Raw genomic sequence first — 57,671 nt, forward strand, 5'->3', positions numbered from 1 at the left:
TTTTGCGATTTTATCATTCATACGATTAAAACAACGCAAAAATGTTGATTTCCCACACCCTGAAGCACCGATTAATGGGTGATTTTCTTAAGCACTAAAACCTTGCAAAAAGATATTTTAGATGGCTTTAAAGAAGGTTGTGATGATTATATTTGCAAGCCTTTTAATTTCAATGAGTTATTATTTAGAATCAAAGCAATAACCAAAAGAACCAATACAAAAAAAGGAAATTTTAATTTTTGAGAACTTTGTTTTAAATACAGATGAAAGAATTTTAAAATTTAAAGATGAAAAAATAATTTTTAAGATTTAAACATAAAACAATGAACTTTCGAAGTCTTCACCCTGCTATTTATGAAGACTTTATGACTTTAAGGACAAACTAAGCAGGGTTTTTTTAAAATTAAATTAGCTTTTTTTAAAAATCAGTTCTTATCTAGCTTTTAATCGCTACGATAAGGACTACTAAAAGTATCAAAATGATAATTACTTCGTTCATCTCAACCTCCTTTCAACTTTATTCAAAGTCTTCAGTCGGTTGTCCTTAAAGCTTGGAAATTATATAAAAAATTGTTTTAGGAAAAGGTTAGAAGCTTAGAAGATATGCAACCTATTATTCTAAGCTATAAAGCTTTTTTCTTTGGCTAGAGCTTGCAATCCCCATTTGTTTGCGGTATTTTGTAATAGTTCTTCTGCCAATTTCAATCTTAAATTCTTTACTTGCAAGTTCAAGAAGTTTAAGATCACTCAAAGGCTTTTTGTGATTTTCTTTTTTAATCAAAGCACATATATAATCCTTTACACTGGCATTTGAAGTTTCTCCATCATCCAATGCTGTAGCAAAAAACTGCTTTAAAGGAATTAAACCACGATCGCAACTTAAATATTTATTCGCAATAGCTCTTGAAATCGTCGAAGCATTGCGTTCTAAATCTTGAGCTAAATCTTTTAGGCGCATTGGCTTAATATCTCCACCCAAAAAGAAATCATACTGATGTTCAATAATCATAAGCCCTATCTTATATAAAGTTGCCTTACGCATCTCTAAAGCATCAATGAGATTTTTTGCTTCTTTGATGTAAGAATTTAAAAATTCATGATTTAAATCATCGGTTTGCAAACAAATTTCTGGATAATAATCATCATTAATTTTCACTTTAATTTCATCATTTTCTCTATACACAAAAATATCAGGCACTACATGGTTGCTATCTTCAAAATATTCCAAAAAAGGTGGAGTAGAAAATTTTTTAATTAAACGCAAAGCTGTTTTATATAAAGGTTCTTTGATAAATTCGTGTATATTTTCAAAATTTAAAATTAATTTTTTGCTAAATTCATAAAGTTCATCTTCAAGCTCTTCATTATCAAGACAAAAAAGTAAAGCTTCCTTATAATCCTTAGCACCAACACCCAAAGGATCAAGATACTTAAATCTCACCCTAACCTTTTCTAAATCTTCTTGAGTGATCCCTACAAACACCTCATCATCAAATTCAAAATATCCTTCATGATTTAAACAAGAAATAATTTTTTCTGCAATTTCTTGAGATTTTTGAGTAGGAAAAAGTGGAGGAATAATTTGTTCGTTTAAAAGCTCATAAACACTTTTTTTATCAACACTTAAAGCCTCTAGCGTATCTGAAATTGAATTTTTATGAAAATTTTCAAAATGCTGTTTTTTAGGAAGTTTAAAATTTTGCGAATTTTCTTCCACGCTAACAAAAGGATTATCCTTAGCAATTTCACTTAAATTTTCTTTTAAATCTTCAATATTAGCTTGCAAAATAGGAAGCCAAGAACGCAAGGTTTGTGATAATTTAGCCTTTTGAGCGATAGAAGTTTTTTGTTTTAGCATTATTCTAAGAGCCTAAACTCTGATCCTAAGTAATGTTTTTTTACATCTTGATTGCGTGCAATTTCTTCCGCGCTACCGCTAGCAAGCAAACTTCCTGATTTAATAACATAAGCTCTATCGCAAATTGCCAAAGTTTCTCTAACATTATGATCAGTAATTAAAATACCTATATTTAGAGCTTTTAGCTCTTTAATCAAACTCTGAATTTCAGCCACCGCAATAGGATCAACTCCAGCAAAAGGTTCATCAAGAAGTAAAAATTTTGGATTACACATCAAGGATCTTGCGATCTCGCAACGCCGCCTTTCTCCACCACTTAAACTCAAACCCTTCCTTAAGCGAATAGGCTCTATACTTAATAACTCAAGCATTTGCTCTACTTTTTCATGTAAAATTTTCTTATCTTTATAAAAAATTTGAGCTGCTAAAAGCAAATTATCTTCTACGCTTAAATCTTTAAATATACTGCTTTCTTGTGGCAAATAACCGATGCCTTGTCTAGCTCTTTTATTTAAAGGTTCTTTGGTAATATCCTTCCCATCCAATAAAACTCTACCACTACTTGGTGGTATAAGACCACATATCATATAAAAAGTCGTGGTTTTGCCTGCCCCATTTGGACCCAAAAGTCCGACAACTTCACCACTATTTACTTCCAAAGATACACTTTGAATGATTTTGGTTTTTCGAATCGTTTTTTCTAAATTGCTAACTTCTAACTTACTCATAAATTTCATACTTTCTTTTGTAATTTTGAGGCGTAATTTTTATCATTAAATTTGGAATTTCAAAACGATCTAAATATTTTTTAAGTTTTTCATCACCCCATTCTACTAAATGCAAACCTTGTTCAAAAAAATTTTCTATCAAACCATTTTTCAACAATTTTTCAAAACCTTCTTGATAAATATCATAATGATAGATTTTTCCTTCTTGACTAAGGTATTCTTGCATTGTACAAAAAGTAGGCGATGTTGGTATAATTTGACTTTGTCTAAAAGCCGCTAAAGCCTTTACAAGACTGGTCTTACCACTTGCTAAATCTCCTTGCAAAATCACCACACCATTTTTAGGCAAAATTTCACAAATTTTATCAAGCTCATCTAAAGCTAAAACCATTTCTTTCATATTTTTACCACATATTCATTTTGAGCTGATTTTGGGATACTTTTATTTTGTGGAATAGCAAGAACTTTATAATTATCTTGATGTGTAGTAAATTGTATGCTAAGTATATCACCGATTTTAACCTCTTTACTAGGCTTAACCACAATACCATTAATAGTTACTACACCACTTTTACACATATCTTCAGAAATCGCTCGACGCTTTGTAATATTTACCGTATTTAAAAACTTATCTACTCTCATTCTTGTAATTTTATCAAAAAAAACTAATTTTTGGAACAAAAAATGCTTATTTATTGAATTTTGTGTTTTATCTTCGATTCATTAATCAAACAGATGCAAATTTAAAAAATATTTTTTTCAAATTTAAAGCTATAATGTAATTATTTTTAGCTAAAATTTCTAACAATTTTCACATAAAAAGGATGAATAATGAAAAATGATGTAAAAAAAGTTGTTTTAGCTTATTCTGGGGGACTTGATACAAGTATTATTTTAAAATGGTTACAAGATGAATACAATTGCGAAGTAGTGACATTTACGGCAGATATTGGTCAAGGCGAAGAACTTGAACCTGCTAGAAAAAAAGCCCTTTCTTTGGGTATTAAAGAAGAAAATATTTTTATTAAAGATTTAAGAGATGAATTTGTAAAAGATTATGTATTTCCTATGTTTAGAGCAAATGCAATTTATGAAGGGGAATACTTGCTAGGCACAAGCATTGCGCGCCCATTAATCGCAAAAACCCAAGCGCAAATCGCCTTACAAACTGGCGCAGATGCAGTAAGTCATGGAGCTACAGGTAAAGGAAACGATCAGGTGCGCTTTGAACTTGGATATTTAGCATTCAATCCTGATTTAAAAATCATTGCTCCTTGGAGAGAATGGGATTTAAATAGCCGCGAAAAACTTCTAGCCTATGCACAAAAACATGGTATTGATATCACCAAGAAAAAAGGTAAATCACCTTATTCTATGGATGCAAATTTGCTTCACATTTCTTATGAAGGGCTTGTTTTAGAAGATCCAGCACACGCCCCTGAAGATGATATGTGGAGATGGAGCAAAAGCCCAAAAGAAGCTCCTAATGAAAGCGAAATTATAGAACTTGAATTTGTTAAAGGTGATTTAGTAGCTATAAATGGCGAAAAATTAAGCCCAGCAGGACTTTTAACAAAACTGAATGAATTAGGTTGTAAACATGGTATAGGACGCCTTGATATAGTAGAAAATCGTTATGTAGGTATGAAAAGTCGTGGTTGCTATGAAACCCCAGGCGGAACTATACTTTTAAAAGCGCATCGTGCTATTGAAAGCATTACGCTTGATAGAGAAGCGGCACATTTAAAAGACGAACTTATGCCAAAATATGCAAGCTTGATTTATAATGGCTATTGGTTTTCGCCGGAAAGATATATGCTCCAAGCCTTAATCGATGAGTCTCAAAAACACGCTAATGGCAAAATAAAATTAGAACTTTATAAAGGTAATGTGATGGTGATTGGCCGCGAAAGCGCTAATGATAGCTTGTTTAATGCAGCTTATTGCACTTTCGAAGAAGATGAAGTGTATAATCAAAAGGATGCAGCAGGATTTATTAAACTCAATGCCTTGCGTTTTATCATTGCAGGTAAAAATGGAAGAAAATTTTAATTATACAAAAGGTAACGAAAGGACGAAATGAAAGTATTATTAATCAAAGATGTAAAAGGACTCGGAAAAGCTGGAGAAGTCAAAGAAGTAAAAGATGGCTATGGGCAAAATTTCCTAATAGGAAAAGGTTTTGCTAAGGCTGCTACAACTGAAGTTTTAAGAAAATACGAAAGTGATAAGAAAAAAGAAGCAGAAAATTTGCGTTTTGAAATAGCGAATTTAGAAAAATTAAAAGATGAGCTTAGCAAAATCACACTTGAAATTTCAAAGCCTGTTGGTGCAAATGGAAGTTTATTTGGCGGAGTAACTAAAGATGAAATAGCAAATGCCTTAAAAACGCAAAAAAATATAGAAATTGATAAAAAAAGTTTGGAGTGTGATACCTTAAAAAATCTTGGTTTGCACGAAGTAAGCGTAAAATTAGGCCATGCTATCCATGCAAATTTTAAAATCAACATAAAGGCTGAATAATGTTTCATGCAACAACGATTTTAGCTTATAAAGGTAAAAGCAAATCTGTAATCGGTGGAGATGGTCAAGTAAGCTTTGGTAACACCGTCTTAAAAGGTAATGCAGTAAAAATCAGAAAGCTAAATAATGGCAAAGTTTTAGCAGGTTTTGCAGGATCTACTGCAGATGCTTTTAATCTTTTTGATATGTTTGAAAATTTACTCCAAAGCTCTAAAGGCGATCTTTTGAAAGCGGCGATTGATTTTTCTAAAGAATGGAGAAAAGACAAATATTTAAGAAAACTTGAAGCCATGATGATAGTGCTTGATAGAGAACATATTTTCTTGCTTTCTGGCACAGGTGATGTGGTTGAGCCCGAAGATGGAAAAATTGTCGCTATTGGAAGCGGAGGAAACTACGCACTTTCGGCTGCAAGAGCTTTAGCAAAGCATGCGAGTTTAGATGAAGAAGAATTAGTAAAATCAAGCCTTGAGATCGCAGGTGAGATTTGCATTTATACTAATACTAATATAAAAACTTATGTAATCGAGGATGAGAAATGAATTTAACCCCAAAAGAAATCGTTAAATTTTTAGATGATTATGTTATAGGACAAAAAAAAGCTAAAAAAATCATAGCCATAGCTTTAAGAAATCGTTATCGCAGGATGCAGCTTAGTCCTGAACTTCAAGATGATATCATGCCAAAAAATATCTTAATGATAGGATCAACCGGTGTAGGTAAAACCGAAATTGCAAGGCGTTTAGCAAAAATGATGGGTTTTCCTTTTATTAAAATAGAAGCAAGCAAATACACTGAAGTTGGTTTTGTGGGTCGTGATGTTGAAAGTATGGTAAGAGATCTAGCGAATGCGGCTTTAAATTTAGTAAAAAATGAACAAAGAGAAAAAAATAAAGAAAAAATCGATGAATTTATAGAAAATAAAATCTTAGAAAAACTCTTACCCCCTTTACCAAAAGGAGTAAGCGATGAAAAACAAGAAGAATATAAAAATTCTTTAGAAAAAATGCGTTTAAAACTTAGAAATGGCGATTTAGATGAAAGCGTGATAGAAATAGAAATTTCTCAAAGTATGTTTGATACAAACCCAAATTTACCGCCTGAAATGGGGGCTATGCAAGATATAGTTAAAGTTATCGGTGTAGGCAGCAAAAAAGTCAAAAAAGAAATGAAAATCAAAGATGCCAAAAATGCTTTAAAAACAGAGGCTGGAGAAAAAATTTTAGATCAAGAAAGTATCAAAAGTGAAGCTTTAAGAAGAGCCGAAAATGAAGGAATTATTTTCATTGATGAGATTGATAAAATCGCCGTTTCAAGTGGAAATTCAAACCGCCAAGATCCAAGCAAAGAAGGTGTACAAAGAGATTTACTTCCTATTGTCGAAGGATCTAATGTGCAAACAAAAATCGGCACTTTAAAAACCGATCATATCCTTTTTATAGCAGCAGGGGCTTTTCATCTTAGTAAACCAAGCGATTTAATCCCTGAACTTCAAGGGCGTTTTCCTTTAAGAGTGGAACTAGATAGCCTTGATGATAAAGCGCTTTATGAGATTTTAACGCGTCCAAAAAATTCACTTTTAAAACAATATGCTGAACTTTTAAAAACTGAAAATTTAGAGCTTGAATTTGAAGATGAAACCATAAAAGAAATTGCAAAAATTGCCTCTAAAGCCAATGAAGAAATGCAAGATATTGGCGCAAGGCGTTTACATACGGTGATAGAAAAATTACTTGAAGATTTAAGTTTTGAAGCTGATGAATATGCGGGCAAAAAATTCATAGTGGACAAAAAAATGGTAGAAGAAAAACTTGGAGATATTATCGAAAATAAAGACTTGGCTAGGTATATTTTGTGAAAAGTGGTTTCATCTCTCTTATAGGAAGAACAAATGCTGGGAAAAGTAGCATTATAAATTCTTTATTAGATGAGAAAATCACTCTTGTTTCACACAAACAAAATGCCACAAGACGCAAAATCAGTGCTATCGTGATGCATAAGGATAATCAACTTATCTTCATTGATACGCCAGGGTTACACAAAAGCGATGCGATATTAAATCAGCTCATGATTCAATCGGCGATTAAATCTATAGCAGATTGCGATCTGATTGTTTTTGTAGCAAGCGTTTATGATGATATGCAAAATTATCAGGACTTTTTAAAACTTAATCCCAAAACACCGCATATCATCGTTTTAAACAAAGTTGATTTGTGTGATAATGCAAGTTTGTTTAAAAAACTCGATGAATACAATTTATTTAAAGAACAGTTTCAAGCTCTTATTCCTTTTTCTTGCAAGAAAAAAGCTTATAAAAAAATTTTACTTGATGAAATTTGCAAATACCTTCCAGAACACGAGTATTTCTTTGATCCTGAATTTATTACAAATAGCAATGAGAAAGAAATTTATAGGGATTTTATTTTAGAATCCTTATATGAAAATTTTAGTGATGAGTTACCCTATAGTAGTGAAGTTATCATAACTCGCTTTAAAGAAGAAGCACAAATACTTTTTATCGATGCAAATATTATCACAAACACTAATTCACATAAAGCAATGCTAATAGGAAAAAATGGCGCTAGCATTAAAAGACTTGGTAAAGATGCGAGAGAAAAAATTCAAAAATTAGCTAATAAAAAAGTAATGCTAAAACTTTTCGTTCAAGTAAAAAAAGATTGGCAAAAAGACCAAGATTTCATCAAAAAAGCAATACTAAATGATTAAAATTTTAAAAAATAAAGAAAGAAAATTCCTAAATTTTGAGCAAGTCTTATACACTCAGCTTCCCTATGAAAAAAGTGAAAATTTAGAAGAAATTTTATTTGAAAAATCTTGCGAAGATTTAAATATTACAGAAAATTTAAACTATCAAATGTCTTATATTTTAGAAGAAAATTTAGCGCATATTTTTTTAACTTTAAGTGAAAATATTGATTTTAAATGTGACGATATATTTGCACAAGCTCTGCTTTTTAGTGCTTATAAAAGTGATGAAAACATTTGTTTTGTTCATTTTGATGAAAATATTACTTGCGCTTGCTTTTATCAAAATCAAATTTTTAAAAACTACAAAATCATTCCTAATTTTAGTCTTAAAAAAATTGCCAATCAAGATATTCAAGATAGTTTTGAGAATGTGGTTTTTGGACAAGGAAGATTAGAAATTTTGCTTCAAAAATACAAAATAAAACATATCGTATTTATTAATGATAAATTTAATTTTTCTAAATTTTGCAAAGAAAAGCTTAACACACATTGCTCCCTTCTTGATAAATCCACTTATCCTGAACTTTTAAAAAACATTCAATTGCAAAAAAGTGCCAACTTCATCAAACATTCTCCTTCGAGATTAAATCTTTGGCAAAAAAGTATATTTATTTTTCTCATTTCTTTTATGGCAACTCTTATACCATCATTTTTCAAAGCCTATGATGCATATAAATTTAATCAAGAAAAGGAGCTTTTGCAAACATCACTTTCGCAATTAAATTTACAAGAACAAAATTTAAGCATTGCTATAGTAAAAAAAGAAAAACAAGTGCAAGAAAATGAGAATCTACTTAATGATTACAAAGATATTTTTAAAAATTTAAATGAGCATATTTCCTTTGATTCTCCTTTGGAAAATATTTACCAGCTTAGTAAACTTTTACAAGAATATAATGTAAAAATAAATAATTTAAACATCCATTCTCATAAAATTTACATTCAAGCTGAACAAAGTAGTACTTTAGAAAAACTCTTAAGCGAAATCCACCTAAGTCCTAATTTCACCCTTAAGAAAAAAGAAATTAAAAATAAAATATATCATATAGAATTGGAACTTCGTCAATGAATAAAATTAATATTTTTTTAGAAAATTTAAATCCCAGAGAAAGAATTTTATATTTTGTTTTAATTATTTTTGCTGGTGTTTTTTTAGCTTTAAAACTTAGTGAAACCTATTTAGAAAACGATAACAATGACGAAGCCTTACAATTGCTTTTGCAAAATTCACAAAGCAAAAGCGAGCAATTAAACCAAAAACTACTTTCTCTTAATGCCAAATATCAAAATCAAAGCGAAGAACTTTTTAATCTAAAACAAGGTTTATTAATACTCAAAAAAAGCTATAATGACTATATGAATGCTTTACAGAAAAAAGCAAATGAAAATTCTTTATACTTTAAAGACTTAGACACTCAAACAACAAAGATGGAGCAATTTCAAATTCATCATTTAAAAATAAATTTTCAAAGCTCTTTTATTCAACTTTTAAGTTTCTTACAAGATTTAAATAACGACAAACACTTTTTTAGTATAGAAAAGCTAAATATTCAAAGCAAGGAAGAATATTTAGATATTACTTTAAAACTTAATTTTATAGTGCTTGATCCATTAATTGAACTTTAAAGTATTTAAGTTGAAAAATAAAAACTATTTAGAATAACCAAAAATATAATAAAACTATAAGTAAAATAGAGCAAATATTTTTTGTTTTTATAAATTCCAAAAAGCCCTAACATAGATAAGAACATCATAATGCTTCCAAAAATATAAAATTCATATAAATTATTTTCATCCACATAAAAACCTTTGTTCTTTGGAAGTTCTGAAAGAAAAAAAGTAAAAAAAGCACATAAGGATACAAATAAATAAAAACCAGAAAGATAAAACTTAATTGTAAAAAACTCTTTTTTATGCCAAATAAAACTAAAAATTCCAATCACACAACAAAGCAAAGGAGCAATATAAGAAAAATGCGTTAAAACAAAAAGCAAATTCCTACTAGAATCTAAAAAAATAATCATCCAAAAGCAAATGATTAAAATATAAAACACTAGCAAAAGCCACTTTGCCCTTTGAAATTTCAAAGCAAACAAGGGTATAAGTGCAAAAATAAAAATAATTAGATAAATTGCTAGAATTTCTACTAGCATTTTTAAAACATTTCACCCTTAATCATATGCATTTTAACCTTTCCAAAAAGCTTATCATTAGCATAAAGCGAGCCTTTTGGCGTAAAATTTTCTTCATCTTCATCAAAAATAACCAAATTTGCTTCTTTGCCAATCTCTATGATTCCACTATTTAAACCTAAAAATTCACTAGGATTTTTACTTGTAAACTTGCAAAGTTCCCGCCAAGTTAAAAAACCATTTTTTATAAAGAAGGTATAACAAAGACTTATAAAGTCACAAAGTCCGTGAATTCCAAATGCCGCCTCATCAAAAGCCAAATCTTTTAGAGAAATAGATTTTGGATTATGTAAAGAAGTTAAGAATTTGATTTTATTCTTTTTTAAAGCTTGCTTTAAAAAATCTCTATCTTCTTTAGAACGCAATGGCGGAAAAATTTTTGCAGCAGTATTAAAACCCAAGCACGCCTCATCACTTTTAATTAAATGATGGATGCTAGCCAATATGCAATCATCTTCACTTAATAACTCTAAAGAATTTTTTAGAGTTAAACCATCATAGATAATTTCTACATTATAAAATTTAGCAATTTGCTTCATCTTAGCCACTTCGCTATACTCGCTTATTGCATTCATTCCAACAAGACCCAATTCAAAACTAATGTCAGAATTATTCATCACTCCGCCATCATCAAAACCTTCATTATAACATTCAACGAATATAGGCACATTTTTCATCAAAGCATACTGCATAGCAAGTTTTACGATATTTGCTTCGCTGAAACTTTTCAACTCAAGTCCTAAAGCTCCCTTATTTACTAGGGTGGAGAGATTTTTTAATTTTTTATTAGAGTCAAGCACTCGAATGCTAGAAAAAACATCGATTTTCATTTGCTTTAAGCGATCTAAAAACAAGGTGTAATTTTCCTCTTCAAAGTCCATCTTATCTCTTAAAACTATACTTGAAATTCCAGATTTCAGACACTCTTGTTCTAAAATATCAAGATGCTCTAAACTAAATTTATCATTCTTAAAATTTACATTAAGATCAACAAAAGAAGGCAAAACACTCAGGCCTTGTGCATCAATAATTTCTTCATTATCATGTAATCCATTGGCAATTTGAGTAATTTTGCCTTCTAAAATTTGAATATCCTTTAACTCTTCTCCGTAAATTTTTGCGTTTTTAATAATCATGATATCTTCCTAAAATCAATTTTGTCTTAATAAATCCTTAAGAGATTCCTTTGCGTCCTTACCGTAAAGTATGGCCACAACCTCTTTAACTATAGGGGTATAAATTTGCTCTTTTTGTGAAATTTTTTCTATAGCAAAAGCCGTAGGTATACCCTCTACAACCTCTTTTAACTCATTAATTATATCTTGATACCCTTTTCCAAGTGCTAGCATCAATCCGGCTCGATAGTTTCTTGAAAGAGTGCTCGTAGCTGTTAAAAACAAATCTCCTGCTCCGCTAAGCCCTAAAAAAGTCTCTTCTTTGGCACCAAAAAACTTACCAAAACGATGCATTTCAACAAGGCCACGAGAGATTAAAGAAGCTCTTGCATTATTACCAAGCTTTAAACCATCACTTATACCACTAGCAATTGCTAAGACATTTTTATAAGCACCACAAATTTCAGCCCCACGCACATCATCATTTGTATAAGCTTTTATAAAATCAGGAAAGAAATTTGCAAATTCTTTGCAAAGTATTTGATTTACACCACTAATCATCAAAGCACAGGGAAGTTTTTGCATAACTTCGGCTGCAAAAGAAGGACCACTTAAAACACAAAGTTTGTCTTTATCTACAAATTCGCTAAAAATTTCATCTAAAAATTTACAAGTTGAAGTTTCTATGCCTTTTGAAGCAATAAGAATTTTTTGCCCCTTATTGATAAAATTTTGCTCAAGCCAAGAATGAATTCCTTGAGAACTTAAAGCAAAAATCAAATATTCACAATCTAGTGCTTGTTGCAAGCTTACAAAATCAACTAAAGCTCGCTGTGTGCGAGAAGTGATAACACAAGTATTTTTAATGCTTAAGGCACTATGTAAAGCACTACCCCACTTCCCTGCACCAATTACTGCGATCTTGCTCATTAGCCAAGCTTTGTTTTTAAAATTTCATTAACCTTAACAGGATTAAAAGCACCCTTGCCTTCTTTCATAGTTTGACCCACAAAAAAGCCAAAAAGTTTATCTTTTCCACTCTTATATTCTTCAACTTTATCAGCATTTGCATTTAAAATTTGATCAATTACCGCTTCAATGGCCGAGTCATCACTCACTTGTTTAAGTCCTAGCTTTTCAATAGCTTCATCAATTTCTACTTCAGTATTTTCAAAAACAAAAGCCAAAACATCCTTAGCGGCCTTGGCACTAATAGTGCCATCTTCTATGCGTTTGATTAAAGCGCCAAGTTTATTTGCATTGACAGGAGAATTTTCTATGGTAAGTTCTCCTTTTAAAAGTCCCATAAGTTCAGTATTTAACCAATTTACACAAAGTTTAGGATTTAAATTTAAAGCAATCAAGCTCTCAAAAAAACGACTCATTTCAAGTGAGCTTATTAGCACTTCCGCATCACTTTCTTTAATGCCAAGTTCTCTCATATAACGCGTTTTTTTCTCATCTGGAAGTTCTGGAATTTTAAGCTCTAAAAACTCATCTTTTAATAAAACAGGTAACAAATCAGGATCAGGAAAATAGCGGTATTCTGCTGCTTCTTCCTTACCACGCATACTTCTTGTAACTAAATTTGTCGTATCAAAAAGCCTTGTTTCTTGCACGACTTCTTTATCATAAACTCCATCTTCCCACGCCTCGCTTTGTCTTTTTACTTCATATTCTATAGCCTTTTGAATAAAGCGGAAAGAATTAAGGTTTTTAATTTCTACCCTAGTGTAAAGTTTAGTATCACCTTTTGGTCTTATGCTAACATTTGCGTCACATCTAAAACTTCCTTCTTGCATATTTGCATCAGAAATATCTAAAAAGCGTATGATGGAATGTAATTTTTTAAGATAAGCCACTGCTTCATCGCTACTTCTAAGTTCTGGCTCACTTACAATTTCAAGTAAAGGTGTTCCAGCGCGATTTAAATCCACCTTAGAAAAATCATTCTCATGGATATTCTTACCTGCATCTTCTTCCAAATGCGCTCTAGTGATACCTATGCGTTTATTCTCACCATTTACATTAATGAAAAGCTCACCCTTTTCTACTATAGGAATATCAAATTGCGAAATTTGATAAGCCTTTGGCAAATCTGGATAAAAATAATTTTTTCTATTAAAAATACTTTTTTTATTTATAGTTGCATTCACCGCTTTCCCAAAAGCAATAGCTTTTTTTACTGCTTCTTCATTTAAAACAGGTAAAGCACCAGGTAAAGCTAAACAAGTAGGACAAACATTGGTATTTGGGGCTTCTCCAAAAGAAGTCGCACATGAGCAAAAGATTTTCGTTTTAGTATTTAATTGAGCATGAACTTCAAGTCCTATGACTACTTCAAACATTGATTTTCCTTGAATTTTTTAGACTTATTTTAACATTTTTTCTTTCAAAAAGTCTTTAAACTTACAAATAAAATCTTCATTCTATTTTATTTGTAAAAATTAATCTAGCAGCTTTTGATGTAATTCATAATTTCGCAACAATAAAGAAACAACTAAACTTAAAAGAAGGCCTATAGTACAAAGATAAAGATAAAAATAAGTAAAATGAAAAAACAAAAAGAATGCACCAAAAAGCACTAAAGCCCATGATGCACCTTTAAAAAATTCTAAAATATAAATCAATGACCTTCCTCAATAACAGTCGCACCTGCTAAATACACATAAGTTAAAATCATAAAAATAAAAGCTTGTAAAAAAGCCATAAAAGTTAAAAGCACATAAGCAGGAAGTGGAGCTACCCAAGGAGCAAGTGCTAAAATAACTGCTAAAAATAAATCGTCTCCTTTGATATTACCAAACAAACGAAAAGACAAAGAAATAATACGAGAAAAATGAGAAACAAGTTCTATAGGAAACATTAAAGGAGCAATAATTTTAACAGGCCCCATAAAATGCGCAAAGTATTTGAAAAAACCTTGCGTTCTAATGCCTTCAAAATGATAATAAAAAAATACAATCAAAGCTAAAGCTGCTGTTAAATTTAAACTAGCAGTAGGTGCCTCAAAGCCAGGTATAATACCTATAATATTACTGAAAAATACTACTAAACCAATAGTTGCAACCAAAGGGAGATATTTTCTCGCAGCTTCTTCGCTACCCATAGTGTCACGCCCCATGCTTAAAATGCCATCCAAATAAGCCTCTGCTAAATTTTGACTTCCTCTAGGTACAAGTTGCATGGATCTTGTTGCAAATTTTGCAAAAAGAAAAGCAATTACAACAACTAAAATAAGATGAAAAAAATAAGCGAAAGTATGGCTTTCGTTGATGAGTGAGCTAAATAAAAACAAATCTTTCATAATAAACCTTAAGTAAAAGTATTAAAACTGATATTATAACTTAAATTTGCTTACATTTTGATGAAAAGTAATTTTTTTACATCCATTCTAAAACTTCTCTTAAATCCTTAGCCACAAAACATTTAATACCTATATTTTCCATAGGTTTAATGGGAATAATAGCATTTTTAAAATTTTGCATTTTGGCTTCTTTTAAGCGCGTATCAAGTGAAAAAACTTCTTTAATTTCCCCATTTAAACTAAGCTCTCCTATAAAAACACTATCCTTGCTTAAAGGACGATTTTTAAAACTTGAAATGATAGCTGCAACTACTGCTAAATCTGCTGCTGTTTCGCTAATTTTTACCCCGCCACTAACATTAATAAAAACATCATAATGCCCTAAAGGAATTTCAAGTTTTCTTTCAAGCAAAGCAATTAGCATATCTAAGCGGTTTTTTTCATAGCCTGTGGCGCTTCGTTTTGGGTAAGCACTTTCACAAACCAAGGCTTGAATTTCTAAGATCAAAGCCCTGCTTCCTTCCATTACTACACTTAAAGCACTTCCGCTTATAGCCTTACCCCTTGAAAAAAATCTATTAACTATATCTTTAGCACTAATAAGTCCTTTAGAAGTCATTTCAAAAATCCCTACTTCGCTGATATTTCCAAAACGATTTTTAAAGCCCCTTAAAAGCCTAATTTCTTTGTTCGCATCGCCTTCAAAATAGAGTACTACATCCACCATATGCTCTAAAATTCTAGGCCCAGCAATAGCACCATCTTTTGTAATGTGACCTATGATAAAAGTGCTGATATTTTTGGCTTTTGAAAAACGCATAAGCTCAAAAGTGATTTCTCTAACCTGCGTGATACTTCCCGCTGCTGAAGCGATTTTGTTTGAATATAAAGTTTGTATGGAATCAATGATTAAAATTTCATAATCCTTTTTATTAAGCTCGTCTAAAATATCTTCTAAACAAAGCTCGGTTAATAAAAATAAATTAGGCGTATTAGCATCTAAACGATCGGCTCTTAATTTGATTTGAGATTTACTTTCTTCACCACTTACATAAAGCACTTTCTTGCCACTTTTAGCTAAATTCGAAGCGATTTTTAACAAAAGAGTAGATTTCCCAACCCCTGGACTTCCGCCTATCAAAACCAAACTCCCAACAACCAAACCACCACCTAAAACCAAATCAAGTTCTTTATCATCAGTAGAAATTCTTGCAAATTTTTCAGCAACCACTTCTTCTATACAAACCGCTACGCTTGGTGAATTTGAAATTTTAGAAAGCTCTTTTAAAACTTTAATTTGTTCTTGTTTTAATTCTACAAAACTATCCCAAGCTCCACAATCTGGACATTTTCCAATCCATTTGCCTTGCTGATTTCCACAAGCTTGACATTCAAATAAAATTTGCTTCTTTGCCATTGTTTTCTCATTTTAAAAATTTAATATAACAATTTTACACACTTTATCTTTCTTTTAAATTAACTTGGATCAAAAATAAAAGATTTAAGAATTTAAAGGATATGATAAAAAAAGTTAAACAAATTCCTAACAAGGAGAATGTTATGGAAAAGAAAATTCAAGTCGCACTCATACAATTTTCGCCCCTATCATATGATGTAAAAAATAATATAAGCAAAGCACTGATTTTGAGTAAACAAGCCTTAGAACAAGGAGCAAAAATTATAGTTTTACCAGAACTTTTTGATAGTGGATATTGTGTGGAAGATAAAGATCAAAAATACGCACTTTCTTTTAAAGACTTAAAGCACCCTACCCTAAAATCCTTGCATAACTTAGCCATAAGATATAAAGCTTATATTATAGCTTGTAGCATAGAAAAAGATCAAAATAAACTTTTTGATACTGCTTATATACTAGGAACAAAAGGACTTATTGGAAAATATAGAAAAATTTATCTTTGGGGAAATGAGAAGAAAAGATTTCAAAAAGGTAATAAATATCCTGTATTTAAATTAAAATTTCCAAATTTTAGCATCAAGCTTGGTTTGCAAATTTGTTATGAAGTTGGTTTTGGCGAAGGGGCTAGAATTTTAGCTTTGCAAGGCGCTCAAATTATCTGCTATAGTGCTGCTTTTGGAAAGGCTAGAACTTATGCTTGGGATTTGGCAAGCAAAGCAAGAGCTTTAGAAAATGGAGTTTTTGTCCTAGCAAGTAATCGCAGTGGCGAAGAAATATCAAAAATAGATGGAAATAAATTAGAATTTGCAGGTCATTCAAGAATAATCAATCCAAAGGGAGAAATTTTAGCAACTTATGAAAAAGAAGAAGGCTTTATCATTAATGAAATCGATATAAAAGAAGTTGAAATTCAAAGAAATACTATCCCTTATTTAAAAGATTTAAATTTAAAACTAACACAAAAAAATCTAAAAGAAATTCATCTTAACACAAAGGAGAGAAAATGGCAAAAGAAATTTTAGTTGCCTATGGCGTGGATATTGATGCGGTAGCTGGTTGGCTTGGAAGTTATGGCGGAGAAGACTCTCCTGATGATATTTCAAGAGGACTTTTTGCTGGAGAAGTTGGTATTCCTAGACTTTTAAAACTTTTTAAAAAGTATAACATTCCTGCAACTTGGTTTGCACCAGGACACTCTATAGAAACTTTCCCAGATCAAATGAAAATGATAGTTGATGCGGGACATGAAATAGGTGCGCATGGGTATTCACATGAAAATCCCATTGCTATGAGTGCTAAGCAAGAAGAAGATGTCTTATTAAAAAGCATAGAATTAATAGAAAAAATAAGCGGTAAAAAACCAAGTGGCTATGTTGCACCTTGGTGGGAATTTTCAAATATCACTAATGAACTCTTGCTAAAACATGGTATAAAATATGACCATTCCTTAATGCATAATGATTTTACGCCGTATTATGTACGTGTAGGCGATAAATGGACTAAAATTGATTATAGTGCTGAGGCAAAAGATTGGATGAAACCTTTAGTGCGTGGCAAGGAAACTGATTTGGTTGAAATTCCTGCTAATTGGTATTTAGATGATTTACCTCCTATGATGTTTATCAAAAAATCCCCAAATAGCTTTGGCTTTGTCTCTCCACGCGATATAGGACAAATGTGGATTGATCAGTTTGATTGGGTATATCGTGAGATGGATTATGCTATTTTTCCTATGACTATACACCCTGATGTTAGTGCGCGTCCTCAAGTTTTGTTGATGCATGAAAGAATTATTGAACATATCAATAAACACGAAGGTGTAAAATGGGTAAATTTAAATGCTATGGCAGATGATTTTTTAAAACGATGTCCAAGAAAAAAATAAAATTTGCAAGGTTTTAACCTTGCAAAGGAGTTAAAATATGTGTATTTTATGCGGAGAAATGATTACTAAATTTCACTGGAGTGATGTGCAATTTAAAGAAGAAAAATCCTTCATTAGTCTGGGAGAAAATCAAAAAGAAAGAATGCGTTTAAGACTTAAAAAGGTTAAATTTTTAAACATTATCTTGAATTTTTATGGTTTAAAACTCAAAGAATGGCAAGGCAGTAAATATATACTTAGTAACCAAAAAGGACGAGACATTATAGTTAATGATTTAGGCGATTTATGGATAAAAGCCAATGAACTTGAAAAACAAACCTTTGATGCTTTGGACGAAAAATTATTATTTCATTTAAGAACATATAATGGCTAAAATTCCTATTCATATCATTACAGGGTTTTTAGGTAGTGGCAAAACCACTTTTTTAAAAGAACTTTTAAGTAAAGAAAAGCAAGATAATATCGCTATCATAGTTAATGAACTGGGTCAAATTTCACTTGATCACAGCATTTTAGATGCAGATTTTATCAAAGAAAAAACCCTATTTTTAAATTCAGGTTGCATGTGCTGCAACAAAAGAGAGGATTTAATCCAAAAACTTAGAAATTTACTTGATAATTATGATAAAAAATCACAAATTTTACAAAGAGTGATTATAGAAACAACAGGGCTAGCAAATCCTGCTCCTATTATCTTTACTTTTTTAAGTGATGCTTTTTTGTTTCATCATTTTGAAATTTCAAATATCATTACTTGTATCGATGCTTTAAATGGATTAGACCATATAGAAAACAACGAAGAGGCTTATAATCAAATTGCAAGTTCTGATTGTATTTTAATGACAAAAAACGATCTTAATGCAAACACTCAAATTTTAAATGAAAAAATCAATTCCATTCACCAAGGAATTAACATCATCAAAAAAGAAAATTTTACTTTCAATACACTCTTAAACACCAAACGCCAAGAAATATTTTTTAACAAAACACCTAACAAAAATTTTCACAATAAAAACATACAATCCATTTGCATAAGCTTTAAAAAAGCTATTGATTGGAGTATATTTGGAATTTGGCTTAGTATGCTTTTGCATCAATACGGAACGCAAATTTTAAGAGTAAAAGGTTTATTAGATATTGGGGAAGATTTTTTAGTTAATATCAATGGTGTAGGACATATCATTCATCCTCCTACACACATTAAAAATACTCGAGATAAAGAAAGTAAGCTTGTTTTTATCACAAAAAATTTAGACCCTTTGAAAATCATTTCTTCTTTGGAAAGTTTTTTAGCATTATCTAAAGAAAAAATCGAATTTATTATTAACTAAAAATAGGCTCTAATAAAGCATCTAAATAATCTTGCGCATTAAATTCATGTAAGTCTTGCATTTTCTCGCCCGTTCCTATATATAAAATAGGAAGCTCTAATTCTCTTGCTATACTAAAAAGCGCTCCGCCCTTTGCTGTGCCATCGAGTTTTGTAATAATCACCCCATCAAGCCTTACAAGCTCATTAAAAGCTTTAGCCTGCAAAATTCCAGCATTACCCTGAGTGCCATCAAGCACTAAAATTTTAAGATGAGGCGCACCTTGCATAGCTTTATTTGAAATTCTTACAATCTTTTCAAGCTCAGCGGCTAAATTTTTTTGATTTTGCAATCTTCCAGCTGTATCAATAATTACTTTATCATAATTTTTTGCAAGTGCTTTTGAAATGGTATCAAAGGCTACCGCTGAAGGATCATGACCTTGAGCGCTTATTACAATTTCTACTCCGATTTTTTCCGCCCAAAGACGCAATTGCTCAATAGCTCCTGCTCTAAAAGTATCACAAGCTCCTAAAATCACTTTTTGACCTTGACTTTTGTATAAATTTGCAAGTTTTGCAATACTAGTCGTTTTACCTGCGCCATTTACTCCTAAAATTAATTCCACAAAAGGTTTTGCAGAAGAAAATTGCACTTTATCATATAAAAAATATGTGCCCATCACGCGCTTTAAATCAGCTTTTTTAACCTCATCACTGGGTGGCAAATAATAAATAATTTCTTCAACAATCTCATACGCCACATCTGCTTCCAATAACATTTCTTCCAATAAATCTTTTGTGATTTTTTTATTATCCGCTTTGATTTGCGAAATACTTTCAATGGTCTTTTTTAAACCTTGTTTTAAAAAATTTAACATTACAATAAAGCCCTTTGTATATCAATATCCAGCATTTCTTCTGGAATAAGTCCTGTGTAAAGGTTAATCATTTTGCTATTATTATCATAAAGCACCATGGTGGGAATTCCTTCAATTCCTCCTATGCTTTTAGCAAGCAAATAATTACCTTCTCCAAGAGAAATACTGTAGTTAATTTTATATTGATTAATAAATGCACTTAAATTCTCATTATTCATATCCTCAAGCAATACTCCTACTACCTTAAAACTTTCTTTGTATTTTTCTTGAAGTTTATTTAAATGTGGAATTTCAGCTAAACAAGGTTGGCACCAAGTTGCAAAAAAAACAAACAAAGTCGCTTTGCCCTCGTTTTCAAATTCAATAGCATCAGAATTTGCTTTAATGAAAATATTTTTTCCGTCATTAGTTTTTAGGGAAAAATTCACCTTATCGCCTTGAGTTAAAAGTGCGGTGCTAACATTTAAATCTTGTTCTTTACTCTTATTATCGCAGGCATTAAACACCAAAAGTATAGAAAATAAAAATAAAATTTTTTTATACACTGACAACCTTTTAAAAATGATTAATTTTAGATAAAAATGCTAAAATTGTAGCATAAAATTTTTTAATAGGATAAAAAATTGATAAGTAAAGAAAATTTCCGCTCAAAACAAAAAAAAGAATTAAAAAAGTATATAAAAAAGGCTCCAATACAAAATTATAAAATTTTCAAATCCATACAAGAAATCATCAAAAAACAAAGATGTAAAAAAATTTTGCTTTATATCCCGCTTCCTTATGAGCCAAATCTATTACTTTTTAGACGCAAATTTTGTAAAAACTGCACAATTTTTGTTCCATTTATGCAAGATGAAAGTTTAAAAATTGTAAAATTAAGACTGCCTTTTGGCAGGAAAAAATTTGGGATTTACGAGCCCAATAATTCTTTTGTAAATGTAAAAATTGATCTTGCTATCGTTCCAGTAATAGGAGCGGATGCTAACTTCAGAAGAATTGGGCACGGAAATGGCTTTTATGATAGGTTTTTTGCAAATTTAAATTATAGGCCTCTTATTATCTTTACGCAAAGCCTTAATGGTTTATGCAAGGTAAATTTAAGCGAAAAATACGATATACAAGGCGATTTCTTTATTAATCCTTTTAAAAAATATTATAGGAAAATAAAAAATGCTAAGCACAATTATTGCACTTATAGCCGCTATAATCGGCGGTGGGATTGGATATTTAGTTGCCAAAAAATTCAATGATGTCAACCAAGACATTTTTATAGAACAGGCTAAAGCTAAAGCTAAAGCTATCGAGTACGAAGCAGAACTTGTTTTAAAAGATGCAAAAAATTCAGTAATGAATGCCGAATTTGAAGCGAGAAAAAAATTTGATGACAAAGTCAATAAAATTCAAAAAGAATACAATCAAAAACTTGACGAAGTTGTTAAAAGAGAACAAAAACTCTTCACTCAAGAAGAACGCATAAAAAGCGACAAAGATGAAATAGAAAAAATTAAAAAAAATCTTTGTGATGAACGCAATGAAAATATAAATTTAAAAAGAAACTATGAAGAAAAAATCACACAAGCTTTAAAAATTCTCGAACGCAGTGCAGGACTTACCCAAAACGAAGCTAAAGAAATTATCCTTCAAAAAGTGGAAGAAAAATCCCGCAATGAGATAGCTCATATCGTTAGAAAATATGAAGAAGAAGCAAAAAGCGAAGCAAAACGCCGTGCAAATTATATCTTAGCACAAGCGACTTCAAGATTTGCAGGAGAATTCGCTGCCGAAAGACTTATAAATGTAGTTAATATCAAAAATGATGAGTTAAAAGGGCGCATTATAGGCAAAGAAGGGCGCAATGTTAAAACTTTAGAAATGGTTTTAGGTGTTGATATTATCATTGATGATACGCCAGGTGCTATCATTGTGAGTTGTTTTAATTTATACCGCCGTGCTATTGCTACAAAAGTTATAGAACTTTTAGTTGATGATGGCAGAATTCAACCCGCACGCATAGAAGAAATTCATGAAAAAGTTTGTAAAGAATTTGACAATGCTATCCTAGAAGAAGGTGAAACAATTATTATGGATTTAGGACTTTCAAGAATGCATCCTGAAATTACCAAGCTCATAGGAAAATTAAAATACCGTGCAAGCTATGGACAAAATGCTTTAGCACATTCTTTAGAAGTGGCACATTTAGCAGGAATTATCGCAGCTGAATGCGGTGGGGATGAAAATTTGGCGCGTCGTGCTGGAATTTTACACGATATAGGTAAGGCTTTAACACATGATTTTGAAGGTTCTCATGTAGATTTAGGTGCTGAGCTTTGCAAAAGATATAAAGAACACCCTGCGGTGATTAATGCCATTTACGCCCATCACGGTCATGAAGAAGCCACAAGCATAGAATCAGCCGCTGTTTGCGCTGCTGACATCTTAAGTGCTGCAAGACCAGGTGCTAGACGAGAAGTTTTAGAAGCTTTCTTAAAAAGAGTCAGCGAACTTGAAGAAATAGCCAAAAGTAAAGAAGGTATCAAAAATGCCTACGCCATCAATGCAGGAAGAGAAATTAGAGTCATTGCAAATGCAAAACTAGTCAATGATGATGAAGCTGTGCTTTTGGCTAAAGAAATCGCCGAAGAAATTCAAGAGAAAGTGCAATATCCAGGTGAAATCAAAGTTAATGTGATTCGAGAAATTCGAGCTATAGATTATGCAAAATAAGGTCTTTTAATGCAAGAGATGTTAGATACTTTGTTAAAATATGGCTATATTGCTTTATTTTTTTATTCTTTAGGCGGAGGTATGGTTGGAATTTTAACAGCCGGAGTATTGAGTGCACAAGGACATCTTAATCTTTCTTTATGTATAGCACTTGCATTTATAGCAAATATTATAGGTTCTACTTTGCTTTTTATTATGGGAAAATATTATAAAAAAGATCTTCTACCTTATTTTAAAAATCATCGGCGAAAAATTGCTTTGGCGATGATTAAGATAAGGCAATACGGAAACATGCTGATTGTCATTCAAAAATTTATTTATGGCTTAAAAACTTTTATTCCTATGGCTGCAGGAATTGCCAAATTTAGTTTTTTAAGATTTTTTATTATTAATGCATTGGCAAGTGCTATATGGGCGGTAGGTTTTGGATATTTAGGTTTTGCTTTTGGGCATATTGTAGAAAAAATATTTGGAAGATTATCTAATTATCCTTATTTGGCTCCTATATTTTTAATCTTGCTTATTTTAATATTTTGGTTTTATTTAACAAAATTTTCAAAGAGGGTTTAAATTTCAAACTCTCTTTTATTAAAAATTTTCTTATTTTAATTGGCTTCTGTCTTTGTATTTTTATTTTTAATCTTTTCTATGAGTATCAAAATTTCCTAAATTTTAAACAAAACAAACATCAAACCTTAAGTGGTGTTAAAGTTTTGCAAAGCTATGAAAAAACACGCAATAACAAAGTATATAAAGTTTTTAAATTGCAGAATTCTCAATTTACTTTTTACACCACAAGCTACAAAAAAGATTTAGATCTAAAAAAATACCAAGAAATTAAACTCCGTATAATTAATACCAATGTAAGTTTTAAAGATTATTTATCTAAAAATTTTTATATGCCAAGTTATGATATTAGCATTGAAAATTCACAAACAACACCTAGAAATCAACTCATTGCATATTTTTTAAACCAACATCAAAATGAGAAAATTAAAGAATTATTCGGAGCATTATTTTTCGCCCTACCAGTATCAAAAGAACTAAGAAATGATGTAAATCACTACGGCATAGCACATTTAATCGCTATCAGTGGCTATCACATCGCCTTGATTTTTAGTTTAATATTCTTTCTTTTAAGCCCTATTTATGGTTTTTTTCAAAAAAGATATTTTCCTTATAGAAATTTAAAACTGGATCTTAGTGTATTTATTTTTATTTTGCTATTTTTATACGGTTTTATGATAGGCTTTGTGCCCTCTTTTATAAGATCTTTGATAATGGCTTTGTGGGGTTTTTATTTAATAGCAAAAAATGTCAAAATTCTTAGTTTTCACAATCTTTTTATGAGTATCTTATTTTGCATTTGTCTTTTTCCGCAACTTCTTTTTAGTTTAGGATTTTTATTTTCTATTATGGGAGTGTTTTTTATCTTTTTGTATTTACATCATTTTTCAAAATATTTTAACAATTTTTTCAATGTCATATTTTTAAATATCTGGACTTTTTTTGCAATGATTATTCCAGTTTTATATTTTTTTCCTTTGATTTCTTATCAGCAGCTTCTTGCTATTATTTTAAGCTTTGCATTTGTGATATTTTATCCGCTAAGCCTTTTTTTACATATTATTGGCTTTGGAGGTTTTTTTGATGAGTATTTGCAAAGCTTTTTGAATTTAAAATTTTATGCAAGTAATTTTTTTCTTCATGGCAAATATTTTTATAGCTATATTTTTCTTAGTTTTCTTAGTATTTTTAATAAATATCTAGCTCTTTTTATTATTTCTCTTAATTTTTTGCCCTTCATTTTGCTTTTGTTCTAAATTTTGATTCAAATAATGATAAGTTTTTAAACCGAAAAGATAAATAACCCAAGAAATATAAATCCAAATAAAAAAGAAAAGTATAGTCGAAAAAGATCCATAAACATTGGTATAAGTTTTATTATACACTATATAATAAACAAATAAATTCTTGCTAATATACCAAACCATGGAACTAAAAAAAGTGCTAATAAGCAAAATTTTCAAATCCCCCTTAGCAATAGAACTCGAATATGAAATAAAAAACAAAGCCCAAATGATAATATAAGGTAAAAATTCAAAAATATTAAAACCAATCTGCCAATCATCCAAGGTTTTTTGTATATAGGCAGAAATGTAAAAACTAAGTCCTAAGCCAAGTGGTACAAGAGTTAGCAAGGTCCAATACGAACTCACACTTTGCCAAAGGGTGCGCGGTTCGCTTTTTGTGATTTTATTAACCACAAAATCATAACCCGAAAAAAAGGCTAAAGAAGTAAAAGCCATAGCTATAAGACCTACTATGCCTAAATTTACGCTATTTTTTAAAAAAGTATCTAAATATCCAGCAACCATATCTTGCTGCGCAGGAATAAGAAAAGTAAAAATCAATTGTTTGACTTTGTCATAATACCCATCAAAACTTGGAATTTGCGTAAAAGCAGAAAAACACACAAATAAAATAGGTATTAAAGACAAAATAGTATAAAAACTTAAAGCCGCCGAATAATTTAGAATTTCTTTATCTCTAAATGCAAGCAAAAAAGTCCATAATTTACGCCAATTTAACATCAAAGCCCCATTTTAAAAGGATTTAATATATTATTTGGATCAAATGCTTTTTTAATATTTCTCATAAGCTCCATTTCAGCTTCACTAAAAGCTAAATTCATAAAAGGTGCTTTTGAGATACCTATGCCATGCTCACCACTTAAAGTCCCACCAAGTTCTACGGTAAGTTTAAAAATTTCAGTGATAGCCTCATGCCCTTTTTTTACCTGCTCTTCATCATTTTTATCTGGAACCATAACATTTGTATGCACATTTCCATCGCCTGTATGGCCAAAACAAGGGATTTTAAAACCATATTTTTTAGAAACCTTATCGATACCTTCAAGTAAAGCTGGGAGTTTTGATCTAGGTACTGTTATATCTTCATTAAGCTTTAAAGTGCCATACATAGCAATACTTTGAGAACAATTTCTTCTAGCAAACCAAATATCAGCTGCTTCTTGCTCATCTTTTGCTATTTTAAATTCGCTAGCCCCTGCTTTTAAAAAATTCTCTTTTAAAATTTCCAAATCTTGCTCTAAGGCATTTTCTACATTACCATCCACATCAGCGATTAAAATCGCTCCTGCATCAACTGGCAAACCTTTATTAAATTTACTCTCAACTGCTCTAATACTAAGATTATCCAAAAATTCCATAGATACAGGAGTTACACCTTTAGCAAGGCTTTGATAAACCGCATTCATCGCACTTTGGACACTTGGAAAGATCCCAAAGGCTGTTTTTTTGTATTTTGGTAAAGCAATAAGTTTTAAAGTGATTTCACTAAGCACTGCCAAAGATCCTTCACTTGCGATTAAAATCCCTGCTAAATTATATCCTGCCACATCTTTAATCGTGCGTTTGCCTGCACGGATGATCTCTCCATTTGGCAAAACCGCTCTTAAAGCCATCACATAATCTTTTGTAATGCCGTATTTTGCCGCTCTCATTCCACCTGCATTTTCACTTACATTTCCACCCAAACTAGAATACTCCATACTTGCAGGATCAGGCGGATAAAAAAGTCCATATTTGGCCACTTCTTTTTGCAAAGCCATATTAATCACACCAGGCTGGACTACGGCAACTAAATTTTCAAGATCAATTTCTAAAATTTTATTCATGTGCTTTTCAAAACTTAAAACAACACCACCATTTACCGCCAAAGCCCCACCTGTAAAACCAGAGCCTGAACCTCTAGGGATGATGATGATATTATTTTCGTTGCAATATTTTAAAATTTTACTAATATCTTCTTCATTTCTTGGAAATAGTACTCCATCGGGTAAATAATGCCTTCTAGTCGCATCATAGCTATATGCTCTTTTATGAATATCATCAAAATACGCATTTTCTTCGCCTAAAAGCTTTTTAAAAAATAATTGGTGCTCATTTTTCATCTTTTAAAACCTTAGGAAGATTGATTAAAACATCATAGTATTTATAATAATCTTTTACTTCTTGGGCTTCAAAATCAAAAATATGAGTCTTATAGCCAGAAATTCGTGAGTAAAAAGGAGTTTGCAATTCACTAGCCTTTGGAATACTCACCTCTTGTAAAACATTAAAATCTTGACAATCCACAATTTGTGCTTTTTCATCTAAGGCGAAGATAATTATCCCAACAGCATTTTTAGAACAAAATCCTCTAAAACTTGATCTTTTTGGACCTAATTCAAAATTTTGTATCAAATAAGCACCAAAAATGTCGGGATGAACAAAATATAATTCTGGAAATTGTGCACTAATATAATCATAACTTTGCTTATCAGGAGCAATAATCAAAGCCCTGTTATAAAGAAAATTTAATGTCACCTCATCGCCTTTTTCAGGAATAATCCCAGGCACAGGTAATGCGTTTTGCTCTAACATATCAAATACTCTAAATTCAAGTTTAGCCAAACCATCTTTTTTTTCAATCACAACAGCACGAGCAATAATAGAAGTTGAACTTTTAAACTGGTGAGAAACAACCCCGCTTGAGCCTATTTTTATAGCTTCATCATCTTTAATATAAGCATAAATATCTTCCACTTTAAGTAATTGACTTTTATAAGTTTTTAAATCAAAATTACCTCCAAATAACGCACTGACAATAAAAATACTAAATGCTAAAATTCTAAACAATTTTATCTCCTTAAATTCTTTGATTAAAGATATATTAAATCTAAAATTATAATCATTTTTTCTTATAATTTTGTAAGAAAAATTAGAAAAATAAAGTAAAATACTGTTTTTATATCATTAAATCAAAAAAGGCTACGACAAAATTCATGAAAAAAATTATCGTTTTATTAATATTATGCTTAAGTAAAATTTTTGCTGCAGTAAGCGTTGAGGAATTAAACTGGGCAAATGGTGAAACTTTTTTAAACTTTTTATACAAAAATTCACTCCCATTATCTTTATATTACAATCTTGAAAGAGAAGATCAAGAATTAGTAACTGAAATTTTAAGTGATACAAAATTTTATATTTTAAAAAATGATAAAAACGAGCTAGAACAAGTTTTGATTCCTATCAGTGATGATTTGCAAATTCACATTTATAAAGACAAAGATAATAAATATACTTTAAATTTCTCACCCATTTCTTATGAAAGTGAAACCAAAATCTTAAAACTCAAAGTCCAAACTTCAGCTTATGTTGATGTATTAAAACAGAGTGCAAGCCCAGCACTTGCAAGAGCTATGGTGAGAGCTTACCGCGGGAGTGTGGATTTTATCAATATGCAAAAAGATGATGAAGTGATATTGTATTACGAGCAAAAAAGAAGATTGGGAAATATTTTTGGCGATATTAAAATCAAAATGGCAAGCGTACAAATCAATAAAAAAGCGCATAATATATATTTTTACAATGATACTTATTATAATGAATTAGGCAAAGAAATTGAATCTTTCTTGCTTGCAAAACCCGTAGAATACACAAGAATCTCTTCTCATTTTAGCCCCGCAAGATTTCACCCTGTTTTAAAACGATACAGAGCGCATCTAGGCGTGGATTATGCGGCACCAACAGGAACTCCTGTAAAAAGTGCTGGAAATGGAAAAATCACCTTTGTGGGTACAAAAGGAGGTTATGGCAAAGTAGTGCAAGTAAAACATGATTCTGGTTATATGACTTTATACGCACACTTGAGTCGTTTTGGAAAAATCAAAACAGGACAAAGTGTAAAAAAAGGACAAGTTATCGCCTATGTAGGCTCTACTGGAATGAGTACTGGACCTCATCTTCATTTTGGCTTATACTTAAATAATAAAGCCATTAATCCACTTTCTGTTGTTAAAATCACTAAAGAACAATTAAAAGGGCAAGAAAAGCAAAATTTTGATCAAGCAGTTAAAGAATACGAAAGCTTTGTTGAAAACCAAATTCAAAATGAAAATTTTACCCCAATTAAAGAAGAAAAATTTGATAGTTTTATAGCTTTTTGATAAAAAGTTAAATTTTTCTTTGATAATTTTGATTTTAGTGTTATAATGGCTTGTATATCTAGTTTTAAAGGAGATACAATGAATACTAGCATAGTAGGAAAACAATTCCATCTTAGTGATGCCATTAAAGAATATGTAGAAAAAAGCTTTGATGCTCTCACAAAATACAATCTCGATCTTATTTCTATTAGATGTGTTTTGGCCGCAGATGAAAAACATGGTAAAAAGGGTTTTTGGGCTGAATTTAATATCAACCTTGCAGGACATGATACCATAGTTGTAAAACAAAAAGATAAAGATCTTTACGCTGCGATTGATTTAGCTATTGAGAGATTATCAAAAATTTTAAGACGCACTCATGATAAAAATGTAACCCACAAAAACCAAGATGAAATTAAAGAAGCCCCTATTTCAAGTTTTGTAGAAGAAGATGAAATAGTTCCAGTTGAGCTTGATTTATATAAGCCACTTGAAATTGACGAAGCTTTAGAAAGATTAAAAGCAAGCAATGATATATTTTTAGTCTTTAATGATACAGAAGCTAAAATGAGAGTTTTATTTAAGAAAAAAGATGGCAAATTTGGTTTGTTTTAAAAAAAAGGGCTTAAAAGCCCTTTGAGTTAAAAAATCTTCTTCAGTAAATTATCTAACTTATTTTGTCCCTTATCTTCATTTTTATTATTTTCTTTAACTCCTAAAATATTTTTCACCGTCCCAAGCACACTTTTAGCATCTAGTTTAATATTTGGTTTTTGCGTCGTTCCGCTAATTACACCTTTAAATTCCACCCTATCCAAAGTAGCATCAAATGGCACATTTAAAACGCTGGTTTTAGTATTGATATTTGCATTAATAATCTTAATATCGCTATTTTGTGCTTGTAAGTTAAGATTAAAATCAACTAAATCTTTATTAATCTTAGCATCCATCTTTGCAGTATGATAAACCTCATTTGTAATATCTTTTCTAGTGAGTAAAAATAAAGCATTGGTTATTGCGCTTCTTTTAAGCTTACCTCCGCTAAGATCTAAATTTGCATCACCTTGCTTGCTTAACAGATTATAATCAACATTTGCATTGATTTTTCCCATATAAAGATCAGTAAAATCGACACCCCTTGCCAAGCTTTGCAAATCCATTTGGTTTAGTTTTGCTTTTAAAACATTGTTTTTCAAATTCGCATCTAAATTTCCGCCAAAAAGCGCATCACTTTGTATCGTAGCGTCTAAATTTTTATCATAATTTAAATTTCCTTTAAAAAGCGCTTTTCCTTCAAGTTTTCTATCAAGCAAAAATCCTAGTTTTGAAAAATCATAAGCATCTAAAACATAATCTGAAGTAAGCTTACTTGTGTTGATATTGAAATTTCCTTTGAAGCGATCAAGATTTATCAAATCACTTTTTAAATTCACATCAAAATCAACAAGAGAATTTTTAATATCCCCCTTAGCACTAAGATTAAATTTGGTATTTTTAGGAAATTTTTTCTCTAAAAGTTTACTTAAAACAGCGTCGTTTAAAACTCCATTTGTTTTTAGCTCATAAACTCCTGATAAATTTTTAAAATCCATACTATTGAGTTTAACTTTAGCATCTAAAATTCCGCTGCTATAATTAGGCTGAGCTGCTAAAATAAAAGCCTTTGTCAAATCAAGTTTTGAAATTTTTAAATCCAAAGTTTTGCCATTAGAATTTGCAACAAGCTCTCCGCCAGCTATATTGGCATTTACTTGAAGCTTTTTAATTTCATTACCCAAAAGATTTGCATTTGCATTTAAATTCACAGTACCTTTAACATCAACTCCAGCTAAAGCTTTAAATTTAGATAAATCCTTCACATCAGCTTTGGTTTGCAAATTTAATTCTTTATTTTCTAAATTATAAAAACCCATTAATTGCGTGATATTAACCAAATCAGAATGCAAAATCCCATTATAATCTATCTTGGCATTCTTCGCATTTGCTTTAACATCTAGTGAAAAATTAGCACTTGGGAAATCAAGCTTAGTAAGCTTTTTTAATCCACTTCCATTTAAAAAACCTTGCTTTGTTTTGACGATTAAATCAAAATTTTTAAAATCAAGCCCTTTAGCGTTTAAATTTGCGTCCAATAAGCCCTTAGCTAAATTACCATAGCCAGCTAAAGCAGTTAAATTTTCTATATTAACATCTTTTAAATTGACTTGCAAATTTTCATCTTTCAGCTTTGCATTTATATCTCCGCCCAAACCAACCACCTTAGCATTAAGTTCATTTAAAATGTTTTTAATTAAACTCACATTGCCATCCACTTTAACATTTCCACTGAGTTTATTTTGCGTAAGCCTTTGAAGTTTTGATAAATCGGGAATATTTAAAATAAAATCTGAATTTAAAGCTGCCTTACTCAAATCATAATTTGTTTTTTTACTTTCAAGCTTTAAATAAGAAGTTGCCGTATTGCTTTGAGCATAAATTTGATCATTTTTAATCAAAGCCACAATGGTTGATTTGATATTTGAATACGGTAAAGAAAGATTGAAATCTCTTTCTAGCAACTCATAGTTTATAGAAGTTGTATAAAGATTTATGAGTGCATTACCATCAGGTTTTAAATCTTTGGCATTAATATCCGCATTAATTTTAAGATTTCCCAAAGCATATCTTGGCAAAGCAAGCAAATCTAAAGCTTCTTCGATTTTAAGAGTATCAGCCTTTAATTGTAATTTTATAGGATTATAATCTAAAATTCTAGCATCCAAAAGCACATCAGAACCCAACAAATAACCCTTACCATCAATAATAAAATCACTGGCTTTTCCTTGAATTTTTCCACCAAAATTCAAATTTTGCTTTAAATTTAAACCCAAATTCTTTGCATAATTTTCATTCAATGAAATATCATAAAGCACATCAAAACCTAAGGTAAATAAACTTGTATTTCCATCAAGCTTGATCGTAGCTATATTTGCAACATCTGCTTCGATATTTAATGTAGAAAATCTCAAATCAAAACGCGTTAAATTCACATCTAAAGAGGTGCTTTGTTTGATTTTATCCTCGATCAAACCACTGACAATTTTATTGCCAAAACTTGTAAATAGCATCACATAAGCTACAAAAAGTAAGAACACAACAATGCCCAATGCAATAAGAAAAAACTTCTTCATTTTTATCCCTTTATTTTATAATTATCAATAAACTTTAGTTATTTTGACTAAAGTTTTATTAATATTTTAACTTAAGGTATTGACAAAATTCATTTTTTTATATATAATTTTATCACTCTTAACAAAAGAGTGATAATTTTAGTTATAAAAACCAAAAATTTAAAATTAAGGAAAGCAAAATGAATTTTCAACCTCTTGGAAAGCGTGTTTTGGTAAAACGCTTAGAAGAAACCAATACAACGGCTTCTGGCATTATTATACCAGATAATGCTAAAGAAAAACCTCTTAAAGGTGAAGTTATTGCAGTAAGCAAAGAACTTGACAATATCAAAAGTGGAGATCAAGTTGTTTTCGCAAAATATGGCGGAACTGAAATCAAACTTGACAATAACGAGTATCTTGTTTTAAACATTGATGATATTTTAGGAATTTTAAACTAATTATAAAAAGGAAACAAAATGGCAAAAGAAATTATTTTTTCAGATGAAGCAAGAAACAAACTTTACGAAGGCGTTAAAAAACTAAATGACGCAGTAAAAGTTACTATGGGACCACGCGGACGCAATGTTTTGATCCAAAAAAGCTTTGGCGCTCCAACTATCACAAAAGACGGTGTAAGTGTAGCTAAAGAAGTAGAACTTAAAGACAGTCTTGAAAATATGGGTGCTTCTTTAGTAAGAGAAGTAGCAAGCAAAACTGCCGATCAAGCAGGTGATGGCACAACCACAGCTACTGTTTTAGCTCATGCGATTTTTAAAGAAGGTTTAAGAAATATCACAGCAGGAGCAAATCCTATCGAAGTAAAACGCGGTATGGATAAGGCTTGCGAAGCTATCATTAGTGAATTAAAAATTCTTTCACGCGAAGTAAAAGATAAAAAAGAAATCGCACAAGTTGCAACAATTTCAGCAAATTCTGATGAAAAAATCGGAAATTTAATCGCTGATGCAATGGAAAAAGTAGGCAAAGACGGCGTTATTACCGTTGAAGAAGCAAAATCAATTAATGATGAGTTAAATGTAGTGGAAGGTATGCAATTTGATAGAGGTTATCTAAGCCCTTATTTCATCACAAATGCAGAAAAAATGCAAGTAGAGCTTTCAAATCCATATATTTTACTTTTTGACAAAAAAATATCAAATTTAAAAGATTTATTGCCAGTTTTAGAACAAATTCAAAAAACAGGTAAACCACTTTTAATCATTGCTGAAGATATCGAAGGTGAGGCGTTGGCAACTTTAGTTGTAAATAAATTAAGAGGTGTGTTAAATATCTCTGCAGTAAAAGCACCTGGCTTTGGTGATAGAAGAAAGGCTATGCTTGAAGATATCGCGATTTTAACAGGCGGGGAAGTAATTTCTGATGAACTTGGTAGAACGCTTGAAAGCGCTACAATAGAAGATCTTGGACAAGCTTCAAGTGTGATTATCGATAAAGATAATACTACTATCGTAAATGGTGCAGGCGAAAAAGCTAGTATTGATGCAAGAATCAATCAAATTAAAGCACAAATTGCTGAAACCACTTCAGATTATGATAGAGAAAAATTACAAGAAAGACTTGCAAAATTAAGCGGTGGTGTTGCGCTAATCAAAGTAGGTGCAGCAACTGAAACAGAAATGAAAGAGAAAAAAGATCGTGTTGATGATGCTTTAAGTGCGACTAAAGCAGCAGTCGAAGAAGGTATAGTCATTGGCGGTGGCGCAGCGTTAATCAAAGCAAAATCAAAAATCAAGCTTAATTTACAAGGTGATGAAGCAATAGGAGCAGCTATTGTTGAAAGAGCTTTAAGAGCACCTCTAAGACAAATCGCTGAAAATGCAGGATTTGATGCTGGTGTGGTTGTAAATACTGTAGAAAATAGCAAAGATGAAAATGTAGGATTTGACGCTGCAAAAGGCGAGTATGTTAATATGCTTGAAAGCGGAATTATTGATCCTGTTAAAGTAGAAAGAGTGGCTTTGCTTAACGCAGTTTCAGTAGCTAGCATGCTTTTAACAACAGAAGCTACAATTAGCGAAATCAAAGAAGATAAACCTGCAATGCCTGATATGAGTGCTATGGGCGGAATGGGTGGTATGGGCGGAATGATGTAATTTCTCCCATTTTGTAGCCATACCTTTATGGCTACAACCTTTTTTAAACTCTCAAAACCCACAAAAATTTTGGATTTCTTAAGTCAAAAAAGTTATAATTTCGCTATCAATATCAAGGCTTAATATGAACTTACAAAAAATCAGCGTTATTATCATAGTAAAAAATGCACAAGATACTTTGAGAGAATGCTTAAATTCCTTAAAAGATTTTGGGGAAATTGTGCTTTTAAACAATGAAAGCAGTGATGATACTTTAAAAATTGCTCACGAGTTTGGCAAAGAATTTTCAAATTTATACATTTATGAAAGCGAATTTATAGGCTTTGGAGCTTTGAAAAACTTGGCTTTAAGCTATGCAAAAAACGAGTGGATTTTAAGCATAGACGCAGATGAAATTTTAGAAGATGAGGCAAAAGAAGAATTAAAAAAGCTTGATTTAAATAAATTTAACATTCTAGCCTTGCCACGCAAAAATCTTTACAAAGGCGAGTGGATAAAGGGGTGTGGGTGGTGGCCGGATTTCGTTTTAAGAGTGTTTAATAAAAATTACACTAAATTTAATGACAATTTAGTCCATGAAAGCCTTATTTTGCCAAGTGGGACGCAAAAAATTTATCTTAAAAATGGCCTAAAACATTATGCTTTTAATGATATTTCTCATTTAATTAGCAAAATGCAGTATTACTCAAGCCTTTGGGCTAAGCAAAATTTACACAAAAATAGCGGAATTTTTAAGGCAAATATCAGAGCTTTTTGGACTTTTTTTAGGAATTATTTCTTTAAAAAAGGGATATTTTATGGTTATAAGGGCTTTATAATTAGCGTTTGTAATGCTTTAGGAGCTTTTTTTAAATACATGAAACTTTATGAATTAAAATACGAAAAGCCAAAAACTTGTGCTTTAATCATCACTACTTATAACGAGCCAAAACGCCTTGCTTTGGTGCTTGATAGTGTAAAAAATTTAAGCCTTTTACCAAATGAAGTCATCATCGCCGATGATGGAAGCAAGGAAGAAACAAGGAATTTAATCAAAGAATATCAAAAAAATTTCCCTTGTATTTTAAAGCATTCTTGGATCGAAGATAAAGGCTTTCGTGCAGCAAAAAGTCGCAATGAAGCCATAAAAATCGCACAAAGTGAGTATATTATTTTAATCGATGGGGATATGATTTTAGAAAAAGATTTTATAAAAGATCATTTAAATTTCTCCCAAAAAGGTGTGATTTTACAAGGCTCTAGGACTATTTTAGAGAAAAGCGAAAGTGAAGAAATTTTAAAAAAAGATGATTTTAAACTTGCTTTTAATAAAAAAGGTTTAAAAAATAAAAAAAATGATTTTTTAGCCAGTTTAATCTATAAATTTTCAAAAATCGATAAAAAATTTTTCAAAAAATCAGAGCTTGTGAAAGGTAGCAAGACTTGCAATATGAGCTTTTATAAAAGTGACTTCGAGGCAATTGATGGTTTTAATGAAAATTTTGTTGGTTGGGGCAGAGAAGATAGTGAGTTTGTAGCTAGATTTTTATTTAATAATGGCTTATTTAGACGCCTTAAATTTAATGCCCTAGCTTATCATATATACCATGAAGAAAATAGCAAAAATATGCTAGAAAGCAATCATCAAATTTACTTAGAGACTATCAAAAATCAAAAAATTTCCTGGAAAGGTTAAAAAGTGAAAAAAGTTGGCGTAATCATACCCATATACAATGTAGAAAATTTTTTAAAAGAATGCTTAGAAAGTGTACTTAATCAAAGCTTTGGTGATTTAGAAATTATACTGGTAAATGATGGTAGTACAGATGAAAACTCTTTTAAAATCGCTAAAGAATACGCTTTAAAAGATCAAAGAATTACTCTTTTTGATAAAGAAAATGGAGGGCTTAGCTCGGCTAGAAACACAGGACTTGAGTATTTTTATGAAGAATATGAGTTTGAGTTTTTGGGCGAAGAAGATGGTTTTTATACTTTTAAAATTTCTAATGAAAATCCGCAAAATGTTTGTAAAATTTATAAAAGCAAAAATGCTTGTGATGATAGAATTTTAAAAACACCTAAGATTGATTATTTGATTTTTATAGATTCTGATAATTCTTGGGAAAAAGATTGTATAAAAGAATGCGTTTTTAGAATGCAAGGCGTGGATGTGTTGTGGTTTGATCATTTATGTGTCTATGAAAAAGGCATTGAAGATAAGGGTCAAAATACAAGAATGCAAATTTTTTCTTACAAAAAAGAGTGTGTTATCAGTCCAAAAGATTATGCAAAAAGAGCGTTAGGGGTCGGTTCAAGAGATATTTCTTTTGGGTGGGGTGGGATGATTGATTTTAATTTTTTAAGGCAAATTAGACTTAAATTTATAAATTATATTATTAATGAAGACATACATTTTGGCATGGTTCTTTTTGCTAGTGCGAGTAAAATTTATGTCCTGCCAAAAAGACTTTATAGATGTTTGCTTAGAGCAAATAGCATTTCAAATCATGATAAAAAAGTAACCAAAGCTAATATTTCTCATTATTTTAAGGCTATTTATGAAGCTTTTAATGAAGATGCTAAAGCGGCTAAGGAGTATTTAAAACTAGCAAGTAGAGTAATCACTGCTTTAAAACTTATAGAATTTTTTCAAAACAAAGAGGAAAATGAAAATAGCAAAGCCATAAAAGAAGTTTTTTTGCCATTTTATGCAAAAAAGGCTTTGAAATTTAAAAAAGTTAGCATTGACCCTTTAAATCTTAAAAAAGAATTAAATAAAATAAAGCCTTTTACTAATGGTATTTTGCCTTATGATATATGGAAAATTCTACAAAAAATCAAAAATATTTTCAGCTAATCTTGCATAATAATTTTGTCTATGCAAGAGTCTTTTTTTATGGTTCTAAAATGTGTGAGTTTATGCAAAAAGCTTTGTTTTTTGATATCTTGCCAAAGTAACTCATTAAATTTATCTTTAGCATGAAATTGTAATAAATGGCATTCTATATCGCTTTTGTTTTCATAACTTTCATTTTTGATATAGTTGTTTTGTTTTAGGAGTTCGTAGATAATATGCAATACAAAATAATAATGATTATTTGCATTTTTTTCTTTTTGCCAATAATTCATCAAAATATCTCTTAAGGCACAAATAGAAATATTATCGACCTTGGCAATCACAAAACTACTAAACATTCTAACCAAAAAATCCTCATTCCAGTTAAAATAACCATAAGAAAAATAAGGACTTTTAATGATTTTTTTTAATTCTTCTTTGTTTGGCTTATTTTGCGCTCTTTCGAAAGCAAAAAACTCTCTATCTCTTAGAGTTTGGGGTATTTTATCACTTAAAAATATGCTCGCATCACACCAAATTCCACCATAAGTTGCTAGTAAAGATACTCTTAAAAGATCAGAAAAAAATACTATGGTTTTTTCTCCAAAAGTTTTTTTTGTGATTTTTTCTAGCACAAAAGGCGGAAAATCCAAATAATCTTTTATATTTTTTTCATTTAAAATGATAATTTCATATTCATCGCCCATTTGTTTTTTGACAGATTTAAAGCATTGTTTTATCATATCACTTGCATTTTCTTCGCCTTGAAACCATAATTGCCATATGATTTTATTACTTTTAAAATCTTGTTTTTTTTCAAAACTATATGGAGGAATTTTGCCCTTTAAAAAGGGTTGTATGTAATTTTCATCTAAATATTTACTTACTTTTGGATGCTCCATTTTATACGCTATATGAGTTCTTAATTTTCTTCTTAAAGGTCTTATAGGGATTAATTTACTTAGTTTATGCGTTGTATTATTGTATAAATTCATAGTTTTAAACCTTTTTAAAATTATTTTATTATAATAGCTAAAAATATTTAAGGTTTTCAAATTTTATGAAAAAAGTCGGCATAGTCATCCCCATATACAATGTAGAAAATTATTTAAGAGAATGTTTAGATAGTGTAATCAATCAAACTTTTAAAGATATAGAAATCATACTAGTAAATGATGGCAGTACAGATGAAAACTCACTCAATATTGCAAAAGAATATACTCTAAAAGATAAAAGAATAACTCTAATTGATAAAAAAAATGGTGGATTAAGTAGTGCTAGAAATGTAGGTATAGAATATTTTAGTGGAGAATATAAACTTAAAAATAAAACTCAAACTATAAAAGAAAATTCTTTAATAGAATTTAATATAGAAGGTAACAATCCTTATGAAATATATACTGTATATAAAAGCTATAAGGCTTTCAATGATGAACAAGATTTAACTAACTTTACTTATCCTATTATAGACTATATCATCTTTTTAGATTCTGATGATTATTGGGAACTTAACTGCATAGAAGAATGTGTCCCTAGAATGGATGGGGTAGAAGTGATGTGGTTTGATGAGTGTAAATATGATGATTTTTTACAAAAACAAAGAGATGATTCTAGTAGATTAAGAGATGGAAATTTTATACAAGAAAGTAAGATTTCTTCTTATGAGTGGGCTGTTGGAATTTTAAAAAGCAAGGCTAAGGATTTCTCTTTTGCTTGTAGCGGTATGATTGATTTTAACTTTTTAAAAGCCATGAGGCATAAATTTAAAGATAATTTATTTGCAGAAGATCATCTTTTTGGAATTTTGTTATTTTCGCAGGCTAATTATATATACATATATCCTAAAGTCTTTTATCATTATAGAATCCGTGCAAATTCTCTTACTAATCAAGATAAGAAAATCACTAAAGATAATATTGCTCCGCATTTTAAAGATATTTTAAACGCATTTGATGGGGATGTTGTTCTAACAAAAGAATATTTTAAATACTCTAGCTGGGTTATAACAGCTATTAATTTAGTTGAGTTTTTAAAAAATTATGAAAATAAAAAATTAACTTTTTTGCTAAAACATAGTATTTTAAGATTTTATATAAAAAATGCCTTTAAAATTAATAATTTTAATAAAGATCCTTTGAATGTAAAAGATAAACTAAAGATATTAAAACCTTATAAAATATCAAAGATTAGATATAAAATTATGAGATTTTATATCTAATCTATTTCTTGATAGTTTCAGCATGCTTCAAAATTAATTGTAGTATATTTTTAATATCTTCTTTACCATAAATTTTCAAAAAAGTATAATTTTCTAAAACAAATTCTAAATCATCGTATTTTGGTTTAAAACCTTGCGATATCTTCACTAAAGCTTTTTCTAAATCATTTTTAGATCGTATATTAAAACACTCTTGCAACAATTCAATAAAACTAGTATTTTCTCCAAAATGCAGTACAGGCTTTTGGTTATAAACGGCTTCTATTTGCGAAGTAGATCCAATCCCACAAATTACTTGAGCTGCTTGTATAAGTTTGCTAGAATTTGCATTTATATCAATAATTCGAACATTTTTAATACTTTCTAATGTTTCATAAAACCTCAAACCCCTAAAATAGTGAATATTTCTTATATGAGAAATATATTGCTCGTAAATAAAAAATTGATGAGGATGCTCTTTAACATATATCTTCCAACCACTAGGCAATAAAACTGACAATAATTCAATAATAAATAATTGCGAAGATAAAATGGTTCTATTCATAATTGAAGCTTCAGGTTCTAAATGCAAGGGAAAATAAATAAATTTTTCATTCCATTCCGGTTGCGTTGCAATTTTATTATATATTTTTCGAAGATTTTTTATATAATGTGCTTGTTGATAAATTTCATGCTTAAAAAGATAACAAAAATCTCTTTTACATATTAAATCATATTCCGCAACCTCCCCTAACAACATTTTTTGTGCAACTCTAGCTAAAGTTTTGATTCTTGTTTTAAAAAAATATTTAATAGGTTTTTTTAAACCAACTTTATCTTGAGTCTTAGGATTAAAATACTCTTTCAAATTAACTTTTAACATACCCGAGTCAGTAATTTTCAAAAATTTTTTCTCATTATAATATAATATTTGATATATACCCCAATTATTATTACCACAAGAAAGCGAAAGAATATAAATCGGAATATTAAGTTTTTTAGCAATATCAAAAGGAATACTATCACAATCTCCACCATGCTCAATTTGATTTGAAAAAATCATATCTATTTGATTATTATTAAAAAAATCTAACCAAAAAGAAAGAGCTTTGTAGTATAAATTTTGTATAAAACCCATATCTAAAAAAAATCTACGATAATAATTTTCAACTTTTATCTGAGTGTTTCTAAATTCCTCTATTTCTTTATAAGTCAAATTGTACTTAATTTTATGAATAATCTTTGTTTTTTCTCTCGCTAAACCTCTAGGATAAATAAAATTTACAACATTTTTATATTTTTCAAGACCTTTGACAGCTTTATTGGCAATCAACATTTGTATATTGATATCTGGATGAGACAAAAATTGTTCAATTAATGTTAAATCAGAATCTAATAATATTATTTTCATCATTATTTTCTCACTTACTTTTAAAATTATTTAAATAAAAAATAATTATTTTATTCTAAAACAATAATTCTAAGTTTCAAATCCCTCTCCTCTTTCCCCAAAATCTCAAGCATATTTTCGCAAAATTTACTACTTGTCAATCCCAAAGAAAGTTTTTGTATGATTTCATTGCTTCTTTTTTTATGCTCGTAATTTTGCCATAAAATTTCTTTATTTTTGTTTTCATATCTACCATTTTCATTAAATTCATAGCGATATATACATTCTTGTGATACAAAAAAACTCTCACTTAATATAAAATTTATATAGTTAAAAAGCACATCTTCTCCATAACAAAGTCTTTCTTTGAAATCAACATATTCAAAACTTTTTAAAATCAAATTTTTCCTATATACTTTTGCCCAAACACTCCAACAAAAATGTTTTTGCTTAAGTAAAAATTCCAAAAAATCATCTTTTTTAAAAAGCTCATCTTGTTTAAATCTATAAAATTTCTTAAATTTTACCCTATGTACATACGCATCAAACACTACCATATCTACATTTTTAATTTTTTCAAACCCAAGCTCACAAGCATTAAGCTCTAAATAATCATCAGGATCTAAAAACATTATAAAATCTGATTTTGCATTAAAAGCACCTATATTCCTACTAGCAAAAGTTCCTAAATTTTCTTCATTATGTATGATTTTTATCCTATCATCTTTACTAGCATATTCTTTAGCTATATCGATACTTTTATCATTGCCAAGGTCATCTACCACAATGATTTCTATATCTTTAAAAGTTTGATTAATGCAACTTTCTAATGCTCTAGCTATATATTTTTCCACATTATAAGTTGGTAGTATGATGGAAATTTGACTCATATTAGCTCTTTATTTTTTGATATAATTATAGCTTTTATTTTTAAGGAAAATCATGAATATTTTTATCAACCTTCCTACTTGGCTTGGCGATGCAGTGATGGCTAGTGCGGCTATTTATGCTATAAAAGAAAAATATCCCCAAGCTAAATTTACTTTTTATGGTTCTTTTGTGAGTACAGAGCTTTTTAAACGCTTTGAAAATGCTCAAATTTTAGTAGAAAATAAAAAGCAAAGATATAGGCAAATTTTACAAGCTAGAAAAAACCTTGGTAAATTTGATCTAGCTTTTTCGTTTCGCTCGGCATTTTCAAGTAAGATCATTTTAAATCTAATCAAAGCAAAAAAAAGATTTTATTTTAATAAAAATATTCTAAAAGAAGAACATCAAGTTTTAAAATACTTAAATTTCATAGAAAAAGCCTTAAAATTTAAAGCTACTTCAAATTCTTTAAAACTCCCTATAAAAGCAAAATCAACTCAAAAAATTTTAGGTATAAACCCAGGTGCACATTTTGGAAGTGCGAAAAGATGGGAAGCGAGCTATTTTGCAAGAGTAGCAAAAGAATTTAGTTCAACTCATAAAATTTTAATCTTTGGAGTAGAAAGTGAGAGAGAAATTTGTGATGAAATTGAGCAATTTCTTCTAAAAGAAGGCATAAAGGCAAAAAATCTTTGTGGTAAAACTAGCATTTATACTTTATGTAAAAATATATCCTTGCTTGATTTACTTATCACTAACGATAGTGGTCCTATGCATATAGGCGCAGCTTATGGGGTGAAAACGGTGGCTATTTTTGGCTCTACTAAATTTAGTCAAACCTCGCCTTGGCAAGAAAATGCTAAAATAGCACACTTAAATTTAGCTTGTATGCCTTGTATGCAAAAAACTTGCCCTTTAAAGCATCATAAATGTATGAAGGATTTAAAACCACAAATCGTCATCAATGAAGCTAAAAATTTATTAAAAATTTAAAAAATTCATTCTTTTGATTTTTGTGCTAAAATTATCTCTTTAAATTTCAAAAGGAAAATTATGGTTTTTTCATCATATGAATTTATATTTGCTTTTTTACCCATTACGCTAATCGTATTTTATTTACTAAAAGCTTGCAATCATTTCTCTTTGGCAAAACTTTTTTTAGTATGTGCGAGTTTGTTTTTCTATGCTTTTTGGAAAATTGAGTATGTTTTTATCTTACTTTTTTCAATGTTTATAAATTTTTTCTTAGCAAGTTTTATACTTAAAAAACAAAATGGGGGGGGGGTATTGGTTTTTAGTCCTAGGCATAAGCTTTAATCTTTTACTTTTAGGCTTTTTTAAATACACAAATTTTTTACTAGAAAATTTCAATGCTTTTACAAAAGTAATCCATCTTGATTTTAACATTCCTTTACCACATATACTTTTGCCTTTAGCGATTTCATTTTTTACCTTTCAGCAAATTGCCTTTTTGGTGGATTGCTACAAAAAAAGCAATATAGAAGATCTAAAAGCAAAAAATTCTTATAAAATCGATTGGTTGGATTATTCTTTATTTATCACCTTTTTTCCACAGCTCATTGCAGGTCCGATTGTCCATCATAAAGAAATGATGCCACAATTTCACTCGCTTTTAAACAAAGAAAAAGCTTTGATTGATTGGGAATTTATGGCAAAGGGTTTATTTATCTTTTCCATAGGGCTTTTTAAAAAGGTTTTCATAGCAGATAGCTTTGCTGCATGGGCTAATGCGGGATTTACTTTAGTGCAAAATGGTGGGGCTTTAAATATCTTTGAAGCTTGGGCAACTTCACTATCTTACACCTTTCAGCTTTATTTTGACTTTAGCGGGTATTGTGATATGGCTATAGGTTTAGCACTTTTCTTTGGGATTATTTTACCGATAAACTTTAACTCCCCTTATAAAGCCTTAAATATAGCTAATTTTTGGAGAGGATGGCATATAACTTTAGGAAGATTTTTAAAAGATTATTTATACATCCCACTAGGCGGAAACCGCGTAAGCAAAATCATCAATCTAAGAAATCTTTTCATTGTGGCATTTTTAAGCGGAGTTTGGCATGGAGCTGGATGGGGCTTTGTGGTATGGGGCAGTTTGCACGCTATAGCTATGGTAAGTCATAGAATTTATAGCTTTTTAGTAGTCGGAAAAAGCTTTTTAAACTCTAAAATTTACAAAGTATTTGCATGGCTACTTACTTTTAATTTTTTAAATATAGCTTGGGTGTTTTTTAGAAGTGAGAATTTAAGTGGTGCGATAAATATCTTAAAAGCAATGTTTGGTATAACTTGGGTGGAGTTGCCTTATAAATGGCATAGAATGCCAGAAAGTTTAGCGCGTATTGGTGGTAGAAATGATACTTTATTTTATATCATCATCGCATTTATCCTTTGTCTTTGTTTTAAAAATAGCATACAAATGCTTGATAATTTTAAACCAAGTATCAAAAATTCCATCATTATAATGCTATTTTTATATATAGCTTTGATTATGCTTGGCGTTACTCCATACACTGAATTTATTTATTTTAATTTTTAAGGAAAAAACAATGTTTAAATCTTATAAAAAATTTATACTTTTTTCTTTATTAATTCCTTTACCTTTTATAATTATCCTTTTTACTCTGCTTTATATTCGCGATCCTTTTTGGTTTTTTCATAAACCTTGGTTTAGAGAAGAAAGTTTTATGAAAGATATGAGAATGCAAGCTAGAGGCATTATCTTACATAAAGATTTTGACTCTGTTATAATAGGTACTTCTATGCTTGAAAATACTTCTGCCAAAGAAGCGAATGAAAAATTAGGTGAAGAATGGATGAATTTATCCTTAGGTGGAAGCACTTTTGCTTTAAGATCAGTGATTTTGGAATATTTATTTAAGCATAAAAACATTAAAAATATTATTTATTCTGTAGATATCAGAGCTTTAAATGATTTTAAAATGCCTGAAGATAAAAATTTCATTGCACTTTACAATGATAATACTTTGAATTTATTTAAAATATATCTTTCAAATCGTTTTGTTATTTGTGCTTTAACTTTTTCAAAAAAAGAAAAATGTATAGGGAAAAATGATCTTGACACTTTAACAAACTGGGGGATACAAGATCAAAAATATTTCGGCGGTTTTGAAAAGTGGAGTAAAGGATGGCTGGAAAGCAAAAATTTTAAAAATGAAATATTAAAAGCCCAAAATTTTAAACCTAACTTAAATATAGATATTTCAGATTTTAAAAACTATACAGAAAAATATCTTCTAAATTTTATAAAAAAACATCAAAATACACAATTTCATCTCATTGTACCAAGCTATTCAAGATTAAATTATAGAAGACTAAGCTATGGGGAATATTACAATAAAGATAGCAAATTGTTTTCAAAATATTATGCAATAGTAAGTTGGCTCATCAAAGAAACAAGCAAATATCCTAATGTAAAAATTTATGGTTTTGATGATCTAGATTATGCTGATGATATAAGAAATTACAAAGATCCCGCGCATTATAATACTGATATGAATTCCATGCAACTTGATGCGATTAAAAACGGCATGCATATTTTAACGCCACAAAATATGGATGAGTATTTTAAAATCATGGAAGAAAAGATTAGAAACTATAATTTAACTCCATTTGTGGAATTTATCAAAAAACAAGAAAACTAAAATAGTTAAAAGCTATTTTAGTTTAAATTTTTTCTTTATATAAAAAGCATACAAAATCTTAAAAATACTTGGATAAAATCTAAAAATTTCTCTTACGATTTTCCTATAAACTTTAAGTTTTTTATTAATGCGTCCAAGATTAGAAATATCACTTTCTAATTTATAATTATGTTTCAACAATAAAGGTATTTTAACAATATTTAAAACCTTATGTTTGTAAAATTTATCCATATAATCATCTATGGGAGTATAAATAAATTTAGCTTTTGATATAAACTTTTTTGCCGCACTAGGTTTTATTATATAACCTTGCGTCCCCGCAAGTTTTTCAAAACTTAAGTAATATTCATCGCCTAAAGCATATAGCTTCTTATCAAATAAATAACAAAGTCTTATATATTCATATCTGTCCCGCAATAATTCTTCTATACCCCCCCCCATCATTATTTAAAAACTCGTCGCTAAATTCCACATCATCTTCTAAAATAATTATAGGTTCATTAAGTTTTGCGCATTCTTGCCAAAGTTTATAATGACTAATAAAACAACCAATACTTCCCAAATCAAGCTCTTTCCCAAAAACCCAAGAACCCCACCAAGGAAAATGTTCTTTAAACTCTAAATGCTCATTGTTCTTAGCATCTATCGCTTTGAAAAATATAAATTCTAATTTTTCTTTTAAATTAGGATTTTTTTCAAAAAGTTTGGCAATTTGCTCTTACATATATTCTTTTCTATCTTGCGAGTGCTCTAAATTTATAATAAAAACTTTCATCAAAAACCCTCATCTATAATTTGACAAAGTGCGTGGATGATTAAAATGTGCATTTCTTGAATTCTAGCCGTATCATCGCTTGGCACGACAAGATTAAAATCACACATTTCATTCATCACTCCACCACCTTTTCCACTAAGTCCTATGCATTGCATTTTTAATTCTTTAGCCTTCTTAAAAGCTTCTAAAACATTAGGACTTTTTCCACTAGTTGAAATGCCTATTAATACATCATTTTCGCTTCCTAAAGCTTCCACTTGTCTTGAAAAGACAAACTCAAAACCATAATCATTTCCTATAGCACTAAGCGCTGAAGTATCAGTTGTAAGTGCAATCCCTGCTAAAGCCTTGCGTTCTTTTTTATAACGCCCACTAAGTTCAGCCGCAAAGTGCTGAGAATCCGCAGCACTCCCGCCATTTCCACAAATTAAAATTTTACCCCCATTTTTAAGGTGCTCACACAAAATTTCGCCCACTCTGGCGATCTGTCCTTTTAACACTTCACTTGCCTCTAAGGTTTTTTTATGCTCGTTCCATTCTTTTTCTATTAAATTTATCATTTTTTATCCTTAATCTTTTCTATAATTTTTGTAGTGCTAAAACCCTCTTCAAACTCGATTAATTCGACTTTTGAAACCAAATCAGCACCCACTACAAGCTTATCTTTATAATCAGCCCCTTTTACTAAAATATCAGGCTTTAAAAAGCTTATTAATTCAAAAGGCGTATCTTCATCAAAAATCACCACAAAATCAACAAAATAAAAAGCTGCAAGCATACAAGCTCTTTGAAATTCGCAATTTATCGGACGACTTTCACCTTTTAATCTTTTTACACTTTTGTCCGAATTTAAACCAACAACCAAAATATCACCTAATTTCTTAGCTTTTTCGAGATATTTTATATGCCCAAAATGCACTATATCAAAGCAACCATTGGTAAAAACAACCTTTTTGTTATCTTTTTTTAAAAGTTTTAAAAGCTCTTCTTTGCTTAAAATTTTTTTCTCAAATTCGCTTTTTTTATAACCTTTTATCTCATCAAAACTCACACTCACGCTACCTATTTTACTCACCACGACAGCTGCTGCTTCATTGGCAATCTCACAAGCTTTAAAAATCTCAATCCCACATGATAAACAAAAGGCCAAAACCGCAATTACACTATCTCCAGCACCTGTTACATCATAAACCTCTAAGGCCTTAGCCGGTGCGATTTGTAATTTTTCATCAAAAAGCGCAATACCTGCTTCAGAAAGTGTGATAATAGAATATTTTAAATCAAACTCATTTTTAAGCTTTTTAATGCCATTTAAAAGATTTTCACCTTCCAGATTATCAAATTTCAAAGCAGTCGATTTTAAAGCTTCTAGGGCTTCTTTTTTATTTGGCGTTAAAAGCGTTGCACCACTATATTTGCTAAAATCACTTCCTTTTGGATCAATTAAAATAGGAATTTCTAACCCTCTTGCTTTTTTAATTAAAGCCTTGCATACTTTTGGTGTTAAAACACCCTTAGCATAATCGCTTAGCACGACAGCTTTAAAATCTTTAACTTTCTCTTCAAATAAAGCAATAAGCTCATCTTCTAGCAAAATCTCATTTGTATCTTCTTCATCAAGCCTTAAAACTTGCTGATTATGCGCCATAATACGATTTTTAAAAGGGGTTTTGCGTCCAATTTGCGTCAAAAACTCGCCTTTTAAATTTGCTTTTAAAAATGAAGCACTTTCATCATCTCCTAAAACTCCAAGTGCAAAAACATCAGCACCCAAACTTTTTAAATTTGCATAAACATTAGCTGCACCGCCTAATCTTTTATCTTCTTTTTGTGTTTTTGCTACCAAAACAGGGGCTTCAGGACTCACGCGCGAACAATCACACCAAGTATAATTATCCACCATAAAATCGCCCACAAGCAAAATTTTAGGCTTTTCTTTGCTTAGCGTTTCAAGCATTTACTTCCTTTTCAAAAAGTCTTTTAATCTCATCTAAATAGTCTTTTATCCCTTCTTCAAGGCTAAATTTTGGTCTATAAGCAAAATTTTCATCAAGCTTGGCTTCTGTATGAAACTGATAAGCTTTCACATAAGGATTTGGAATGTACTCACAAGGCAAATTCGTGCCAAGCTCACTTTGTAAAATATCGACTATATCTTGAAAAGTTCTTGCTTTCCCACTTCCTACATTATAAACCCCACATTTTGCATCAAGTGCTGCTAAATTTGCACTTATAACATCTTTAATATAAGTAAAATCTCTAAAAATTTTATCACTTCCTTTAAATAAACGAGGTTTATGTCCAGCTAAAATTTGATGTGCAAATTGCACTACCATAGAAGCGGTTTTATTTTTATAAAATTCACCTTTTCCATAAACATTAAAATATCTAAGCCCTACTATATGAGCTTTATCATAGTATTTTTTTGCCATTTTATCCATCATAAATTTTGAAAAAGCATAGGGATTTTTAGGCTCTTCAAAGCCTACGCGTTGAGGACTTGGCATATCACCATAAACCGAAGCAGAACTTGCATAAACAAGCTTCGCATTAAGCTCGATGCTAAGTTTTATAAAATCTTCAAAAGTATTTAAGTTTGTATCTAAAACTTTAAATTGATTATAAGCCGTTGTATCTGAAATTGCAGCCTCATGAAAAATAATGTCTGGTTTAAAATCTCTAATTTTTTTAAAAGTTTTTTCATCTTTAATATCACCCACAAAAAGACTTCCATCAAATTCAAGTAAATTTTTAAAATGCCCAAAACTTTCCAAATTCCCATTTTCTAAAAGCTCACCACTTCTCATTTTATCTATAATTAAAATTTCATTTTCTTTTTGCAAGTTTAAGGCAAGTTGCGAACCAATAAACCCTGCTCCACCGGTAATTACTATCTTCATTTATTTTCCTTATTTTTGAAAAAATCTAAAATTTCTTTTAAATTTTTAAATTGTTTGAAAAAATTCCCTTCTTTTTTTTCACTATTTACTAAGACTAAAGTACCAATTTTTGCATTTAATCCTGCCTGCATATCGCTTAAATTATCACCTATAAAAATAGAATTTTCTAAATCCAAATCAAATTCACTCTTTGCTTTTAAAAGCATCCCAGCCTTTGGTTTTCGGCACTGGCAATTTTCTAAATGCGGACAATGATAAATCTTTTCAATTTTTATATTCTCTTTGGCAAATTCATCAAGCATAAATTCACAAAGCTTAAAAAAATCATCCTCTGTATAATATCCTCTTGCTATGCCTGATTGATTTGTTGCTACAAAAAGCAAATAATTTTTTTGCAAAAAATACCTACAAAGCTCAAAAATTCCACCACAAAATTCAAAATCTTCAATTTTATAGACATATTTTTTATCAATATTTATAACGCCATCTCTGTCTAAAAATAATGCTTTTCTTTTCATGTAGAGTATTATAATTAAATATAAGTTGAATTTCAATAACAAAATAATAATTTTATTTATACAAAAATTACAAAATTAATATATAATACCAAGCATTGATTTTAAAAAAGGAGCAAATAAATGAAAAAACTACTTGTAGTTTCAGCATTGGCATGTTTAGGAGTTTCAGCGTATGCTGCGGATGGTGCAACACTTTTTAAAAAATGTGCAGTTTGCCATGGTGCAAAAGCAGATAAAGTTTATTTAAATAAAGTTCCTGCACTAAAAACTCTAACTATGCAAGAAAGACTTCAATATATGAAAGAATATTCAGAAGGCAAAAGAAATGCTTATGGACAAGGTGCGATCATGAAAATCAATCTTAAAGGCTTAACTGAAGAAGATTTCAAAGCTATCGAAGCTTATATTGAATCTTTATAATTTTAAGGCTTTCTAAGAAAGCCTTTTCTTTCTTAAACTCTCTTTTTTACGCTTTTCTAGCATTATCGCATCATTTAAAGCTTCTTCGCTATCATTAAGCGTTGTAAATTTATAATCATCATCAAATTGCTTATTTTTAATACCCCAAAGCAAAGTAATTAAAATAATAAAAAAAACAAAAATCGAAACCCCTATCATCATCATTAAAACACCACTCATTTATTAATCCTTAAAGCATTTAAAATCACTATTATACTACTAAAAGACATAGAAAGTGCCGCTATTAGAGGATTTATAAGTCCAAAAAAAGCCAAAGGAATGGTAAGTGCATTATAAAATAAAGAAAAAATCAAATTCTCTTTGATAATTCTAAAAGTTTTTTTGGATAATCTCACGCTTTCTTGCAAAGCCTTTAAGTTATTATCAAGTAAAAGTATATCACTGCTTTCAATGGCCAAATCACTACCCTCTTTCAAGCTTGCCGATACAGCAGCAAATTTCAAAGCTAAAGCATCATTTACCCCGTCTCCCACAAACAAAACCTTATGATTTAAACTTAATTTTTCCACTTCTTGCATTTTAGTTTCTGGTAAACAATTTGCCTTGTAATTTTGAATTTTTAACTCATCTGCAACTTTTTTTACTGCATATTCATTATCCCCGCTTAAAATCATAAGATTGATTTTTTTATGATTTAAATATTCTATAGTTTCCTTCGCACCTTCTCTTAATATAGCCTTAAATTCAAATAAAGCAAGAATTTTTTTATTTTTAGCAAAATAAAAATGAGAATTCAATAATTCCTCACATTCTATGCCATTTTCTTTCATAAATTTTAAATTTCCACCCAAAAATTCCTCATTTTCACAATTTGCACTCAAGCCCTTAGCTTGGATATTTTTAATATTTTTAAAATCCATTTTTTTATCTTTAATTTTTTCTTGTTCCAAATAACACATCACACTATGGCAAATAGGATGTTTAGAAAGTCTCACAAAAGCCAATAATTCTTTCTTATCTAAATTCTCATCTAAAATAATTTTTGAAATTTCAAACTGACTTTTTGTTAAAACACCTGTTTTGTCAAATACTACCATATCGCATTTTGAAAGATCTTCAATCACACTAGCACTTTTAAATAAAACTTTAAATTTCAAAGCTTTAAACAAGGCAATAAGATTACAAACTGGAGTTGCCAAAGCTAAGGCGCAAGGACAAGCAATGATTAAAACCGCAATGGCATTAATAAGTGCATTTTCAAAACCAACTTTTTGATAAAAAAACCAAAATAAAAAACAAATTAAAGACAAAGTCAAAATAGTCCGTGAAAAATAAGCACTGATAGAATTTACAAGACTTTCGATCTTAGCTTTTTTAGAGCTTGCTAACTCAAGCAGAGAAATGATTTTATTAAGCTTAGAATCTTCATAAGTTTTTTTGGCAACATATTTTATCATTCCATCAAGCAAGATACTAGCAGATACCACCTCATCGCCTCGTTTGATAAGCACTGGCTCACTTTCTCCGCTCAAACTTGACTTATCAAAACTTGCTTCTCCCTCAATACAGCTTCCATCGATTAAAATTTTATCTCCAGTTTTAACCTCGATGATATCACCTATCATCACTTCTTGAGGTTTTTTAGAAATAAATTTTACCCCATCAAAAACCAAAACTTCCCCACCTAAAAAATCATTCAAGCCATCAATCGTATCGCTTGCGCGTTTTTTGGTTAAAATCTCAAGATATTTTCCTACAAATACAAAGCAAATAATCATTGTAACAGAGTCAAAATACACCTCAGAAAGCCTTGAAAACATTGCCCAAATAGAGTAAATATAAGCTAAAGTTGCGCCAGAAATCACCAAGGTATCCATATTAAGTTGTTTATTTTTAATTGCATAATACGCACTACGATAAAAACTTGATCCTGTATAAAAAAGTACCGGAGAACAAAGTATAAATTCAGCAAAATTTAAAATATCCTTAATATCCCTATCCATACCGCTAAAAAATCCCGCATATTTAGCCACTGCTATCCACATGATATTCATCACGCAAGCTATAGCAACAATGAGTTTGGAATAAAATTCTCTCTTTAAAGCATTACTTTTTTTGTCATTTTTCAAAGGATCAAAAGCACTTGCATCATAGCCTATGCTTTGGATTAAATGAATGATTTTTTCTAAATTAATCTTATCTTTATCAAAAACAATGCGGGCTTTATGAGTAAGTAAGTTAATATCCACTTCCATAATCCCAGCTTCTTTTATAAGAATTTTCTCATTAAGCCATACGCAAGCAGAACAGTGAATTTTGTGTATCATTAAATAAATTTCACAAAAACCTTCCAAATTTGTTTTGATAAATTCATTGTAATTTTTTTCCTCTGAAGTAAAATTTACCGGAGTTAAAGTTTGTTTTCCAAGTTTTTCATAAAACTCATCTAAACCTTTCTCATTTAAAATTTCATAAACACTTTCGCAACCCTTACAACAAAAAAAATTACCGTTTTTTTCAAATAATTCTTCTTTTTTAAAATCTAATTTACAATGAGAGCACTTCATTAAAATTTCTTTCTTAAATTATTTTTTTCATAATTATAAGAAAATTTGACAAAAAGAGCTATTTTTTATTAAAATCACATTTTTATTACTGCGTTTTACTACACAATAAGAGGATTTATGGAAAATACCAAAGAAAAAAAACATCAAAGAACCCACATTCCAGTGGAAGGCTATAAAATAGAAGAATTAAAATTGCTTGATTTAGAAGGCTTAGTTAATATTGCAAATGAGTGCGAGATCGAAAATCCACGCGAATTTCGTCGTCAAGAATTAATTTTTGAAATTTTAAAAGCACAAACCAAAAAAGGTGGTTTTATTTTATTTACAGGAATTTTAGAAATTTCTCCTGAAGGCTATGGCTTTTTAAGAGGAATGGACTCAAATTTAAGCGACAGTGTAAATGATGCTTATGTCTCAAACTCACAAATTCGCAAATTCGCACTGCGTGTAGGTGATATAGTTACAGGACAAGTTAGAGAACCAAAAGATCAAGAAAAATACTACGCTCTTTTAAAAATCGAAGCGATTAATTATTTACCTTTGCAAGAAGCTAGAGAAAGACCTTTATTTGATAATCTTACCCCAATTTTTCCAACCGAAAAAATAAAACTTGAATATGAGTCTACCAAGCTCACAGGAAGAATGCTCGATCTTTTCGCGCCTATAGGCAAGGGTCAAAGAGGACTTATCGTTGCGCCTCCTAGAACGGGTAAAACAGAACTAATGAAAGAACTAGCAGCTGCGATTGCTAAAAATCATCCTGAAATGCATTTAATTGTCTTGCTTGTCGATGAAAGACCCGAAGAGGTTACCGATATGCAAAGATGTGTAAAAGGAGAGGTTTTTAGCTCCACTTTTGATCTTCCTGCTTACAACCATGTGCGCGTGGCTGAGCTTGTTGTGGAAAAAGCTAAAAGAATGGTAGAAACTGGCAAAGATGTAATTATCTTGCTTGATAGTATAACAAGACTCGCAAGAGCTTATAATACTGCCACTCCAAGTAGCGGAAAAGTTTTAAGTGGTGGGGTTGATGCAAACGCATTGCATAAGCCTAAACGCTTTTTTGGCGCTGCAAGAAATATAGAAAAAGGTGGATCTTTAACCATCATTGCAACCGCACTAATTGAAACAGGTTCAAGAATGGATGAAGTGATTTTTGAAGAATTTAAAGGCACAGGAAATAGTGAAATTGTGCTTGATAGAAGTATTTCTGATAGGAGAATTTATCCTGCAATTAATATTATTAGATCGGGCACAAGAAAAGAAGAATTACTTCAAGGACCACAAAATTTACAAAAAATTTGGGCAATTCGCTCTGCAATCTCTCAAATGGATGATATTGAAGCACTTAAATTTTTATACTCTAAAATGCTTAAAACTAAAAACAATGACGAATTATTATCCATTATGAATGACTGAAGATGTTAGAAGCACTAGCTATAAAATATAGACCAAAAAATTTTAATGAACTTGTAGGACAAGACACCATAAGTGCAAGTTTAAAATATGCACTAAACCACAACCGTTTAGCACATGCTTATCTTTTTTCAGGTTTGCGCGGAAGCGGTAAAACTTCAAGTGCTAGAATTTTTTCTCGTGCTTTAGTTTGTGATGAAGGGCCAAGCGATACGCCTTGTGGAACTTGCAGGCAATGTCTTGCTGCATTAGAAGGAAAACACATTGATATCATAGAAATGGATGCAGCAAGCAACCGTGGCCTTGAAGATATACAAGCTTTAATAGAACAAACCAAATACGCTCCTTCTATGGCAAGATTTAAAATTTTTATTATCGATGAAGTGCATATGCTTACTCCGCAAGCTGCCAATGCGCTTTTAAAAACCTTGGAAGAACCACCAAGTTATGTTAAATTTATACTTGCAACCACAGATCCTTTGAAATTACCCGCAACCGTGCTTTCAAGAACTCAGCATTTCCGCTTTAAGCAAATTTCACAAAATGATATCTTAAAGCACATAGAATGGATTTTAAACAAAGAACAAGTAAATTATGAACTAGAAGCCTTAAAATTCATTGCAAGAAGTGGGAGTGGCTCTTTAAGAGACACCCTTACTTTACTTGATCAAGCCATCATTTTTTGTCAAAATGACATAAAAACAAGTAAAGTAACACAATTGCTTGGCTTTTTAGATCCGATAAAAATCAAAGAATTTTATACAGCCATTTTGCAAAAAAATAAAGAACTCGTGCTTGAATTTTTAAAAGAATTAGAAGATTATGAGGCTGCAAGTGTTATTGATGAAATGATGTTTTATCTTAAAGAAAGTTTTTTCAATCAAGATAATCATTTTTCAACTTTGATTTATGAGAGATTTTTTAGAATTTTATCGCGAGCTAAAACCATGCTTTATACTTGTGATGATAATGGTTTTGTTTTATGCGTAATGGCTTTTATGATGATGGAAGCAATTCATTTAAAGCAAATTGATGAAGAAATTTCAAAACAAAACACTTTAATACAGCAAAGCCAAAAAACAGCGCAAAACAACCATACTCAAATCAATTTAAAATCTCAATCTCAAATACAAAACAAAAATGAATATGAGCAATTATTGGATGCTATTTATGATAGAGATTATGATCTAGGACAATGTTTTGCAAAATGTACGCAATTTATCTCTTTTAATGGGCAAAAATTAAGCATCAGTTCTAATGCCAACGATGAAGATAGAGCGATACTCAATCGTGGCTTTAAACTCATTCAAGAATTGTTAATCAAGCTTTTTGGAACAAATGCAAAAATTGAAATTCAAAAACAAACCAAAGAAATGCAAACTCAAAAAGAGTCAAAAATTCAAATTGATGAGAGTAAATTACAAAGCATTACTCAAGAAAATAAAAATGATATCAATTTCAAACTCGAAAAACTAAAACAAGAAGCGAGAAAATCTAATCCAGAGGAAGAAGCCAAAAAAGCCCTTGATGAACTTTTTGGGCAACCTAAAATCGAAAACTAAAGAATTTTGCGAAGTAAAATCCCGCATTCTAAATGTGGCGTATTAGCAAATTGATCAAAAAAAGCAAATTTAAGAATTTTGTGCGTTTTTAGCAATTCCTCCAAATTCTGCTTTAGGCTAATAGGATTGCACGAGATATAAATAATATTCTCATAATTTCGTATAAGTCTTATCACACTTTCGTCCAAACCTGCTCTTGGTGGATCGACTAAAACATGCGAAAAATGATAATTGTCTAAATGGATATTTTTTAAGCGAAAAAATTTCCTTTCTTTTTTTAAAGCCTTACTCAATTCTTCGCTAGAAAGCCTTATAAATTGGATATTTAAGATATGATTTAACTCGCAATTTCTCAATGCAAAATTAATATTACTTTTTGAAATTTCAGTGCCTAAGACTTGATTGAAATGAGTTGCCAAGGGTAAAGTAAAATTCCCATAACCACAGTATAATTCTAACAAATCTTGTTTTTTGTCATTTTCTATAGCCTTAATGACCCACTCTATCATCTTTTCATTGATAAAAGTATTTGGCTGTATAAAGCAATCGTTATTAAATTCATACAAAACTTCTTTATCAAAAATTTGCAAATTTTGTCTTACAATTTCTGATTTAAAAACAAGTTTTTTACCACGACTTCTAGCGATTAATTTTAAATTCAGCTCTTCGCTTAAATTTTGTAATTGATCTTTAATAAGATCTATATCCTTATGATAAAGCAAGGTCGTGCTAAAATCATTTTTTGTAGCCAAAAACTCTACTCCAAAGATTTTTTGTTTTAAACTCGCATTAGCATTTAATTTTTCAAGCAACAAAGGCATAAAATCTTGTATGCACTGCACGGCAATAGGAAAATGCTTAACAATATGCTTTTTCTTAGTATGCGGATCAAACATTGCATAATGTAGTCCATTTTCATCATGAAAAAAAGAAAATTCAGCCCTTGTGCGATAATTTTGCAAAGGACCTTTTATACATTCAAAATCACTAAAATAAGCTTGAAATAAATCTTTAGCGTCTTGAAATTTTTTCTCAGCAAGCATCAACTTTTTTACCTATAGCAAAAAGTAAAGTCGCCATCACTAAAACCCCAAATATCAAACTAAGCCAAACATTAAATCCAAAAGCAACAGGCAAGTATCCACAAAAAATGCTAATAGCGCAAACACTCAGAGCATAAGGCATTTGAGTGCTTACATGAGCTAGCAAATCACACTTACTTCCCATAGATGAAAGTATTGTAGTATCAGAGATTGGCGAGCAATGATCCCCAAATATAGCTCCCGTTAAAACACCTGAAATATTAATAATAATATAGTGATGCAAATTCATATCATTTAATTCATGATGTACTCCAACTGCAGCGGCTAATGGAATAGTTAAAGGCATTAAAATTCCCATTGTGCCATAGCTAGTTCCAGTTGAAAAAGAAATGATAGAGGCAAAAATAAAAATTGCCGTTGGAAGCAAATAAATAGGGGTTTTATCAGAAAATAAATCCACTAAATATCTTGAAGTTCCAAGATCTTTAATCACAGCAGACAAAGACCAAGCACAAAGCAAAATCACAACCGTCATTATCATCGTTCTCCAACCATGAGTCCAAGTTACAATTGCTTCTTTAAGAGTAAAAATTTTCCTAGCCACTCCCATCATAATAGCCACAATACTTGCCAAAAGCGCTGCTTGAAACAACACCACAGAAGCATCAGCCTTACCAAAAGTTTCCCTTAATGCAAAAAACCCCAAAGGATTAGCATCAATTTGCGCTTTTAAAACTACATCATCAATGGCATTATATCCGCTAAAATAAAATCCTATAAAAGAAAATACAATCAAAATCAACAAAGGAATAATGGCATTTGAAGCTTTTAATTTAATATGTTCTTTAGGCTCTAATAACTTATCTTCTAAATTATCAATTTTTTCATGACCTTGTGAAAACAAACCCTCTCTTGCTCTGCGTTCAGCCTTTAACATAGGTCCAAATTCTCTTCCCATATAAATAGTCAGCAAAACGAAAACCAACATAAAAAGATTATAGAAACGATAAGGTAAGGTTTGAACGAAGATTTCAAAAGCATTGATTTCATCGTGTTTGATATTTAAATGAGTAAAAATAGCCGGATCAATCAAATCATATCCGCTTCGAATCAAAGAAATTTCAAGTCCTATCCAAGTAGAAATTATCGCAAGACCAGTAATTGGTGCAGCGGTAGCATCCATGATAAAAGCCAATTTTTCACGACTAATCTTAAATTTATCAGTCACCGGACGCATAATAGGACCAACAATTAAAGAATTAGCATAATCATCAAAAAACACAAAGCACCCCATACACCAAGTGGCAAATTGCGAGCTTTTTGCTTGTTTTGCTTTCTTAGCCAACCAAATAGCCACAGCCTTTGTGCCACCTGTTTTTGTAATGAGTGCTACAACACCGCCTATAGTTAATACTTGCAAAATGATACCAGCATTAGAAGGATTTGCCATTGATGAAACAGCCTTAGAAATCAATCCTGTAAAGCCTCCAATAATCGCATGATAGATATTATTATCCACTAATGCGAGCATAAAACTACCAGTAAA

At 30.4% G+C, this 57,671-nt stretch carries 55 protein-coding genes and 3 pseudogenes (1 of these 58 running past the window's edge); 28 read left to right on the plus strand and 30 right to left on the minus strand.

Going from position 1 to position 57,671, the window contains the following annotated elements; genetic code table 11:
• The 5 genes and pseudogenes from ELQ16_RS02315 to ELQ16_RS02335 form a co-directional block, all read right to left on the minus strand.
• Positions 1-72 (minus strand): annotated as a pseudogene (locus ELQ16_RS02315) (phosphate ABC transporter ATP-binding protein); the annotation flags it as partial.
• A gap of 541 nt (positions 73-613) precedes the next feature.
• Complete coding sequence (locus ELQ16_RS02320; protein ID WP_134237974.1) at positions 614-1,858, minus strand: RNA polymerase factor sigma-54; 1,245 nt, start codon at positions 1,856-1,858, stop codon at positions 614-616.
• Positions 1,858-2,586 (minus strand): LPS export ABC transporter ATP-binding protein, encoded by a 729-nt coding sequence (gene lptB / locus ELQ16_RS02325; RefSeq protein WP_134237975.1) that lies wholly within the window; start codon positions 2,584-2,586, stop codon positions 1,858-1,860. The genes ELQ16_RS02320 and lptB overlap by 1 nt, the downstream gene beginning before the upstream one ends.
• The gene (gene tsaE / locus ELQ16_RS02330) at positions 2,579-2,986 is read right to left on the minus strand and encodes a tRNA (adenosine(37)-N6)-threonylcarbamoyltransferase complex ATPase subunit type 1 TsaE (RefSeq protein ID WP_134237976.1); all 408 of its coding nucleotides are present in this window, start codon (positions 2,984-2,986) and stop codon (positions 2,579-2,581) included. The genes lptB and tsaE overlap by 8 nt, the downstream gene beginning before the upstream one ends.
• Positions 2,983-3,228 (minus strand): RNA-binding S4 domain-containing protein, encoded by a 246-nt coding sequence (locus ELQ16_RS02335; protein ID WP_134237977.1) that lies wholly within the window; start codon positions 3,226-3,228, stop codon positions 2,983-2,985. The genes tsaE and ELQ16_RS02335 overlap by 4 nt, the downstream gene beginning before the upstream one ends.
• 189 nt (positions 3,229-3,417) lie before the next feature.
• On the opposite strand from ELQ16_RS02335, the gene ELQ16_RS02340 reads away from it, so the two are divergent.
• The 7 genes from ELQ16_RS02340 to ELQ16_RS02370 are packed head-to-tail and all read left to right on the plus strand — an operon-like array spanning position 3,418 to position 9,504.
• Positions 3,418-4,638 carry an argininosuccinate synthase gene (locus tag ELQ16_RS02340; RefSeq protein WP_134237978.1) on the plus strand — a complete coding sequence of 407 codons (1,221 nt, stop codon included), beginning with the start codon at positions 3,418-3,420 and terminating at the stop codon, positions 4,636-4,638.
• A 27-nt stretch (positions 4,639-4,665) separates the two neighbouring features.
• A complete protein-coding gene (gene rplI, locus ELQ16_RS02345; protein ID WP_134237979.1) occupies positions 4,666-5,109 on the plus strand; it encodes a 50S ribosomal protein L9 in 444 nt (147 codons plus the stop codon).
• Positions 5,109-5,651 carry an ATP-dependent protease subunit HslV gene (hslV, locus tag ELQ16_RS02350; RefSeq protein WP_134237980.1) on the plus strand — a complete coding sequence of 181 codons (543 nt, stop codon included), beginning with the start codon at positions 5,109-5,111 and terminating at the stop codon, positions 5,649-5,651. Before rplI ends, hslV begins: the two co-directional genes overlap by 1 nt.
• Positions 5,648-6,967 carry an ATP-dependent protease ATPase subunit HslU gene (gene hslU / locus ELQ16_RS02355; RefSeq protein ID WP_134237981.1) on the plus strand — a complete coding sequence of 440 codons (1,320 nt, stop codon included), beginning with the start codon at positions 5,648-5,650 and terminating at the stop codon, positions 6,965-6,967. Before hslV ends, hslU begins: the two co-directional genes overlap by 4 nt.
• Positions 6,964-7,836, plus strand: coding sequence for a GTPase Era (gene era, locus ELQ16_RS02360; protein ID WP_134237982.1), 873 nt, complete (start codon positions 6,964-6,966; stop codon positions 7,834-7,836). Before hslU ends, era begins: the two co-directional genes overlap by 4 nt.
• Positions 7,829-8,947 (plus strand): hypothetical protein, encoded by a 1,119-nt coding sequence (locus ELQ16_RS02365; protein WP_134237983.1) that lies wholly within the window; start codon positions 7,829-7,831, stop codon positions 8,945-8,947. The genes era and ELQ16_RS02365 overlap by 8 nt, the downstream gene beginning before the upstream one ends.
• Positions 8,944-9,504 carry a hypothetical protein gene (locus ELQ16_RS02370; RefSeq protein WP_134237984.1) on the plus strand — a complete coding sequence of 187 codons (561 nt, stop codon included), beginning with the start codon at positions 8,944-8,946 and terminating at the stop codon, positions 9,502-9,504. The genes ELQ16_RS02365 and ELQ16_RS02370 overlap by 4 nt, the downstream gene beginning before the upstream one ends.
• Before the next feature lie 5 nt (positions 9,505-9,509).
• On the opposite strand, the gene ELQ16_RS02375 is transcribed toward ELQ16_RS02370, so the two are convergent.
• The 7 genes from ELQ16_RS02375 to radA all read right to left on the minus strand — a co-directional run bounded on the left by ELQ16_RS02375 (position 9,510) and on the right by radA (position 15,909).
• On the minus strand, positions 9,510-10,031 hold the full coding sequence (locus ELQ16_RS02375) for a hypothetical protein (protein WP_134237985.1): 522 nt from the start codon (positions 10,029-10,031) through the stop codon (positions 9,510-9,512).
• Positions 10,032-10,033: 2 nt separating this feature from the next.
• On the minus strand, positions 10,034-11,206 hold the full coding sequence (locus ELQ16_RS02380; RefSeq protein WP_134237986.1) for a metal-dependent hydrolase: 1,173 nt from the start codon (positions 11,204-11,206) through the stop codon (positions 10,034-10,036).
• Between the two features lie 15 nt (positions 11,207-11,221).
• Positions 11,222-12,115, minus strand: coding sequence for an NAD(P)H-dependent glycerol-3-phosphate dehydrogenase (locus ELQ16_RS02385; RefSeq protein ID WP_134237987.1), 894 nt, complete (start codon positions 12,113-12,115; stop codon positions 11,222-11,224).
• Positions 12,115-13,533, minus strand: coding sequence for an Asp-tRNA(Asn)/Glu-tRNA(Gln) amidotransferase subunit GatB (gene gatB / locus ELQ16_RS02390; protein ID WP_134237988.1), 1,419 nt, complete (start codon positions 13,531-13,533; stop codon positions 12,115-12,117). The genes ELQ16_RS02385 and gatB overlap by 1 nt, the downstream gene beginning before the upstream one ends.
• A 99-nt stretch (positions 13,534-13,632) precedes the next feature.
• Positions 13,633-13,815 carry a hypothetical protein gene (locus tag ELQ16_RS10240; RefSeq protein WP_134237989.1) on the minus strand — a complete coding sequence of 61 codons (183 nt, stop codon included), beginning with the start codon at positions 13,813-13,815 and terminating at the stop codon, positions 13,633-13,635.
• Positions 13,812-14,492, minus strand: a complete 681-nt coding sequence (locus tag ELQ16_RS02400) for a F0F1 ATP synthase subunit A (RefSeq protein WP_134237990.1) — start codon at positions 14,490-14,492, stop codon at positions 13,812-13,814. The genes ELQ16_RS10240 and ELQ16_RS02400 overlap by 4 nt, the downstream gene beginning before the upstream one ends.
• Before the next feature lie 76 nt (positions 14,493-14,568).
• The gene (gene radA, locus ELQ16_RS02405; protein ID WP_134237991.1) at positions 14,569-15,909 is read right to left on the minus strand and encodes a DNA repair protein RadA; all 1,341 of its coding nucleotides are present in this window, start codon (positions 15,907-15,909) and stop codon (positions 14,569-14,571) included.
• A 143-nt stretch (positions 15,910-16,052) separates the two neighbouring features.
• On the opposite strand from radA, the gene ELQ16_RS02410 reads away from it, so the two are divergent.
• The 4 genes from ELQ16_RS02410 to ELQ16_RS02425 are packed head-to-tail and all read left to right on the plus strand — an operon-like array spanning position 16,053 to position 19,125.
• Positions 16,053-16,931 carry a carbon-nitrogen hydrolase family protein gene (locus ELQ16_RS02410; RefSeq protein WP_134237992.1) on the plus strand — a complete coding sequence of 293 codons (879 nt, stop codon included), beginning with the start codon at positions 16,053-16,055 and terminating at the stop codon, positions 16,929-16,931.
• Positions 16,913-17,794: a polysaccharide deacetylase gene (locus ELQ16_RS02415; protein ID WP_134237993.1), complete on the plus strand. Its 882-nt coding sequence runs from the start codon at positions 16,913-16,915 to the stop codon at positions 17,792-17,794. The genes ELQ16_RS02410 and ELQ16_RS02415 overlap by 19 nt, the downstream gene beginning before the upstream one ends.
• 37 nt (positions 17,795-17,831) lie before the next feature.
• Positions 17,832-18,167 carry a hypothetical protein gene (locus ELQ16_RS02420; protein WP_134237994.1) on the plus strand — a complete coding sequence of 112 codons (336 nt, stop codon included), beginning with the start codon at positions 17,832-17,834 and terminating at the stop codon, positions 18,165-18,167.
• Complete coding sequence (locus tag ELQ16_RS02425) at positions 18,160-19,125, plus strand: GTP-binding protein (RefSeq protein WP_134237995.1); 966 nt, start codon at positions 18,160-18,162, stop codon at positions 19,123-19,125. Before ELQ16_RS02420 ends, ELQ16_RS02425 begins: the two co-directional genes overlap by 8 nt.
• On the opposite strand, the gene ftsY is transcribed toward ELQ16_RS02425, so the two are convergent.
• Together ftsY and ELQ16_RS02435 are read right to left on the minus strand one after the other, a co-directional pair.
• Complete coding sequence (gene ftsY, locus ELQ16_RS02430) at positions 19,118-19,984, minus strand: signal recognition particle-docking protein FtsY (RefSeq protein WP_134237996.1); 867 nt, start codon at positions 19,982-19,984, stop codon at positions 19,118-19,120. The two genes, ELQ16_RS02425 and ftsY, sit on opposite strands and share 8 nt — an antisense overlap.
• Positions 19,984-20,529, minus strand: coding sequence for a TlpA disulfide reductase family protein (locus ELQ16_RS02435; protein ID WP_134237997.1), 546 nt, complete (start codon positions 20,527-20,529; stop codon positions 19,984-19,986). Before ELQ16_RS02435 ends, ftsY begins: the two co-directional genes overlap by 1 nt.
• Before the next feature lie 81 nt (positions 20,530-20,610).
• Here ELQ16_RS02435 and ELQ16_RS02440 point away from each other — a divergent pair, with 81 nt between their 5' ends.
• Genes ELQ16_RS02440 through ELQ16_RS02455 form a run of 4 tightly spaced genes read left to right on the plus strand, consistent with a single transcriptional unit; the run spans position 20,611 to position 24,531 of the window.
• Positions 20,611-21,234: a 5-formyltetrahydrofolate cyclo-ligase gene (locus ELQ16_RS02440; RefSeq protein ID WP_134238177.1), complete on the plus strand. Its 624-nt coding sequence runs from the start codon at positions 20,611-20,613 to the stop codon at positions 21,232-21,234.
• Positions 21,155-22,708 carry a ribonuclease Y gene (rny, locus tag ELQ16_RS02445; RefSeq protein WP_134237998.1) on the plus strand — a complete coding sequence of 518 codons (1,554 nt, stop codon included), beginning with the start codon at positions 21,155-21,157 and terminating at the stop codon, positions 22,706-22,708. The genes ELQ16_RS02440 and rny overlap by 80 nt, the downstream gene beginning before the upstream one ends.
• Positions 22,709-22,717: 9 nt before the next feature.
• Positions 22,718-23,278, plus strand: a complete 561-nt coding sequence (locus ELQ16_RS02450) for a DedA family protein (RefSeq protein ID WP_134237999.1) — start codon at positions 22,718-22,720, stop codon at positions 23,276-23,278.
• Positions 23,260-24,531: a ComEC/Rec2 family competence protein gene (locus tag ELQ16_RS02455; RefSeq protein WP_407919958.1), complete on the plus strand. Its 1,272-nt coding sequence runs from the start codon at positions 23,260-23,262 to the stop codon at positions 24,529-24,531. The genes ELQ16_RS02450 and ELQ16_RS02455 overlap by 19 nt, the downstream gene beginning before the upstream one ends.
• On the opposite strand, the gene ELQ16_RS02460 is transcribed toward ELQ16_RS02455, so the two are convergent.
• Genes ELQ16_RS02460 through ELQ16_RS02470 form a run of 3 tightly spaced genes read right to left on the minus strand, consistent with a single transcriptional unit; the run spans position 24,475 to position 27,411 of the window.
• The gene (locus ELQ16_RS02460) at positions 24,475-25,302 is read right to left on the minus strand and encodes a YihY/virulence factor BrkB family protein (RefSeq protein WP_134238000.1); all 828 of its coding nucleotides are present in this window, start codon (positions 25,300-25,302) and stop codon (positions 24,475-24,477) included. The genes ELQ16_RS02455 and ELQ16_RS02460 overlap by 57 nt on opposite strands.
• Positions 25,302-26,684 carry an FAD-linked oxidase C-terminal domain-containing protein gene (locus ELQ16_RS02465; RefSeq protein ID WP_134238001.1) on the minus strand — a complete coding sequence of 461 codons (1,383 nt, stop codon included), beginning with the start codon at positions 26,682-26,684 and terminating at the stop codon, positions 25,302-25,304. Before ELQ16_RS02465 ends, ELQ16_RS02460 begins: the two co-directional genes overlap by 1 nt.
• The gene (locus ELQ16_RS02470) at positions 26,674-27,411 is read right to left on the minus strand and encodes a plasminogen-binding N-terminal domain-containing protein (protein ID WP_134238002.1); all 738 of its coding nucleotides are present in this window, start codon (positions 27,409-27,411) and stop codon (positions 26,674-26,676) included. The genes ELQ16_RS02465 and ELQ16_RS02470 overlap by 11 nt, the downstream gene beginning before the upstream one ends.
• A gap of 146 nt (positions 27,412-27,557) precedes the next feature.
• Here ELQ16_RS02470 and ELQ16_RS02475 point away from each other — a divergent pair, with 146 nt between their 5' ends.
• Together ELQ16_RS02475 and hpf are read left to right on the plus strand one after the other, a co-directional pair.
• A complete protein-coding gene (locus ELQ16_RS02475; protein ID WP_134238003.1) occupies positions 27,558-28,721 on the plus strand; it encodes a peptidoglycan DD-metalloendopeptidase family protein in 1,164 nt (387 codons plus the stop codon).
• Between the two features lie 78 nt (positions 28,722-28,799).
• The gene (gene hpf / locus ELQ16_RS02480; RefSeq protein WP_134238004.1) at positions 28,800-29,315 is read left to right on the plus strand and encodes a ribosome hibernation-promoting factor, HPF/YfiA family; all 516 of its coding nucleotides are present in this window, start codon (positions 28,800-28,802) and stop codon (positions 29,313-29,315) included.
• Between the two features lie 26 nt (positions 29,316-29,341).
• Here the strand turns inward: hpf and ELQ16_RS02485 are convergent, their stop codons facing one another.
• Positions 29,342-31,870, minus strand: coding sequence for a hypothetical protein (locus ELQ16_RS02485; RefSeq protein ID WP_134238005.1), 2,529 nt, complete (start codon positions 31,868-31,870; stop codon positions 29,342-29,344).
• A gap of 179 nt (positions 31,871-32,049) precedes the next feature.
• Here ELQ16_RS02485 and groES point away from each other — a divergent pair, with 179 nt between their 5' ends.
• The 4 genes from groES to ELQ16_RS02505 all read left to right on the plus strand — a co-directional run bounded on the left by groES (position 32,050) and on the right by ELQ16_RS02505 (position 36,802).
• Positions 32,050-32,310 carry a co-chaperone GroES gene (groES, locus tag ELQ16_RS02490; protein WP_134238006.1) on the plus strand — a complete coding sequence of 87 codons (261 nt, stop codon included), beginning with the start codon at positions 32,050-32,052 and terminating at the stop codon, positions 32,308-32,310.
• An 18-nt stretch (positions 32,311-32,328) separates the two neighbouring features.
• A complete protein-coding gene (groL, locus tag ELQ16_RS02495) occupies positions 32,329-33,966 on the plus strand; it encodes a chaperonin GroEL (RefSeq protein ID WP_134238007.1) in 1,638 nt (545 codons plus the stop codon).
• 124 nt (positions 33,967-34,090) lie between these two features.
• A complete protein-coding gene (locus tag ELQ16_RS02500) occupies positions 34,091-35,641 on the plus strand; it encodes a glycosyltransferase (protein WP_134238008.1) in 1,551 nt (516 codons plus the stop codon).
• Positions 35,642-35,644: 3 nt separating this feature from the next.
• Positions 35,645-36,802, plus strand: a complete 1,158-nt coding sequence (locus tag ELQ16_RS02505; RefSeq protein WP_134238009.1) for a glycosyltransferase — start codon at positions 35,645-35,647, stop codon at positions 36,800-36,802.
• Here the strand turns inward: ELQ16_RS02505 and ELQ16_RS02510 are convergent.
• On the minus strand, positions 36,799-37,776 hold the full coding sequence (locus tag ELQ16_RS02510) for a capsular polysaccharide synthesis protein (RefSeq protein ID WP_134238010.1): 978 nt from the start codon (positions 37,774-37,776) through the stop codon (positions 36,799-36,801). The genes ELQ16_RS02505 and ELQ16_RS02510 overlap by 4 nt on opposite strands.
• 65 nt (positions 37,777-37,841) lie before the next feature.
• Here ELQ16_RS02510 and ELQ16_RS02515 point away from each other — a divergent pair, with 65 nt between their 5' ends.
• Positions 37,842-38,999, plus strand: a complete 1,158-nt coding sequence (locus tag ELQ16_RS02515) for a glycosyltransferase family 2 protein (protein WP_134238011.1) — start codon at positions 37,842-37,844, stop codon at positions 38,997-38,999.
• 1 nt (position 39,000) lies between these two features.
• On the opposite strand, the gene ELQ16_RS02520 is transcribed toward ELQ16_RS02515, so the two are convergent.
• Positions 39,001-40,392: a hypothetical protein gene (locus ELQ16_RS02520; RefSeq protein WP_134238012.1), complete on the minus strand. Its 1,392-nt coding sequence runs from the start codon at positions 40,390-40,392 to the stop codon at positions 39,001-39,003.
• A 47-nt stretch (positions 40,393-40,439) separates the two neighbouring features.
• Positions 40,440-41,258 (minus strand): glycosyltransferase family 2 protein, encoded by an 819-nt coding sequence (locus ELQ16_RS02525; RefSeq protein WP_134238013.1) that lies wholly within the window; start codon positions 41,256-41,258, stop codon positions 40,440-40,442.
• A 52-nt stretch (positions 41,259-41,310) separates the two neighbouring features.
• Here ELQ16_RS02525 and waaF point away from each other — a divergent pair, with 52 nt between their 5' ends.
• The 3 genes and pseudogenes from waaF (at position 41,311) to ELQ16_RS02540 (ending at position 44,924) form a co-directional block, all read left to right on the plus strand.
• On the plus strand, positions 41,311-42,231 hold the full coding sequence (gene waaF / locus ELQ16_RS02530; protein ID WP_134238014.1) for a lipopolysaccharide heptosyltransferase II: 921 nt from the start codon (positions 41,311-41,313) through the stop codon (positions 42,229-42,231).
• A 60-nt stretch (positions 42,232-42,291) separates the two neighbouring features.
• A pseudogene (locus ELQ16_RS02535) lies at positions 42,292-43,798 on the plus strand (MBOAT family O-acyltransferase).
• A gap of 10 nt (positions 43,799-43,808) precedes the next feature.
• Entirely contained in the window at positions 43,809-44,924 is a 1,116-nt protein-coding gene (locus ELQ16_RS02540) for a hypothetical protein (protein ID WP_134238015.1), read from the plus strand.
• A gap of 12 nt (positions 44,925-44,936) precedes the next feature.
• On the opposite strand, the pseudogene ELQ16_RS02545 reads toward ELQ16_RS02540, so the two are convergent.
• The 5 genes and pseudogenes from ELQ16_RS02545 to ELQ16_RS02565 form a co-directional block, all read right to left on the minus strand.
• Positions 44,937-45,699 (minus strand): annotated as a pseudogene (locus tag ELQ16_RS02545) (glycosyltransferase family 25 protein).
• Positions 45,699-46,259 carry a D-sedoheptulose 7-phosphate isomerase gene (gene gmhA / locus ELQ16_RS02550; RefSeq protein ID WP_134238016.1) on the minus strand — a complete coding sequence of 187 codons (561 nt, stop codon included), beginning with the start codon at positions 46,257-46,259 and terminating at the stop codon, positions 45,699-45,701. The pseudogene ELQ16_RS02545 and the gene gmhA overlap by 1 nt, the downstream one beginning before the upstream one ends.
• Entirely contained in the window at positions 46,256-47,656 is a 1,401-nt protein-coding gene (gene rfaE1, locus ELQ16_RS02555; RefSeq protein ID WP_134238017.1) for a D-glycero-beta-D-manno-heptose-7-phosphate kinase, read from the minus strand. The genes gmhA and rfaE1 overlap by 4 nt, the downstream gene beginning before the upstream one ends.
• Positions 47,649-48,599, minus strand: a complete 951-nt coding sequence (gene rfaD, locus ELQ16_RS02560; RefSeq protein WP_134238018.1) for an ADP-glyceromanno-heptose 6-epimerase — start codon at positions 48,597-48,599, stop codon at positions 47,649-47,651. The genes rfaE1 and rfaD overlap by 8 nt, the downstream gene beginning before the upstream one ends.
• A complete protein-coding gene (locus tag ELQ16_RS02565) occupies positions 48,596-49,117 on the minus strand; it encodes a D-glycero-beta-D-manno-heptose 1,7-bisphosphate 7-phosphatase (RefSeq protein WP_134238019.1) in 522 nt (173 codons plus the stop codon). Before ELQ16_RS02565 ends, rfaD begins: the two co-directional genes overlap by 4 nt.
• Before the next feature lie 120 nt (positions 49,118-49,237).
• Here ELQ16_RS02565 and ELQ16_RS02570 point away from each other — a divergent pair, with 120 nt between their 5' ends.
• Positions 49,238-49,537, plus strand: a complete 300-nt coding sequence (locus tag ELQ16_RS02570; protein ID WP_134238020.1) for a c-type cytochrome — start codon at positions 49,238-49,240, stop codon at positions 49,535-49,537.
• A gap of 12 nt (positions 49,538-49,549) precedes the next feature.
• On the opposite strand, the gene ccoS is transcribed toward ELQ16_RS02570, so the two are convergent.
• Positions 49,550-49,756: a cbb3-type cytochrome oxidase assembly protein CcoS gene (ccoS, locus tag ELQ16_RS02575; RefSeq protein WP_134238021.1), complete on the minus strand. Its 207-nt coding sequence runs from the start codon at positions 49,754-49,756 to the stop codon at positions 49,550-49,552.
• Positions 49,753-52,104 carry a heavy metal translocating P-type ATPase gene (locus ELQ16_RS02580; RefSeq protein ID WP_134238022.1) on the minus strand — a complete coding sequence of 784 codons (2,352 nt, stop codon included), beginning with the start codon at positions 52,102-52,104 and terminating at the stop codon, positions 49,753-49,755. The genes ccoS and ELQ16_RS02580 overlap by 4 nt, the downstream gene beginning before the upstream one ends.
• Before the next feature lie 117 nt (positions 52,105-52,221).
• On the opposite strand from ELQ16_RS02580, the gene rho reads away from it, so the two are divergent.
• Positions 52,222-53,523 (plus strand): transcription termination factor Rho, encoded by a 1,302-nt coding sequence (gene rho / locus ELQ16_RS02585; RefSeq protein WP_134238023.1) that lies wholly within the window; start codon positions 52,222-52,224, stop codon positions 53,521-53,523.
• Between the two features lie 2 nt (positions 53,524-53,525).
• Complete coding sequence (locus ELQ16_RS02590; protein ID WP_134238024.1) at positions 53,526-55,082, plus strand: DNA polymerase III subunit gamma/tau; 1,557 nt, start codon at positions 53,526-53,528, stop codon at positions 55,080-55,082.
• Here ELQ16_RS02590 and trmA read toward each other — a convergent pair.
• Both trmA and ELQ16_RS02600 read right to left on the minus strand, forming a co-directional pair.
• Entirely contained in the window at positions 55,079-56,125 is a 1,047-nt protein-coding gene (gene trmA / locus ELQ16_RS02595; RefSeq protein WP_134238179.1) for a tRNA (uridine(54)-C5)-methyltransferase TrmA, read from the minus strand. The genes ELQ16_RS02590 and trmA overlap by 4 nt on opposite strands.
• On the minus strand, positions 56,115-57,671 hold the 3' portion of the coding sequence (locus tag ELQ16_RS02600) for a Na+/H+ antiporter NhaC family protein (RefSeq protein WP_134238025.1). It continues 159 nt past the right edge of the window; only the last 1,557 of its 1,716 coding nucleotides appear in the window; its start codon lies beyond the right edge, outside the window; it ends in the stop codon at positions 56,115-56,117. The genes trmA and ELQ16_RS02600 overlap by 11 nt, the downstream gene beginning before the upstream one ends.

This window comes from Campylobacter sp. US33a (assembly GCF_004378855.1).
GTDB lineage: Bacteria > Campylobacterota > Campylobacteria > Campylobacterales > Campylobacteraceae > Campylobacter_D.

Bases quoted from the DNA above. Each gene is read 5' to 3' on its own strand.
- ELQ16_RS02320 (WP_134237974.1), bottom strand. From the start codon at position 1,858: ATGCTAAAACAAAAAACTTCTATCGCTCAAAAGGCTAAATTATCACAA.
- lptB (WP_134237975.1), bottom strand. From the start codon at position 2,586: ATGAGTAAGTTAGAAGTTAGCAATTTAGAAAAAACGATTCGAAAAACC.
- tsaE (WP_134237976.1), bottom strand. From the start codon at position 2,986: ATGAAAGAAATGGTTTTAGCTTTAGATGAGCTTGATAAAATTTGTGAA.
- ELQ16_RS02335 (WP_134237977.1), bottom strand. From the start codon at position 3,228: ATGAGAGTAGATAAGTTTTTAAATACGGTAAATATTACAAAGCGTCGA.
- ELQ16_RS02340 (WP_134237978.1), top strand. From the start codon at position 3,418: ATGAAAAATGATGTAAAAAAAGTTGTTTTAGCTTATTCTGGGGGACTT.
- rplI (WP_134237979.1), top strand. From the start codon at position 4,666: ATGAAAGTATTATTAATCAAAGATGTAAAAGGACTCGGAAAAGCTGGA.
- hslV (WP_134237980.1), top strand. From the start codon at position 5,109: ATGTTTCATGCAACAACGATTTTAGCTTATAAAGGTAAAAGCAAATCT.
- hslU (WP_134237981.1), top strand. From the start codon at position 5,648: ATGAATTTAACCCCAAAAGAAATCGTTAAATTTTTAGATGATTATGTT.
- ELQ16_RS02365 (WP_134237983.1), top strand. From the start codon at position 7,829: ATGATTAAAATTTTAAAAAATAAAGAAAGAAAATTCCTAAATTTTGAG.
- ELQ16_RS02370 (WP_134237984.1), top strand. From the start codon at position 8,944: ATGAATAAAATTAATATTTTTTTAGAAAATTTAAATCCCAGAGAAAGA.
- ELQ16_RS02375 (WP_134237985.1), bottom strand. From the start codon at position 10,031: ATGCTAGTAGAAATTCTAGCAATTTATCTAATTATTTTTATTTTTGCA.
- ELQ16_RS02380 (WP_134237986.1), bottom strand. From the start codon at position 11,206: ATGATTATTAAAAACGCAAAAATTTACGGAGAAGAGTTAAAGGATATT.
- ELQ16_RS02385 (WP_134237987.1), bottom strand. From the start codon at position 12,115: ATGAGCAAGATCGCAGTAATTGGTGCAGGGAAGTGGGGTAGTGCTTTA.
- gatB (WP_134237988.1), bottom strand. From the start codon at position 13,533: ATGTTTGAAGTAGTCATAGGACTTGAAGTTCATGCTCAATTAAATACT.
- ELQ16_RS02400 (WP_134237990.1), bottom strand. From the start codon at position 14,492: ATGAAAGATTTGTTTTTATTTAGCTCACTCATCAACGAAAGCCATACT.
- radA (WP_134237991.1), bottom strand. From the start codon at position 15,909: ATGGCAAAGAAGCAAATTTTATTTGAATGTCAAGCTTGTGGAAATCAG.
- ELQ16_RS02410 (WP_134237992.1), top strand. From the start codon at position 16,053: ATGGAAAAGAAAATTCAAGTCGCACTCATACAATTTTCGCCCCTATCA.
- ELQ16_RS02415 (WP_134237993.1), top strand. From the start codon at position 16,913: ATGGCAAAAGAAATTTTAGTTGCCTATGGCGTGGATATTGATGCGGTA.
- ELQ16_RS02420 (WP_134237994.1), top strand. From the start codon at position 17,832: ATGTGTATTTTATGCGGAGAAATGATTACTAAATTTCACTGGAGTGAT.
- ELQ16_RS02425 (WP_134237995.1), top strand. From the start codon at position 18,160: ATGGCTAAAATTCCTATTCATATCATTACAGGGTTTTTAGGTAGTGGC.
- ftsY (WP_134237996.1), bottom strand. From the start codon at position 19,984: ATGTTAAATTTTTTAAAACAAGGTTTAAAAAAGACCATTGAAAGTATT.
- rny (WP_134237998.1), top strand. From the start codon at position 21,155: ATGCTAAGCACAATTATTGCACTTATAGCCGCTATAATCGGCGGTGGG.
- ELQ16_RS02450 (WP_134237999.1), top strand. From the start codon at position 22,718: ATGCAAGAGATGTTAGATACTTTGTTAAAATATGGCTATATTGCTTTA.
- ELQ16_RS02460 (WP_134238000.1), bottom strand. From the start codon at position 25,302: ATGTTAAATTGGCGTAAATTATGGACTTTTTTGCTTGCATTTAGAGAT.
- ELQ16_RS02465 (WP_134238001.1), bottom strand. From the start codon at position 26,684: ATGAAAAATGAGCACCAATTATTTTTTAAAAAGCTTTTAGGCGAAGAA.
- ELQ16_RS02475 (WP_134238003.1), top strand. From the start codon at position 27,558: ATGAAAAAAATTATCGTTTTATTAATATTATGCTTAAGTAAAATTTTT.
- hpf (WP_134238004.1), top strand. From the start codon at position 28,800: ATGAATACTAGCATAGTAGGAAAACAATTCCATCTTAGTGATGCCATT.
- ELQ16_RS02485 (WP_134238005.1), bottom strand. From the start codon at position 31,870: ATGAAGAAGTTTTTTCTTATTGCATTGGGCATTGTTGTGTTCTTACTT.
- groES (WP_134238006.1), top strand. From the start codon at position 32,050: ATGAATTTTCAACCTCTTGGAAAGCGTGTTTTGGTAAAACGCTTAGAA.
- groL (WP_134238007.1), top strand. From the start codon at position 32,329: ATGGCAAAAGAAATTATTTTTTCAGATGAAGCAAGAAACAAACTTTAC.
- ELQ16_RS02500 (WP_134238008.1), top strand. From the start codon at position 34,091: ATGAACTTACAAAAAATCAGCGTTATTATCATAGTAAAAAATGCACAA.
- ELQ16_RS02510 (WP_134238010.1), bottom strand. From the start codon at position 37,776: ATGAATTTATACAATAATACAACGCATAAACTAAGTAAATTAATCCCT.
- ELQ16_RS02515 (WP_134238011.1), top strand. From the start codon at position 37,842: ATGAAAAAAGTCGGCATAGTCATCCCCATATACAATGTAGAAAATTAT.
- ELQ16_RS02520 (WP_134238012.1), bottom strand. From the start codon at position 40,392: ATGATGAAAATAATATTATTAGATTCTGATTTAACATTAATTGAACAA.
- ELQ16_RS02525 (WP_134238013.1), bottom strand. From the start codon at position 41,258: ATGAGTCAAATTTCCATCATACTACCAACTTATAATGTGGAAAAATAT.
- waaF (WP_134238014.1), top strand. From the start codon at position 41,311: ATGAATATTTTTATCAACCTTCCTACTTGGCTTGGCGATGCAGTGATG.
- ELQ16_RS02540 (WP_134238015.1), top strand. From the start codon at position 43,809: ATGTTTAAATCTTATAAAAAATTTATACTTTTTTCTTTATTAATTCCT.
- gmhA (WP_134238016.1), bottom strand. From the start codon at position 46,259: ATGATAAATTTAATAGAAAAAGAATGGAACGAGCATAAAAAAACCTTA.
- rfaE1 (WP_134238017.1), bottom strand. From the start codon at position 47,656: ATGCTTGAAACGCTAAGCAAAGAAAAGCCTAAAATTTTGCTTGTGGGC.
- rfaD (WP_134238018.1), bottom strand. From the start codon at position 48,599: ATGAAGATAGTAATTACCGGTGGAGCAGGGTTTATTGGTTCGCAACTT.
- ELQ16_RS02565 (WP_134238019.1), bottom strand. From the start codon at position 49,117: ATGAAAAGAAAAGCATTATTTTTAGACAGAGATGGCGTTATAAATATT.
- ELQ16_RS02570 (WP_134238020.1), top strand. From the start codon at position 49,238: ATGAAAAAACTACTTGTAGTTTCAGCATTGGCATGTTTAGGAGTTTCA.
- ccoS (WP_134238021.1), bottom strand. From the start codon at position 49,756: ATGAGTGGTGTTTTAATGATGATGATAGGGGTTTCGATTTTTGTTTTT.
- ELQ16_RS02580 (WP_134238022.1), bottom strand. From the start codon at position 52,104: ATGAAGTGCTCTCATTGTAAATTAGATTTTAAAAAAGAAGAATTATTT.
- rho (WP_134238023.1), top strand. From the start codon at position 52,222: ATGGAAAATACCAAAGAAAAAAAACATCAAAGAACCCACATTCCAGTG.
- ELQ16_RS02590 (WP_134238024.1), top strand. From the start codon at position 53,526: ATGTTAGAAGCACTAGCTATAAAATATAGACCAAAAAATTTTAATGAA.
- trmA (WP_134238179.1), bottom strand. From the start codon at position 56,125: ATGCTTGCTGAGAAAAAATTTCAAGACGCTAAAGATTTATTTCAAGCT.